Here is a 42,280-nt window from a genome sequence, read left to right as displayed (position 1 = left end):
GTGCTCCCCGCGCACGCGGGGATGGTCCCCGAACCCACAGGAGAACACCATGAGCAAGATCGTGCTCCCCGCGCACGCGGGGATGGTCCCCGCTGCAGCTTGCCGAACTTCTCCCTGGTCTGGTGCTCCCCGCGCACGCGGGGATGGTCCCACCATCCGTTGGACGGACCAAGACGGAGAGGTGTGCTCCCCGCGCACGCGGGGATGGTCCCGCTCCTCTCCCCTGCCCAGCCCATCCCCTCAGGTGCTCCCCGCGCACGCGGGGATGGTCCCTACGCCGGCACCGACGACCTCAAGTTCCTGGAGTGCTCCCCGCGCACGCGGGGATGGTCCCAAGGCGGTCTCCACCCAGGCGGCACCCTGACAGTGCTACCCGCGCACGCGGGGATGGTCCCCTGGCCAACTTCCATGAGACGTTGAAGCTGCTGTGCTCCCCGCGCACGCGGGGATGGTCCCAGGTGCGGCGCCGGGGTCTGCACGCCGAGGGTGTGCTCCCCGCGCACGCGGGGATGGTCCCCGCTGCAGCTTGCCGAACTTCTCCCTGGTCTGGTGCTCCCCGCGCACGCGGGGATGGTCCCACCATCCGTTGGACGGACCAAGACGGAGAGGTGTGCTCCCCGCGCACGCGGGGATGGTCCCGCTCCTCTCCCCTGCCCAGCCCATCCCCTCAGGTGCTCCCCGCGCACGCGGGGATGGTCCCTACGCCGGCACCGACGACCTCAAGTTCCTGGAGTGCTCCCCGCGCACGCGGGGATGGTCCCAAGGCGGTCTCCACCCAGGCGTCTCCTAGTTTGTGCTTCCCGCGCACGCGGGGATGGTCCCCTGGCCGACTCTCGGGGCGCCGGGGTGGGGCTGTGCTCCCCGCGCACGCGGGGATGGTCCCTGATCGGTGCCGCTGAGAGGCCCGCAGAGCGGGTGCTCCCCGCGCATGCGGGGATGGTCCCCCGGAGTACATGCCTCCGCACACGGCGACCGTGTGCTCCCCGCGCACGCGGGGATGGTCCCGCCCAGGACAGGCTGAACGGGTCGAGTGCGGGGTGCTCCCCGCGCACGCGGGGATGGTCCCAGCGCAGTCACACTCCCGATCGGGGTCGAGGCGTGCTCCCCGCGCACGCGGGGATGGTCCCAGGTCGATCTCTTTGATGCGGCGCGTGCCGTCGTGCTCCCCGCGCACGCGGGGATGGTCCCTTCTTCCTTCTTTCTACGGGGAGGAAGGGAGGGTGCTCCCCGCGCACGCGGGGATGGTCCACCGCGTCCGACCACGCCAGGGCCGATCCGGACGGTGCTCCCCGCGCACGCGGGGATGGTCCCTCGCGGCCCGCATCCTCACCGGACCGGCGGGCGTGCTCCCCGCGCACGCGGGGATGGTCCCGGGTGCGGCAGCATCTCGGTCAGGCGGACGGTGTGCTCCCCGCGCACGCGGGGATGGTCCCGAGTACGGCGCGGACAGCTCTTGGTGGTACTGGTGCTCCCCGCGCACGCGGGGATGGTCCCTTCAGCACGTATTCAGCACGGTCAGCCGTAGAGTGCTTCCCGCGCACGCGGGGATGGTCCCTGGCCCGCCCTGCCGCCGGCGGGGAGCACGAAGTGTTCCCCGCGCACGCGGGCATGATCCCAACACGATTTGGGTGGTCAAGGTCCTGGGTGGGTGCTCCCCGCGCACGCGGGGATGGTCCCCCGTCATCGCAATGGATCTCCTGGCCAAGGGCACCCGCCGAGAAGACAGCGGGCCAGCGGGAAACTTGGCCGCGTATTTGCCGCGGAGGGCCGTGGGTCCTCGGTGATGACCATGGACGGCCGGACACAACGAGAGAGGCCCTTCACCGCGTTTCCGCTGGTGAAGGGCCTCTTTCTGCTGGTGTGGCAGGTGCAAGGTTCGAACTTGCGTAGGCTGAGCCGACGGTTTTACAGCGGGCTGACGTTCCTGACCGCTTCAGGCCTCTGACCTCGGTGTACGGCTCTCGCATCCCCCGTGCCAGGAAAGATCATCCCGGGTATATCCCGCGAGGTAGAGACAGCCACCAGCGCCCCAGGAACGTGCGGATATCTCGCGCAGTTCATAGCCTCAGGAACTGACGATGGCCGACAAAGACGCATGATCAGCAGGCAACCCTACGAGAGCGAGGGAAATACCTAGTTCCTGCGCCACTCCCGAAGGCACCGACTCCCAGAGGCTACTGTTATCGAGAAGAGCTCGGAGGAAAGTTCGCTGCTCATTATTGAGCGAGTCGCCTGGCGAGAACGCCTCCGGAAAGGCCCTCTCCAAGAGAAGTTCCAGATCCTTGATCGTTGTGGGGTGGAGCGAGGTGGCTGCCACTACGACGGCGGTGGGCAAGAGATCGGCGAAGTTCGTCACCCGGAGGACAGCCTGGTGGAGTAGGTGGTTCGGCCAACCCATGGTTGTGGGCAGCGTAAGCGAATCCGAGTACCACGCTGCGGCCCGCTCGGGGTCTGTAACCGTATGCCACACAGCCGAAGAGTTGTCAGGATCGTGTGCGAGGCTGGAGGTGAACGCCGCGACGAGCCGAATGCCGGGATGCCGATCGAACAGGAATGACCTGTTTACACTGTCGAAATGGTCGAGTGTCTCAAGCGCCTCGGCGCGCTCGTGAAAAGTAGCGGCGTCGCGAGCGCGATCTTCGACAAGATTGACGATCTCGGCGCGTCGGCTCGAAACCGTGGGCACCAGGCACAGCGCCGCCGCTGCGGAAGTCGCCGCAACACGCGTACGTGGATCACCATCGGACAAGCATCGCAGGACTGGGTCCACCAGAGCGGGAGCGATGTTCCTGCACTCCATGACGGCGTCGTATGCCCAGGCGGGCGTTTCGATGTCCCATGGTTCATCCGGGTCTCGTTGCCGACGATTGTGGTAGATCGACCAGAGCTCACTATCACTTCGCTCCGGTTCGGTGCCCTCGGCCACAGCTGCGAGAAAGTCAAGCAGGTGTGCGCGAACAGGCCGCTGTGGCTCCCGCCAACCGTATGAGATGGGACGATCGAACCCCGGCTCCTGAAGCAACCCGGCGACTACCCCCGCGACCGGGGCCGTAGCGGGATAGACAGAGCCCTGGTGGGTGACCGCTGTGTGAAGGTGGACGATCGCGTCCTCCCACGCTGCGTCGTCGTCCCGCACAAGCCGCCGAAGATGGTCGAGAGTATCGGTGGCCTGGCCATAGGCGTGAACTAAGCGAGACCAGTCGTAAGTTTCCAGAGCGTCCAACCCAAACCGCATGGGGCATTCTCCCGCACAGATCAACTGCAGAAGGCATGCAACTGAGCATCGCTCGTCTTCACTGGGCTGCGGCATGGGTTTGAATCTGCTGTCTGGATGCGCACCGCACCAAGTCGTACTCGCGGCCATGCGTATGGCCACTCAGCCGTAGTAACGGCGAACAGCCACGTTTCCAGTGAGCCAGGGTGAGGAACGAACCCTGGATCGTCGATCGCCCCCAAGCACGTACGGCGGCCAGCCACGCAGGGGCGATCGTAGGGCGGCATCTGTAAGGCGGCGCGGCAACCCCGGTCGGTGCGTTCGGTCGGTACGGCGGGGATGGCGCGCGGCGGCCGGCCCGGTGTCCCGCCGCCGTCCGGGACCGGCCCCCATGCCGCACGCCCGGACGGCGGGCGGGCGGAGGGCCGGGGGTACGGCGGCGCGCCGCGCCGCCGCTTGATGCCTAAGAGAACAATTCGGCAGAGACCAGCCCAACGACCAGCGAAGCTCTGGGCAGACTTCATCCACATACGTCCATGCTCCTGTACGACCGGCGTTAGCGCACGTTTAGGCCGGTCCTCGCCCCTCTCGCTCATGGCGAACCAATCGAAGGCATTGGAAGGACTGCGGCACCCGAGCGTCCGAAGTCGGCGCTACAGTATGGCCTTTACCACAATGGAACCGCACTGCTCAGGCCTTCTAAGCAGGTCAGACACTGCAGCCGCCAGCACACCGACCCAACTGTCTAGATAACGCATCAGAATCATGATTATGATCACTCATGACAGAGAGGCTCCGAATAGCTACGGTGAAGATGTCCGTGCCGTCACAATAAGCCATGGGAGGGCCGGTGCTTCCGCATCAGAGGCAGTATGCACAGGCTAAGTTCCGTTCGATGGTGGAAGACAGCACCGGCAATGAGTTCGAGAAGCTGTTCCATCGGCTCATGGAGCTGAGCCACCCAAGCTACATGCCAATTCGGACACACGGCAACATAGGTGACCTCGGCGGCGACGGACTGTGCGCAAGATGTCGTACGCTGTATGCCTGCTACGCTCCAGATACCTTGCGGGTTAGTGAAGTCCGAGACAAGTTCCTTGGTGACCTTGCCAGCGCTATGACACAACGCCCAGAGCAGTTCGATGCGTTTGTGTTCGTCCATAACGATCAACGGGGCATACATCCCGTCGTTTCGGGACTAATCGCCCAACAGCAGCAAGCGCTTACCTCTATCACTCTCGAACAAATGGGCCCCCGCAAACTGTGGTACGAAGCCCTAGAGCTAAATCTCGGCAAGATGGAAGCGCTACTGCAAGAATCGATACCGATTCATGAAGTTCGTTATGGCGTCGGAATGGCCGACATCGAGCCACTCCTCCTACATTTAGCCGAGACGCGACCTCAGCATGCCCCGGCCGAGGAAATCCCCTTACCGACGCCATTCAAGGCCGACTACAACGGTCTTAGCATCCGCGCTCAGCAGGTGCTACAAAGAGCTCGTCCATATATTTATCAAGTGGGGCAGTATTACCAAGGAATCATCAGTCATACCGAACAGGATGAAGTAGCTGCAGGCTTCGCCGCCTACTACCGTCAGATGCGTAAAGAGTATGGCGATCAACCAGACGAGATCTTGTGGCAGATGCAGCGTTATGTTCTAGGGCAGGAGCATCCGCGCTGGGAAAGAGCCGACGCGGCCGATGTGGTGGTTACATTCTTCTTTGAGCAGTGTGACATTTTCGAGATACCGCCATTGGACTGGCGGCCTGTCACCTCAGGAGGAGAACCAGGATGATCACGCCCACGAAGGGCATAGGTCCTGATCGTGCACTCCTTGCTGTAGGAGCCCAGATTATTCTCCAGCTCAACCGACCACTCACTGTCAGTCAGACATGGGCGCGTCTACGAGAATGGCGACTCGAGAACGATCATCTTGCCCCACTTTCCTTTGGTTGGTTTGTCCTTGCATTGGACATTCTTTATGCACTCGGGCTGATTGAACTGCAGGACGATCTGCTCAAAGTAAGGAGCGGCAATGCTGCGCCGACTCTCCGCTGACGACTCGCGATTCAAGACCGTTACCTTCCAAGCAGGGCTTAATCTGCTGGTTGCGCGCAGTACACACCACTCATCATCTACAGACAGTCGTAATGGTGCTGGAAAGTCCAGTCTAATTGAGCTCCTGCATTTCATGCTGGGTTCCCGCGCAGATCGAAATCATCTTACCGCGCGACGTGAACTACGAGACATTACTTTTATTCTGGCCTTGGATTGGCCTGGAGAGACAGATCCTATTAGTGTGAGCCGCAAGGGAAAAACGGCCACCACTGTTGCCTTGGAGCCGTGTCTCGTGCCGTCGACGGGACTGTTCGAGGAAAATAGATGCACTGTTCCCATCGCCGATTGGCAGAAGCTTATCGAGTCCAAGCTTTTTGGGCTCTCTGGTGAACATCGAGGAGTAACAGGTCGCGCTCTACTTTCCTTCTTGATGCGAAAGGTTGGCGATCACGGTTTCAATGAGGCGGCACGGAGCTTCTCCCGTCAGCCAGAATCGCAGGCCACCCCCAACCTCGCCTATCTGCTAGGGCTCGATTCAGACTTGGCTGCACGCTATCAAGGGCTCGCTGCGCGGAAGGCTGCACGCGACCAACTCAAGAAGGCCGTCGATGACCCTGTATGGGGACAAGTGGTCGGGAAAAGCGCTGACTTGCGCGGCCAGATCGCCATCAGTGAGTCAAGGATCGCTGGACTGAATCACCAGATCGCAGAATTCAGAGTCGTCCCCCAGTACGAGGAACTCAAGTCGCGCGCGGACGAACTTGCAGCTCGAATTCAGGCATTGGGGACGCAGGATATTCTTGATCGTAGAAACCTCGATCACCTGGAGAGAGCCGTAGCCGAAACAGTCGACCCGGAGGTTCGCTACCTGGAGCAGGTCTACGCCGACCTTGGCATTGCGCTTCCAGAACAGATTAGGCGTCGGTTCGACGAGGTCCGCGATTTCCATGCCGCTATAGTCGCAAATCGGCGGACCTATCTCGAACAGGAGATCAAGGAGATCCGAGCTCGATTGGATGCTCGACACGCTGAGCGATCCAGTCTCGGCGAGGAGCAAAGCATCATCCTAAAGCAGCTTGGCGAAGGCGGCGCCCTTGCAGCTTTGAGCACCCTTCAGAAGGCGCTTGGACAAGAAGAGGCCACGCTCGGAGCACTGCGGCATAGGCTCGAAGCAGCTCAGACTGTCGAGTCGAGCAGCAGGGAGATCGAAGCAGAACGGCTGGAACTTACGCGTGCCATTGATACTGATCTACAAGAGAGGCGCGTACGAATAGACCAGGCAACCGTCCTGTTCAATGATTTTGCGCGACGACTATACGGCACCACTAGGCCGTCCTATCTCAAAGTCGAACCAGGGCGAAGTAGCCTGAAGATTGTGCCGAAAATCGACAGCGATGTAAGCCAGGGCATAAACCGGATGGCTATTTTTTGCTTCGATCTCACGCTAGCCGTGATAGCGCATCGCGCTGGACGCGGTCCAGATTTCCTGGTACACGATAGTCACCTGTTCGATGGAGTCGATGACCGCCAACTTACCCGGGCATTGGAAATCGCAGCGGAGGCGATGCGAGCTGAAAGTATGCAATATATCGTGACGATCAATGAAGATGACCTTGCGAAGGCCGAAAGGCTCGGCTTCGACGCAACTCAGTACGTCATTGAACCGCTACTTACCGATGCTTATGATGAAGGCGGCCTCTTCGGCTTTCGTTTTGATAAATAATCGTAGCGGGAACTTCTTCGGTTAACTCCGACTTAGGTTGCCGCAGACCGGTCAGGGAGACGTGTCGCCGCAGACGGTTTCCAGACCACTCACCCTGCTGGAAGCCATGTACCGCGGAGATGTAAGGCGGTAGCTTCACGGTGTGGCTGATGACGCTGAGCTGACGCGGTGGGTCGTGCATGGGGAGCGGTTGGTCTATGACAACCGTTGGATTCGGTTGGGGCTCGCCGATGTGGAGATTCCGGGCGGGGAGCGGTTCGAACATCATGTGGTGCATCTTGATCGGGCTGCCATCGCTGTCGTGCTGGATGATCAGGATCGGGTTCTGCTGATGTGGCGGCATCGGTTCGTGTTCGATCGGTGGGGGTGGGAGCTTCCCGGCGGGCTGGTCGAGGCCGGCGAGGATCCCATGGTGACCGCTCTTCGGGAGGTCGAGGAGGAGACCGGGTATCGGCCGCACGGCCTTGAGCAACTGGTTTCGTATCAGCCGATGGCTGGCATGGTTGACGCCGAGCACATCCTGTTCGTCGGGAGCGGGGCCGAGCTGGTGGGCAAGCCTGAGGGTGAGGTCGAGGCCGATCGGATCGAGTGGGTCCCGATGACCGAGGTCCAAGGGATGATTGCCCGCGGGGACATCTGGACGTCGGGGACGTTGATCGGGCTGCTTCAGGCTCAGGTGTGGCTCAACGGCCGAGCGCGCGGTTGACGGCTTTGGCCAGTTCGTCGATGCGGCGACGTTGCCGGCGGCTGCCTGTCATGGTGGCGAGGTGTTGGGCGCGCTGGATGTGCGGCTGGGCAGCTTCGGGGTCTCCGGCCGCCAGCAAGGCGTTCGCCAGGTCGCAGCGCACCCCGGACTCGGCTCGGTTGTAGGTGCCGTCCATCCCGGCCAGTGCTGAGCGGAGGTCTTCGACGGTGGCGGGGTCGCCGAAGCGGACCAGGCAGTTGCCTCGCCAGCGGGCCAGGTGGTGCGGGTTGATCGCGAGGTAAGGCATGTCCGGGTCGGAGTCTCCGTCCGGGAGGATAGACACGGCTTGGTCGAGGGCGCGGCGGCAGGTTGCCTCGTCGCCCAGAACGGCGGCGGCCTCCGCCTCGGCGGCTGAGAGCCAGGTTCGCAACCGGGCGGGCACGCGGGCGTGGTGCTGGGCGTGGACGTGCTGCAACAGCTCCGTCGCCTCGGCGGGGCGGCCGAGTTCCATGAGGACGTAAGCCTGTTCGCCGGAGACGTAGGCCAGGACTGCGGGGTCGTCTGCTTCGTACGCGGCGGCCTTGGCCTGCTCGTAGTGGTGCCAGGCGTCTTTGAGGGCCAGGGCGTTGATGGCCTGCCAGCCGGCCAGCGAGGCGGTTTCCGCCAGGAGGTGAGCCAGCTCGGCACGCATGCCGGGGCGTACGGCATGGCGGTGGGCGCGCTGGATCTGGGACATCTGGGCGCGCATCTTGTCAGCGATGGCCACTCCCCCGAGCCTGCGGTCCAGGAGGCGAAGGTTGTTGGTGTCCGTGCGCAGGATCATCACCATGGTGGGGTCGATGACGGCTGCGGTGTCCAGCAGCTCGGCGAGTTCGCGGGCCTGCTGCTCGTTCTCGTCGTCATCGTCGCCGGCGGGTGTTCCGTTGAGCGGCGCCAGGCCGAGGAGCATGCGGGCGTGGTCGGGCAGGCGCAGGCCGGCGGCGACGCGTTCGATGACGGCGAGTTCTTTGACGGTCGCGCCGCTGTTGAGGATCTTGTTGACGCGAGGCTGGCCGAGACCGGTGGCGGTGCCTATTCGGACCTGGCTTGCACCGTATTTGCGGGCAAGACGGAACAGTCCGGCAATGTCGCGGTTCTTGAGCATTTCCTGGGTTTCATTCTGATCCCAGACTGCCGCTGGTAGCTCAATTGGGTCGAACGCGCCATTCTGCATTCCCGAACCTCCGGCTCCGTATGCCGGGATGATGTCCTGATCTGCGGCCGAGCCTATATGCGCTCGTGCTATATCAGCGTGAGATAGGTCTGAAAAGTATTGGCATTCATGCTGTCTGGCATGACAACGCCAGTCAGATGTACAGAGTGCGAGGGACGAGGCTGGAAGATCGTCACTCGACGCGGCCACGTGGCTGCCTCCGGCCTGGGCCTGGCCGCGTCCGCTCAGGAGGACTGCCTCTACTGCCTCGGTCCCGCCGAGACGCCGCGAGAGGGTTTCGAGTGGGCGATCCGCATTCGGACGGAGGACGGCGAAACCCCCGGTCCTAGCGGGTGGAGCGCGTTCCAGCCCACCGCCATGGACGCGCTGCGGACGGCGATGCGCGCCATGCCGCGAGGGCTCTCCGTCGAGGGCAGCATCCGGCACAAGTTCTACGACTTCGGCGCCGGTGAGAGCGCCTGGGCGCAGCGCGAGGTCTTCCGGGCATACCTGGACCCGGCCGGGTCCGTGCGATTCGAGCGGGTGAGTGTGTGATCTCCCCGGTTATGGTCCCCGTGGACCCATGCCGATCCGCAGAACTGCTCCGAGACGCCTTGGAGCGAGAGGGAATCGACTCCGACGTCCATGACGGCTATGGACTGGCTTTGGTTTCGGTCTGGGTCGGTTTGGTCGTCTGGTGCGACGGCGGGCGCTATTGGTGGCGTACCGGATGGAACGTCGAGCGTCGCCGCGTCATTTACGCATGGCATCCGGCATGTGACCCTTTCAGGGCGGCTCGCCGGATCGCGATGCGTTATGCCGAACTGCGCTCGGAGCAGATCCCGATCTGTTCGCGTCCCTCCCCCGGGTCGGCGGAGCCGATGTGAGCCGGATCGGCTGGCGGGCGGCGATCGTCAGCACCCTCCACAGTCACGCACGCACTCGGGCCTACGGCGCGGAACTGCTCGGTCGCGAGGGCGTGGTGGTGGCGGTCCTGCGCAACGGCACAGCGGCGCTGGTCAAGCTCGACGGCGACCTTTACGAGCTGCCGGGCGGCGTACAACGCTGGCTGTTGCAATGGGACGATCTCGACCTGAAAGAACCCATCGAGATCGCTCCTCCCCCGGCCTACGTCACCGGTGTGACGAAGACAGGGCGTTCGACCCAGCTCCACGCCGTGCCGCCGGGCATCACGATTGCCCTGTGCTCCTCGCCGGCCCGTCCCCTGCCGATGTGCGGCTGGTCGGTGGCCTTCTCTACGAACGCGTCCAGGGCATGCTCCACCTGCGTCGCTCTGATCAATGGCTCTTGAGCTGGTTACATCCTGCTGCCCTTTGAATGAGGGCCACTGACAGGCGGCGCGTCGGCCGGTACTGTGCTTATGCGCACGAGTGGAAGAGTGAACGGGCGGTTGAGATGAGCATGGATTTCGCCCCACCCAAATACGCACAGGTCATGCGGGCGATCCAAGAGCGGATCGAGTCGGGTGAGTACGCCCCGGGTGACATGCTGCCATCCGAGACCCAACTCGTGCGCGAACTCGGCGTCGGCCGGACCACCGTCGTGCGCGCCCTTCAGACCCTGGCCATGCAGGGGTGGATCGAACGCGAGCACGGCCGCGGTTCCTTCGTCAAAGGCCGTCCGCAGAGCGCGGCTGACCGCGTGCGTCCGAGTCTGATGACCGCCGAACAGGGCGAGAGTGCGGGTGCCGTGGTGGAGGCCGGCCGGATCCCGGCGCCCCGTCATGTCGCGCGGCTGCTGGGTGTCGCCGAAGGGACTCCGGTCATCGCGAGGAAACGTCTGGCACGCAACGCCGATGTGGTCTCGGCGGTGGAAACCGTCTGGATACCTCTGGAGCACGCCCTCGGCACCGACCTGGACAAGCCCGAGCCGCTACGACGCGGCATCCGTCAGCACCTCCAGGCCGTCAAGCACCTGCGCTTCGACCACATCACCGAACGAGTCAGCGCGCGCACGCCCACACAGGAGGAGGCCGAGCTTCTCGGATCGTCCAACCCGGTCCTCGGCGTGCTGGCCACCGTGCACGATCCGGCCGGCAACGTGCTGATGGTAGTGAGCCTGGCCCTGCCGGGGAGCCTGCACGAGCTCGAAGATGTCTTCAAGGTGAGCTAACTCTTACCTGCCACTTACCTCTCATCCACTTGTGCGGACGAGTTGTGATCACCTACTCTCAACTCATGCGGACAAGTGGACGAGCGAACGAAGAGCTCTCCGCCGCTTTCGAGAGGAACAGCATGGCCATCCAAGGACCCATCCCTGTCACCTACGCCATGGTCTTCCCGCACGGCTGCTACGTCGTCGGCGAGGTCGAGCCCGTCAAGGACTTCGACGCCTCCGCCGGCGGCCGGTTCGTGCAGGCCCGCGACAAGCAGACCGGAGAGCTGGTCTGGCAGGTCGCGGTTATGGACGGTGACCCGACCCTCAAGCCCGCCCAGAAGACGGTGGCGGTCAAGATTCTGGCTCCGGTCCAGCCGGTGCCGCCGCAGCCCATGCCGGGCCTGCCGTTCACGCCGGTCGAGTTCGACGGCGTCTCCATCACGCCGTACGTCAACGCCGCCGGCCGTCTCGCGTACTCGATCAAGGTCCGCGAGATGCACGCGCCTCGCCAGAACGCCCAGCCGGTTCAGACCGCCTCGAGCAAGGCTTCGGCCGGAAGGGACGCCGCTTAGATGACCCGACGCCGCACGCCGCGCAACAGCGTGATCCGGCTGACCACCGGGCACGCCGCCCGCACCCTCAACCACCCGTTCGCCCGCCGTGAGCCCGTCCTGTCGCTCGACTTCGGCGCCACCTCCGTCCTGGTCACCACCAGCGGACCCGTGACGGTAGAAGACCTGGAGTTCGCCCGGCAGCTCGCCCGCGAGGCGCACCGCTTCGCCCGATCCCTGGAACGAGCCTTCTACGGCCTCCCCGACGGCACGGGGGTCGCGGCATGACTCTCAGCCCGTACACCTACGTCACTCTGTCCATGCGACCGGAGTCCGCGCCGCACGTCGGCGTCTCCTTCTACACGCCGCGCCTGAAGGTCCGCGCCGGGCTGCTGCTCAGCAACCCGCGTCCGTACCTGGAGTTCAGCTCCCACGAGGCCGCCGTGCACATCTCGACCACCGGGGCCGGGCCGGTCACCGACGCCGACTTGGCCGTCGCCCGCGAGATCTTCAACGCCGCCGCTCGCTACCTGGCCGACTGCGAGTGCCTGCACGCCGAACAGGCCAACAAGGACGCCACTGCGGACACCACCGGCCCGGCGGCCTGACATGAGGCGGGGCCGCTGGAAGCGGCAACTTCTGGCGGCCCCTCGGTTCTCCCCTGACTTCCACATCACGAGAGGTTCCAAGCTTATGTTCAAGCGGCTGCCTGGCGACGAGGCACGCAATCTCGTCTCCACCACGCCCGACACGGCCGTCGTCTTCCGCCCGGCCGTGGTCACCACGCCCGCCGTCCTCACCATCCTCCTCCTCGTCTGTCGCATGCTCGCCGGGCTCGTCCGTATGGTCTGCCGCCATCCCATCGCCACTGCCGTCCCGGCCGTCCTCGGCGCGGCCTGGTACGTCTACGGCTGGCCGATGGCGGCGTCCCTGCTCGGCACTGTCGTCCTGGCCCTGACCTCGTGGGCGTTCATCGACCGGCCGTCGTTCGCCCGCCTGGTCGGCTACCGGCTGCTGGCCTGGTGGCGACTCATCTGGATCTACCGGCGGCACTGGCAACCCGTCATGATCGTCTCCGGTCTCGGCCGTCACATCCGAGGACGCGACTACCTGCCCACCCTCGGCAAGGTCACCTGCACCTCGTGGGCCGACCTGGTCACCGTGCGCATGCTCAAGGGGCAAGCGGTCAAGGACTGGGCCGACCGCACCGACCACCTGGCCCAAGGCTTCGGCGCGAAGTCGTGCCGCGTGGCTCTGTCCCAGGCCGGTCGGCTCACCTTGACCTTCCCGCGCAGCGATCCACTCGCCTCGCCTCTGCCGGCGCTCGCCATCCCGGAGGAGCCGACCGTGGGACCGGTGGAGATCGGCCGATGTGAGGACGGGCGGCCGTGGCGGCTCAAGGTGCACGGCACGCATGTCCTCGTCGCGGGTGCGACCGGGGCCGGCAAGGGGTCGATCATCTGGTCCGTCATCCGCTCGCTCCTGCCCGCCGCCCGCGCCGGCCTGGTGGAGCTGTGGGCTCTGGATCCCAAGCTGATGGAGCTCTCCTACGGTCGCGACCTGTTCGGCCCCAGGTACGCGGCCACTCCGGAAGAGTGCGCCGACCTGCTGGACGAGGCCGTCCGCGTCATGCAGAAGCGGGCGGCTCGCTTCGCCGGGCTCCAACGCTCCCACACGCCCACCGTCGATGACCCGTTCATCCTGGTCGTGGTGGACGAGGTCGCGTTCCTGACCGCCTACCAGTCCGACCGGCAGCTCAGGCAGCGCATCTCCGCCGCACTGGCCACGCTCACCACCCAGGGCCGCGCGGTCGGCGTCGGCGTCCTCGCCGCGCTCCAGGACCCGCGCAAAGAGGTCATGAACATCCGCAACCTGTTCCCCGACAAGATCGCCCTGCGCCTGGACGAGTCGGAACAGGTGGACATGGTCCTCGGGGACGGCGCGCGTGATCGCGGCGCGCTCGCCGACCACATCTCGCCGGTTCCGGAGCTGGGCGCGGGCGTCGGCTACGTCCGATTGGAAGCCAGCCCCGAACCCGCCCGGGTCCGTGCCGCCTACGTCTCCGACCACGACATCCGCGCCATGGTAACCGCCTACGCGCCGCACGGCGGTGCGGCATGAGGATCTGCTTCCACGGCACCGCCGACGAGATCAGCCTGGTCGCGGGCCGTCCGCTGCTGGTCCTGCTGACCGCCCGTGACCTGCCCCGCATGCGGGTCTTCGAGCTCCACCACGCCCGCGTCCACGCGCACCCGCACCTGGAGCGCTACCGGTTCTGCGCCCTCATGACCGAGACCACCGACGAAGGGAGGACCGCATGACCCATCCGCACGACCGCGCACTCCCCCGGGCCGTACGCCAGGCCATGCCGATGGCCCGCGACGTGCTCATAGAGGTCGCCAAGCAGCACGGCGTCTGCATCAGCCCCATCCCGCTGCGACGGTTCGACATCGTCACCGGCAAGGCCGAGATCATCGACGTCCCGTGCGGCTCCACCCTCGACAGCAAGTGCCCACCCTGCGCCAAGCGCAATCGACAGCTCCGCATGGCCCAATGCCGCGAGGGCTGGCACCTCGACACCGAACCGGCCATCACGCCGGACGAACCGAACGAGGAACAGCGCTGGCTGGTCGAGTTCCGCGCCGACATGCAGGCCAGGCGCGACGCCGCGGAACAGGCCGGCGACGACACCACCGACCTGGACGCCGTCCTGGCGGGCCTCGATGACGAGATCAACGCCGCAGGCATGCGGGGCAGCGTCACCGGATCCGCGGTGCCCAAGCGCACCCGATCGACCCGGCGTCGGCAGGACGCGCCCGACCTGCCCAAGCGCAAGATGACCAGCACCACCCTTGGACGCACCTTCCAAGCGCCGAACGGCAAGACCTACCGCCCATCGCTGTTCGTCACGCTCACCCTGCCCAGCTACGGCAAGGTCCGTGACGGAGTCCCGATCGATCCCGACACCTACGACTACCGGCGTGCGGCTCGGGACGCGCTGCACTTCTCCAAGCTCGTGGACCGGTTCGTGCAGAACCTGCGCCGGGTCGCGGGCTATGACGTGCAGTACTTCGCCGCCGTCGAACCTCAGAAGCGGCTCGCCCCGCACCTGCACATGGCCATCCGCGGCACCCTCCCGCGTGCGGAGATCAAGCAGATAGCCGCCGCCACTTACCACCAGGTGTGGTGGCCCCAGGCTGATGAAGCGCGTTTCGACGGTGACCACCTGCCCGTCTGGGACGAGCAGGCCGGCTACCTCGACCCGGCCACCGGCGAGGTCCTGCCCACCTGGGACGAGGCCCTCGACGCCCTGGACGAGGACGCCGAACCCCTCCACGTGCTGCGCTTCGGCGAACAAGTGGACGTACAAGGTGTTCTCGCCGGCACCCCGGACGCCGACCAGTGCATCCGGTACCTGTCCAAGTACCTGACCAAGTCCATCGGCGAGACCCTCGACGGCGGCCAGGCCCAGCGCGAGCACGCCGCCCGCATGGTCGACGCCCTGCGCTACGAACCCTGCTCACCCACCTGCCCGAACTGGCTCCGCTACGGCGTCCAGCCGAAGAACGCCAAGTCCGGCATGCAGCCCGGCCGGTGCCGCTCCAAGGCGCACAAGCCCGAACACCTCGGCTACGCCGGACGCCGCGTCCTGGTCTCCCGCAAGTGGTCCAACAAGACCCTCGCCGAACACAAGCAAGACCGCCGCACCTGGGTCCTGGAAGCCCTCGGCCAGTCCGACGAGCCCACCGACCCACACCGCTACATCTGGCGCCCCGTCCCGGCCGGAGACGCCAACGTGCCACCCCTCGCCGTACGCCTCCTGCGCACCGTGGCCGAACGCCAACGCTGGCGAGCCCACCTCAGAGAGCTGGAAGCCAGAGCAGCCGGACAAGATCTTTCGGCAACTGAGGACCTTGGGAGGGCCGCATGAGCAAGAGGAACGAACTCCTCACCGTCGCCCAGGTCCTCGACGAACTCGGCGGAGTCTCCCGCCGCACCTTCTACCGCTGGCGTGAGACCGGCAAGGCACCGAAGGGCATCCGCCTGCCCAACGGCGAGCTCCGCATCTATCGCAGCGACCTCGAAGCCTGGCTCGAATCCCTCCGGAGCGCAGCATGACGACCTCGTACGACGTGAAGTTCTGGGAGATCCGGCGGAACAAGTCCAGCAAGTCACCCTCCTACGAGGTGCGCTGGAAGGTCGGCGGCCGGGAGAAGTCCAAGACCTTCAAGACCAAGGCCCTCGGCGAGAGCTTCCTGACCGACCTGCGGCAGGCCGCAAGACGGGGAGAGGCGTTCGACCTGGAGACCGGCCTCCCCCAGTCGATGATCAAGGCTAAGGACGCGCGGACCGTCCTCGACTTCGTGAAGGCGTATGTGGAGGCGCGCTGGCCGCACGCGGCTGCCAAGAGCCGTGACAGCATGTCCGACGCCCTGGCCACGGCTCTCCCGGCGCTGACGATGGACAAGCCAGGGCGGCCGGACGCCACCATCCTCCGTACTGCCCTACGCCAGTACATCCTCCTGCCCGAAGACAAGCGGCCCGCGATGCCCGCCGACATCGCGCGGGCCGTCCGCTGGCTGGAGGCCGCATCGCTCACCATGGAGGACCTCAACGACACCAAAGCCGTCCGCCCGGCCCTGGACGCCCTCACCCTCCGCCTCGACGGCAAGAAGGCCGGCGCCAACACGATCAAGCGCAAGCGCGCCATCCTGCACCACGTCTTCGAGTACGCCGTCGAGTTGGAAGAGCTGCCGTCCAACCCGCTGCACCGGATCAAGTGGAAGCTTCCGAAGACCACCGAAACGGTGGATCCACGAGTCGTGGTCAACCCTCGCCAGGCCCGCGAACTGCTCGTGGCGCTTACCTACGTCGGCAAGCGCCAGCGCGGCGGGAAGGGCCGGGGACAGCGGTTGATGGCCATGTTCGCCTGTATGTACTTCGCCGCACTTCGGCCTGGCGAGGCCGTCAGCCTCCGCGAGCAGGACTGCCACCTCCCGCCGCAAGGCTGGGGACGGCTCACCCTCGACGGCTCCCGACCCGAGGTGAACCGCCGCTGGACCGACACTGGGGACGCGCACGAGCTACGCGGCCTCAAGCATCGGGGCCAGGATGACGTCCGTCGGATCCCGATCCCGCCGGAACTGGTCAAGATCCTTCGGCAACACATCACAGAGTTCGGCGTCGCCCCTGACGGGCGGCTGTTCCGTAGCGAGCGCGGCGGCGTGGTCGCCTCGACGGCCTACACCGAGGTCTGGCAGGAGGCCCGCACCCTCGCTCTCACACCCGCCCAGGTCGCCTCACCCCTCGCCCGGCGACCGTACGACCTCCGCCACGCGGCCGTCTCGCTCTGGCTCAACGGCGGCGTACCGGCCCCAGAAGTGGCCGCCCGTGCCGGCCACGGGGTGGACGTCCTGCTCCGGGTCTACGCCAAGTGCATCGACGGCCACGAGGAGATCGTCAACCAGCGGATCGCGGACGTACTCACCGCATGAGATCACGAACAGCACCACTCGAAGGGCTCCGGCTTCCCCGGGGCCTTTCGACGTTGAGTGCCAGATGTCAGGTGACACGGTATCTGGCCGCATGCCGGCCACTGTGGCCAAGAGTTGGGCAGTGCCACTTGAAGTGGCCGAATCCGGACCGCTACCGGATCTTGAGCTCCGCATGGGATGCTCACGCCCGTGACCGAACCGAAAGACGGATCCCGGACCGGCTGGCGCCGCTACGAAACCTCCGAAACCATCGGACTGACCGGCCTCGTCGCCATCGTCCTAGGTGTGCTGCTCGCCGTCATCGAGGCGAATACCAAATCGACCAGTTCGCTCCTATGGGTGACCATCTTCATCGGGGTCGCTCTGGTAGGCGTCGGCCTTCGCATCGAGGCCGCGATCCGCGACCGGTCTCGACGCTGAATCCAGTGGCTCTCGACCCAGCCAGATCATCCCGCAGATGCTCGGGATCACAGGGCCTACCTGGGGAAACGCCCCCGGATCCATCCCGCGTATATCCCGCGACCACCGACAGACGGCCGCTCAGGGCTGCATCTGGTTGCACACCCCTGAAACGCAGAAGAGGCCCCGTAGGGCCTCTGATCTGCTCTTACTGCTGGTGGCAGGTGCAAGGTTCGAACTTGCGTAGGCTGAGCCGACGGTTTTACAGACCGCTCCCTTTGGCCACTCGGGCAACCTGCCTTGTCTTCCGCTCTCGCGGCGACACACAGAAGAATAGCGGACTTCCGGGGTGCGCGTGACACCGGTTTGTCCCGTGGCGCCGATCTGGATCCCTCGTGGCGCGGCGACGTGGGGGTTCGGGGGTGGGCGGGGTGTGGAGATCGTTCGGGGGGATCGTCCGCCGGCTCCGTGTCCGCCGTGGGCGAGCGCGTGGGGCGTGTCCTGCGCGGCGCGCCGATGCTGGCTAGGCTCGTTCGCTGGGTCCGTGTACGGCAAGGCCGGACCCCGAATAAGTGCTTTCGCAGCCGAAAGGGTGGGTGTTTTGGCCGATTCGTCTTTCGACATCGTCAGCAAGATCGACCGTCAGGAGGTCGACAACGCGCTGAACCAGACGGTCAAGGAGATCGGGCACCGCTTCGACTTCAAGGGTACCGGGGCGAGCATCAGCTGGTCCGGGCAGAACAACATCGAGGTCAAGGCGAACAGTGAGGAGCGGGCGAACGCCGCGCTCGACGTGTTCAAGGAGAAGGTCATCAAGCGTGGCCTGTCGCTGAAGATCCTTGACGCGGGCGAGCCCAAGCTGTCGGGCAAGGAGTACCGCCTGCTGGTCAGCCTGAAGGAGGGCATCGACCAGGAGCACGCGAAGAAGATCTCGAAGTTGATCCGCGACGAGGGGCCGAAGGGCGTCAAGGCGCAGATCCAGGGCGAGGAGCTGCGCGTGAGCTCCAAGAAGAAGGACGACCTGCAGGATGTCATCTCCCTGCTCAAGGGCAAGGACCTGGACATCGCCCTGCAGTTCGTGAACTACCGCTAGCAGAGGCATGCCGTACGGCTCTGGGCTGGGTTTTCAGCGCTTGGGAGATCGCGGAGGGCGGTTGTTGCCGGGGCATGAGGCCGTGCGTCTCGTGCCCCGCTCCTCCGCGGCCGGAGGGTACGGGGTTCAGCGGCGGTAGCCGGCCATGCGCTCCAGCCGGGCCACGCGCTCGGAGGTGGGCGGGTGGGTGTCGAAGAGACGGCCGACGCCGGAGCCGCTGAAGGGGTTGGCGATCATCATGTGGGACGCGGACGTGAGCCGGCTGTTCTCGGGGAGCGGCAGCGTCCGGGCGCCCATCTCGATCTTGCGGAGTGCGGACGCCAGCGCGAGCGGGTCACCGGTGAGCCTGGCACCCGACTCGTCCGCCTGGAACTCTCTGGTGCGTGAGATGGCCATCTGCACCATTCCGGCGGCGACGGGGCCGAGCACCATCATGAGCAGCGCGCCGAGGAAGCCGGGGCCCTCGTCGTCGTCCGAGCCGCCGAAGAAGACCGCCACGTAGCTCGCCCACGTGATCATGGTGGCGAGCGCACCGGCCACGGACGAGATCAGGATGTCCCGGTTGTACACGTGCGACAGCTCGTGCCCGATCACCCCGCGCAGCTCCTTCTCGTCGAGGAGCTTGGTCAGCCCGTACGTCACGCAGACGGCGGCCTGGCGGGGGCTGCGGCCGGTCGCGAAGGCGTTCGGCTGGGCCGTGGGAGAGACGTACAGCCGTGGCATGGGTTGCCTGGCCTGAGTGGAAAGCTCCCGGACGATTCGGTACAGCGTGGGCTGTTCAACCTCGCTCACGGGCCGGGCCCGCATGGCGGACAGCGCGATGCGGTCGGAGAAGAAGTAGGCGACGCCGTTGCCCGCCAGGGCAAGGACGAACGCGATCTGGATGCCGGAGCCGCCCCCCAGCCACGCTCCCAGCGCGATGATCAGCGCCGACATGCCGCCCAGCAGGACGGCGGTGCGGAGGCCGTTGTGGCGCAAGGGTGCCTCCCTTCGTGGTGCGGGTTCACCCGGTCCAACGATGACGACCCGGTTCATCGTTCCCCGCAGTGTCCGAAGGGGGGCGTAGCGCGACTTCTTCCGGCCCTCGCTGCGTACCGGAGCGACCCGATGGGGCCGGCCACGGTGGCCTTCGAAGCCTCCTACCGGCGGCCCGTTTCCTCGCCGGCCGGGCGGCTGGCGGCCCACGAGCGACCGGCGGCATCTGGACGGGCGCGCGGCAACCTCGACCGCCGACCCTGGCCCTGGGCCCGGCCGGCGGGCCGAGGAGCAACACCCGCAGGTTCCCTCACAGGAGCCGGGCGGCCGACCAGGCGCGGGCGAGCCCGAATTCGGCCACACCACGAAGAAGATCGTGAAGGGTCTCCTCGCCGGCTCCGGCGGCCCTGGCGAGCTGGGCGTGAAGCTGGAAGGACTCCCCGAGCGTCTGGTAGAAGACATCGACGACCAGGCACGCGAGCGCTCGTTCGCGAACGCTGAGGTAGGGGCGGGCCCATCGCTGGGCGAGTTGCCGCTCGCTGAAGTCGGCGAGTCCAGGGGCGGCGGCTTTCAGGTTCTGTACGACTCGGGCGAGCGTACCGTCCAACGCGCCGGCCTCCAGCGGCTGGTGGTCCCTCGCCTCGGGCAGGCCCAGCTCGGTCAGGCGCTGGAAGGCCGTGACCAGGATGGGGTAGCCCACGTACGGCGCCAGATGCCGGAAGAGCTCCCTGATCGATTCGGGGTCGACCCCGCCGGTCAACGCCATCTGAACGTGCATGGCCAGCGGGGTTCCCAGGTGCGGGTGGCACAGGTCGGCGGTCAGGCAGATGAAGGCCTTCTCACGCGTGGTCAGGTTCGGCAGGCCCCACAGGTTGTGGCCCGCGCTCAGGGCCATCTGCGCGAACACGGGGTCGAGTTGGGCGAGGCCGTCGGCTCCGGCGAGTTGCTGCTGCGTCATCGTGGTCTCCTCAGGGAGTGCTGTGTGTTCAGGACAGGCCGAGTGCGCGCATGCGCAGGGTGTCGAGTGCGCGCTGGGGCAGCCAGCGGCCGAGGGTGCTCATCAGCCGTGAGCCCTTGCCCACGGGGTAGCGGACGCGGGGGCGGCGTGCGGTCAGGGCGTGCAGGACGGCGCGGGCGACCACGTCGGGGCTGGAGCCGGCGCGCTCCTGCTTGAGCCCGGCGGCGACCATGGTGCGGTAGGCGTCGCCGTACAGCCGCCTGCCCTGCTCCCCGAGCGAGGCCAGGCGCGGTTCGACCTCACCTTCGAGCTTGTCGACGGCGTCGGTGTGGATGGAGCCGGGCTCGATGAGGATCGCCTCGATCCCCCACGGCTTGACCTCCATGCGAAGCGCGTCGTTGAGCGAGCGGATGGCGTGCTTGGAGGAGCAGAGCGGGCCGCCGAAGGGCAGGGTGATCCAGCTGCCCACGGAGCCGATGGTGACCACGCGGCCTCGCGAGGCGCGCAGCAGGGGCAGCATGGCCTGGGTGACCGCCACCTGACCGAACACGTTGACCTCGTACTGCCAGCGCAGGGCTTCCAGCGGGGCGAACTCGATCGGTCCGGTGACGCCGATGCCGGCGTTGTTCACCAGCGCGTCCAGGTGGCCGATGCGCTGGACGGCGTCCTCGATCTGGTCGGGGTTGGTGACATCGAGCATGATCGGGGTGACGGCGGGCCCGAGAGCTTCCCCGTCGGCGTCCTTGCGCACGCCGGCGTGCACGGTGAACCCCTCGCGCGCCAACAGCAGCGCGGTGGCGCGGCCGATTCCGGTGGAGGCGCCGGTGACCAGCACAGTCTTGGACATCTTCAGCCCTTCGATAGCTTTGCCAACAACCGTTGGCACAACTATCGCCAACGGTGATTCCGAAGTCAACGGGTGTTGGCCTACACTTGTAGGCATGAGGAGATCAGCAGAGGCCACGAAGGCGGCCATCCTGGCCGCCGCCCGCGAACGCTTCGCCACCGACGGGTACGAGAAGGCGACCATCAGAGCCATCGCCATCGACGCCGACATCGATCCCTCGATGGTGATGCGCTACTTCGGCAACAAGGACCGGCTCTTCGCCGCCGCGGCCGAATTCAGCCTGGACCTGCCCGATCTGACCGCCACTCCGCGGGACCAGGTGGGCGCGACCCTGGTCAGGCATTTCCTGGCTCGCTGGCAAGCCGACGACGCCCTGCAGATTCTCCTGCGCACGGGAGTGACCAACGAAACCGCAGCCGAGAGAATCCGTGACGTCTTCGCTGCCCAGCTCGCACCGCTCATCATCCATCTGGTCGGCGATCCTCGCCAGGCGCCGACCAGGGCGGCGCTGGTGGCCTCCCAGATGCTCGGCATGGCGCTGTGCCGCTACATCCTGAGATTCCCGCCGGCGGTGGCCATGTCCGACGATGAGGTCATCGCCTGGGTGTCTCCGACCATCCAGAACTACCTCACCGGCGAACACCCGGACGCTCATTGACGAGGCGATGCCCGCCACCTCGGTCACCTGGAGCGCACAGAGGTCGACAGCCGCTCCGGCCCGCCCTGGTGACGCATGAACCGCGCCTCCGGGAAGCGGCTCGACGGCCCTTCGAGCAGTGACGACGATCGCCCCATGAGGTGCTCGTCGAAGAACGCGACCGAGTAGGCGTTGATGATGTCGTGTGCTCGCCGGGCGTCGATCGTGCCGTTCAGGCCAAGCTGCCGTGTGACCGGTGACCAGACCGGGACGTCGGTGAAGTCGACGTGGAACAACCCGGGAACCTCCACGTAGTAGCCGGCGCTCGGCAGGCGCCGGTACACGTCGGTCATGGTCTGGATGGTGCCGGAGATCTCCTCCTCCGGCCAGCCGCCGCTGCGCTCCCGTTCGAGACGGAACGTCCCGGCATCGCGGGTCATGAACATGACCGGCTGCCGCAGGCCCACCTTGACGACGTGGGCCGTCATCTGAACGTCCATGATGAAGCACGCCTTGAGCCGCTGGTCGTTCGCGCACGCCTCGCCCGCGGTCGCGCCGCCCCACGAGATCCCGAAGACGCCGGCGCGCGTGAGGTCGAGGCGGCCGGTCAGGATGCCGGCGGGGTCGGCCTCGTTCAGCGCCGTGAGCCGGTCGAGCGCGAAGCTGACGTCCTGCGCGAAGTACGGGATGATCCCGTCGGGAAGCGCCTCCCCCTGGAGCGTGGGCGCGTCGGGCCGCGGCGTCCAGCTCTGGCTGATCAGCGGATAGATCTTGTCCCTGGGCCACCCCGGGATCTCCCGCCCGCCGGGGAAGCGCGTCACGGCGGCGGCGCCCGGCTGGTCGAGCCCGACGACCACGTAGCCGTGCGAAACCAGCTCCTGGATCTGGAAGGTGCTCGCGGCGCGGAAGCCACCGAGCCCGGTGAGGGAGATGAGCACCGGGTAGCGGGGGCTGTCGGCCGCCATCCGAGCGGACGCGACGGCGTCGGAGGTCACGTACCCGAGCTGGCTGAAGACGGGCCCGGGAAAGCCGGCCAGGCGCGCCATCGCGGACGTCACCGTCTCGGCGTCTTGGATGTAGGGGGCGCGCGGTGCGGACGGCTGGGGCTCGGCGGGATACCAGACCTGCGCCATGAGCTCCCGGCGGTCACCGGGGGTGTCGCTGAACAACTCCGGACGGCTTGCGTCCACCCAGTGATAGGTCGTCGTGCCGATCGCGTACGGGCCGGTCGGCTCGGGGAAGCGGAACACGGGCATCACCGTCGCCAGGAGGACGGAGGCGAGGGCCGCGAGCACGCCGAGGGCCGCGCCCGAGCCGGCGACCAGCCGGTTGACGTGCACAGCCCTCGGCCGGACGATGCCGGTCAGCCAGATCAGGAAGAGGATCGCGGTCAGCGCGTAGGCCGGGGCCATCTGCCAGCGCGGGCCTTCGACGAGGACCTGCGCCACCGCGAGGAGCAGCGCGACGGGCACCGCGAGGCCCGCCCGGCGCAGCGCGCGCAGCCGGGGGATCGCGAGGATCGCGAGCCCCAGCAGGCCGCCGGCCGACGACAGGATCTCCAGGGGTCTCATCACCTGCTCCTCAGGTTGTGGCCGACGCCGACGGCCATGCGGATGGAGGCCGGGTCGAGCCGGACCGCATCGTCGTCGGCGGCGAGCCGCGGCTCGGCTCTCCCGTTCGTACGTGGCCTGCCGACGCAACCGGATGTCGGCCGATGGCCGCCGCACACCGATGACGGCTTCGACCGGTTGCGCACAGCGGGACGGTCAGATCCGGTGCTGGATCCACGGCCGCCCGCGGACGTCGCCCGGCCCCTGGTCGGGTACGCGTCGCGGACGTGGCCGGACACCGTGCCGACGGTGGACGGTTGGTGATCGCGGCCATGACCGCCTCCTCCCGGAAACCTACACTGTAGGTTCGCGGCTCCACGGTAAGTTCTACGGTGTAGGTTTGGCAAGCCGAGGGATGGACATGGCCAGACGCGCACAGGGCACCTCAGCGGGGCTCGACCGCGAGCGCATCGCCGCCGCCGCCGTCGCACTCGTCGACCGCGACGGCCTTGAGCGCTTCGGGGTACGGCGACTCGCGGAGGAACTCGAGGTCGACCCGATGTCGATCTACCACCACATCAAGGGCAAGGCAGCGCTGCTGGACGCGATATCCGAGGCCGTACTCGCCGAGGTGGCGACCGCCGCGGACGACGCACAACCCCACGACTGGGAAGAGATCGCCCGCCTGACGGCGCACGGCTACCGGGAGATGGCCTACCGGCACCCCCGGGTGTTCCCGCTGCTGGCCACGCGCGCCCAGACCTCGCCGGTGGCCCTCACCGCCTTGGAACGACTGGTCACCGCGATGCGTGCGGCCGGCCTGCCCGACCAGGTGGTCGCCGACGCGCCGCTGATGCTGTTCGGCTTCCTCAACGGATACCTGCTGGCGGTCCTCAGCGGCGGATCCGGCCAGGCCGGCGACATGCCCGCGATCAACGCCACCGCGTACCCCACGATGGCGGCCCTCGCATCCCTGCAGGCCGGCTTCGGGTCCGTGGAGGAGTTCGACCGGATCTTCGACACCGTGCTCGGCGGAATCCGGGATCAGGCCGATCGGCGGGGAACCCGCTGAGCGTGGACCACGACGACGCGCACACGGGCGCCGCCGCCGGGTGAGGCCGTACCAGCCGAGGCGGAAAGAAGGCCTCTGCCGGCTGCGAGCGGCATGCGGCGCTTGGTGCTCGGCCGGCCAGGCGTGCAGGTGGTGCTCGACGAACGCGGGAAAAGCGCTGTCAGGTCCCGGTATCAGCCGTCCGCCTCGCGGACGCGTCGCTCCATCGTGGAGCGCGACCTGCCCGCCTCGAACGGTCAGGCGGGCGCCGGCAGGGGCGGCGGTGTCCGGGGTCAGCCGAGGGCTGACAGGGCGGTGAGATCCAGGACGAGTTGTGGTGCCACCGAGAACAGGATCGCCGCGGCCAGCGCCACGCCGACGGCCAGCCAGGTGGCCGGGAGCGTCCGGCTGCGGGACGCCGCCGGGCCGGGCGTGAACACCCTGCCCGCCCAGGCCGCGTAGTAGTAGAGGCCGATCACGGTGTTGACGGCCATGACGAGGGCCAGCCAGCCGGTGCCGCTCCCGACCAGTTCGCGGAAGACGAACACCTTGGCGAACAGCCCGGCCAGACCCGGCGGCAGCCCGGCCAGGCAGACCAGGCAGAACGCCAGCGCGAGCCCGGCGGCCGGGCTGCGGAACGCAAGGCCGCGGTAGTCGTCGAGTTCGTTGCCCGGCGCGGCCCTGGAGACGAGCATGACGACGGCGAACGCGCCGAGGTTCATCGCGGCGTAGATCACCAGGTAGGCCAGCGCCGCGCCGACCGGCCCGAGCGTCGTCGCCGCCCGGGTATGCCCGGCCGAGGCGGGTGCCGTGGCGGCCAGCGCGGCCAGGACGTAGCCGGACTGGGCGACGGACGACCAGGCCAGCAGGCGCACGGCGTGCCGCTGGCGCATGGCCAGCAGGTTGCCTACGGACATGGTCAACGCCGCGAGGACGCCGACGACCGGCACCCAGGTGGCCGCCTGCCCGGCCAGCGCGGCGACCAGGACGAGGATGAGCCCCGCGAACCCCGCCGCCTTCGAGATGACCGACAGCAGCGCCGCCACCGGGACCGGCGCGCCCTGGTAGACGTCGGCCGCCCAGAAGTGGAACGGCACCGCGGCGATCTTGAAGGCGAACCCGGCCGTGACCAGCACCACCCCCACGGTGACGACCGCGGGCAGGCCGTGGCCCGCCTCCAGCAGCGGCGCGTACGAACCGGGGTCGGCGCCGGGCGCCCGGACCCGGCCGCCGAGCACCTCGCCCAGCCGGGACAGGTGGACGGTGCCGGCGACGCCGTACAGGAGGGACACGCCGAACAGCATCACCGCCGTCGACACGACCGACACGACGAACAACTTGACCGCCGCCTCGGACGCCCGGCCGTCGTAGCGCCTGAGCGCCGTGAGCGCGAACACCGGCAGCGACACCAGCTCCAGCGCCACCACCAGCATGACGAGGTCGCGGGACGCGGGCAGGGTCACGGCGCCGACGAGGGTGCAGAGCAGGAGGAAGTACCACTCGCCGACCGGGATGCCGCCGCCGGCCACCTCCGTCATGGACAGCAGGACGACGACCACGGCCGCCACCAGCACCAGACCCGCAAAGACCAGGGCAAACCCATCCATGACGAACGAGCACAGCCGCTCCCCGGAGGCCAGACCCGGCGGCACGCAGAAGGTGGCCGCCCCGCCCCCGCCCGCTCCGGCCCCGCTCGCTCCAGCCGCACCCACTCCTGGCCCGCTCGCTCCGGCCCCGCCCGCTCCCGCCCCGCCCCTGGCCGCGGCAGTGCTCAGTGACTGGGCGACGACGAAGCCGAGTGCCGCGAGGACGCCGACCAGCGTCACCAGCCCCGGCACGGCCCTGCGCCTGGCGGGCAGGAACGCGTCGAGCACCAGGACCAGCGCGGCCGCCACGGCGAGCGTCAGCGGGGCCGCGATGACGTAGTAGTCGATCTGCTGGGTCATGAGACGGCTCCCAGCAGGCTCTGTACGGCCGGGGTGGTGAGCGAGAGCAGGAGGCCGGGCCAGAGGCCGAACAGCAGCGTCAGCACCACCAACGGGGACCAGGCGGCGAGCTCGTACCCGCGGATGTCGTCCGGATGCGGAGCCATGCCCGCGCCCCCGCCCCCGCCTGCGGAGACCGCCCCTCCCCCGGCTGCCGCCGAGGTGACGGCGGGCTCTTCCGCACGGCGCGGGACCCCACCGAGCGGCACCACCGGCCGCTCATCCGGCACCTCCCACCCAACCGGGCCGCCACCCGGGGCCTCCTGCGCGGGCGGGCCGCCGCCCGGGGCTTCCTGCCCAGGCGGGCCACCGCCCGGGGACTCCTGCCCAACCGGGCCGCCGCTTGTAGCTTCCTGCGCGGGCGGGCCACCGCCCGGCGCCTCCTCCCCGACCGGGCCGCCGTCCGGGGCTTCCTGTGTGGGCGGGCCGCCGCCCATGGCCCCTTGCCCGGCCGGGTGGCCGGCCGGTGGCTCCTGGGCGGACTGGGCGGTGGGGCGGCCGTGGGTGACTCGGGACAGCATCACGAGGAAGTACGCCGCAGTCAGCACCGCGCCCAGCCCGCCCACCACCATGTACGTCAGGAACAGCCCGCGCGGCAGGCCCGGCGCCGGCTGGAACGCGCCGAACAACGCCAGCATCTCCCCCCAGAACCCGGCCAGCCCGGGCAGCCCCAGCGAGGCGATCGACGCGAACGTGAGCACCGAACCCAGCCGCGGCATCACGGCCAGCAGCCCGCCGCCGAGCGACGGCATGTCGGACGTGCGGTAGCGCTCCTTCACCGCCCCTGCCAGGAAGAACAGCAGACCGGTGATCAGGCCGTGGGCGACGTTGGCGAACAGGGCGCCGTTCACGCCGACCGGGGTCAGCGTGGCGAACCCCAGCAGGACGAACCCCATGTGCCCGACCGACGAGTACGCGATCATACGTTTCAGGTCGCGCTGCGCGAGGCAGGCCAGCGCGCCGTACACGATGCCCACCACCGCGAACGCGCCCAGGAACGGTGCCACCGCCGTCGCGCCCTCCGGCAGGACCGGGATGGCAATCCTGGCGAATCCGTACGTACCCATCTTGAGCAGCACACCGGCCAGCAGAACCGACCCCACCGTAGGCGCCTCGGTGTGGGCGTCGGGCAGCCAGGTGTGCAGCGGCCACATGGGCGTCTTCACGGCCAGCCCGATGCCGATCGCCACGAACGCCAGGATCTGCACCGCTCTGGACATTCCCGCACCGTGGGCCCGGCTGAGCGCGACCACGTCCAGAGTGCCCGTCTGCGACCACACCAGCAGCAGGCCGAGAAGCATCACGACCGAGCCGAGCAACGTGTAGAGGATGAACTTGACCGCCGCCGCCCTGCGCCCGCCGCCGCCCCAGATGGCGATCAGGAAGTACATCGGCACCAGGACGATCTCGAAGAACACGAAGAACAGCAGCAGGTCGAGCGCCAGGAACGTCCCGATCATGCCGATTTCGAGCACGAGCAGCGTGAACACGAGCGCCCTCGGCCGCGCCCCATGGAACCGCTCCTGCGCGCGGGCGCCGCCCCAGCAGAGGTAGACGAAGCACAGGAACGTCAGCAGGGCGGTCAGCGCGACCAGCGGCAGGGACACGCCGTCGACGCCCAGGTGGAAGCGCAGGCCGAGGCCCGGGATCCACGGCATGTCGAGCTCGAACTGGACGGCGCCTGGCCGCCGGTGATCGAACGCCGCCACGACCACCGCGGCCAGGGCCAGCACGAGACCGGACACGACGAGCCCGTACGTCCGCAGTGCCGGGCGCAGGGCGTCGGGCAGGACGAGCAGCGCCAGCGCGCCCAGCAACGGCACGACAGGCATCGCCACGAGCAGCCAGGCCATCACCCTCCCGCCTCCCCTCCGGACAGATCGGTCACCCTCGCCCGCGCCCGCGCCCTCGCCCGCGCCCTCGCCCGCGCACCGGACGCTCCGCCGGGGAGCCCAAGCGAGCCACCGGGAAGCCCGAACGCCTCGCCGGGGAGCCTGGGAGAGCCGTCGCCCGACCTCTCGCGACGCTCCCTCCCTGGGCACCACGCCAGCGGGCACCCCGACAGTGGGTGCGCCGACAGCGGGCGCGATGGCCCTGCGGTGCGCGCGCCCCGCGTTCCGGACAAGTACGCCGTCACCGGTCCGGCGGAGGTCGCGACGGCCCGGGCCCGACATGTCGTCATGTGAGCATCACCGCCCCGACCGCGATCAGCAGGATGCCGGCCAGGAGGCCGCTCACGTAGAGCTGGACGTTGCCGTTCTGGGCCAGGCGGAGCACCCCGGCCAGGCCGCGCGCCGAGCGGCCCGAGCCGCGCACCGCGCCGTCGACGACCGTTTCGTCCGTACGGACGACGAGGCGGGCCAGGGCCAGCACCGGCCGGGCGACGAGGGTGGCGTACAGGCGGTCGATGGAGAAGGCGCGGGCGCACGGGCCGCGCAGTGGGCCGAGCAGGCGGGCCGGGTCGGCGAGGGGGTCGGCGCGCCAGACCGCGTAGACGAGGCCGGCGCCGAGCAGGGCCAGCACGACGCTGACGGCGGCCAGCGGGAGGTCCACGTGCGGCGATCCGGCGAACCCGAGCAGCAGCGCGGGCACCGCGAGCAGCACGATGGGCACGAGCATCGTCCTGGGCGCCTCGGCGACGCCGACGACGTGCGCCGTGCCGGGCTCCGGCTCGGGGAGCGCCACCGCCCTCGCCTCGCCGAAGAACGTCCGCAGCCACGCCCTGGCGGCGTACGCGCCGGTGACGGCGACGGTCGCGAGCGCGCATCCGTACAGGAGCAGGGCCGCGGCGTCGGTGAGGCCGCCGGACAGCGCGCGCTCCATGGCGAGCAGGACGGCGTCCTTGCTGAAGAATCCGCTGGCCGGCGGGATGCCGATGAGCGCGGCGAAACCGATCGTCATCGCCGCGAACGTGATCGGCAGCTCGCGGCGCAGACCGCCCATGCGGCTCATCAGGTTCGAGCCGACGTGGTGGATCACGGCGCCCGCGCACAGGAACAGCAGCGCCTTGAACGCGCCGTGGGTCAGCAGGTGGAAGACGGCCGGGCGGTCGCCGCCCGCGGCGAGCCCGCCCGCCATGTACGCGAGCTGGCTGATCGTGGAGTACGCGAGCACCCGTTTCAGGTCGTCCTGGGCGAGGGCGGCCAGCGCGGCGCCGAGCATGCCGAGCGCGGCCAGCACTGCCAGGACGTCGAGCGTGGGCCGGGCCGCCAGGAAGGCCGGGAAGAGCCTGGCCACGATGAAGATGCCCGCCGCCACCATGGTGGCGGCGTGGATCAGCGCGCTGATCGGGGTCGGGCCGGCCATGGCGTCGGGAAGCCAGGTGTGCAGCGGCACCTGGGCGCTCTTGCCCGCGACGCCCGCCAGCAGCAGCATGGTGGCGGTCACCAGCGTGGCCGCAGACATCTCGGGCACCTTGGCCAGCACGTCCGCGACGCGGAAGCTCCCCGCGGCGACGCCGAGCGTGAAGATGCCGAAGAGGAAGCCGACGTCGCCCAGCCGCGTGACGAGGAACGCCTTGACCGCCGCCCGCGAGTTGCCGCGGTCTTCCCACCAGTGGCCGATCAGCAGGTACGAGCAGAGGCCCATGACCTCCCAGCCGGCGTACAGGACGAGGAGGTCGCCCGCGTACACGACCAGGAGCATCGCGCTGGTGAACAGGCTGACGAACGCGCTGTAGGAGGGGTAGCGGGGGTCGTCGCTGAGGTAGCCGACGGAGTAGACCTGGACGGCGAGCGCGACCAGCGTCACCAGGACGCCCAGCATCGCCGACAGGGCGTCGGCCTGCAGTGTGAGCGAGATGGGGACGCCGCCGGTCACGATCGAGCCGTACGTGCGGCCGACGGGAGCGGGACCGGCGGCGCCCGTGAGGTACACGAGACCGGGACCCGACGCGAGCCAGAGGGCGAGCACGGCGGAGGCGGCCGTGGGGAGGACGGCGATCCAGGCCGCTCTCCGATTGGCCCGCACCCCGGCCTCCGCGGCGGCCTCCGGGGCGGCCCCGCCCCTCGGCCCCGGAATCCCGGCCACGACGTCTCCTGGCACCGCTTCTCCGGACGTCGCTTCTCCAGGCGTCGCTTCTTCTGGCGTCGCTTCTTCTGGCGTCGCTTCTTCATGCCTCGCGGCGTCCGGAGTGGCGGGGACGGCGGCTGCGGGCGGCCGTCGTGTACGGCGGCCGGGTGGGCGGCGGGCGTGTGGCCGGCGGGACAGCAGCAGGCCCGCGAACGCGGCGGCGAAGGGCAGGAGGACGGCCAGCAGCGGCAAGATCGTCACAGCGCACCTTCCCCACGCTCGGTGGACGCGGCTCCGGAGGCGCCAGGCGCTCCGTCGGCGGAAGGCGGGGGCGGCTGGGCGGGGCCGTCGGGTTCCGCGAGGGCACGGAGATGGTCGATGTCGACTGTGCGGCGGTTGCGGAAGAGCGCCAGCACGATGGCCAGGCCGAGCCCGACCTCGGCCGCCGCGATGACGATGACGAACAACGTGAGCACCTGCCCGCTGTGCAGCCGGTCGCGCAGCCAGACGTCGAACGCGACCAGGTTGAGGTTGACCGCGTTGAGCATCAGCTCGACCGACATGAGCACGAGGATCGTGTTGCGCCTGGCGAGGACGCCGTAGACGCCCACGGAGAACAGCAGCACGGAGACGACCACCGGGTAGACGATGTGCATCAGTCACCGCCGCTCTCGTCGGTGGGCGGGCCGCCCGGGATGTCGGTGCGCGACAGCACGATCGCGCCGATCAGCGCGGCCAGCAGCAGCACGGACAGCGCCTCGAAGGGCAGCACCCAGGTGGCGAACACGCTCGCGCCGAGCTCCCTGGCCGCGCCGGCGCCGGGCTTGAGCGGCGCGTACGCGGTGCGGAAGCCGTCGACCACCACGGTGACCAGGACGGCCGCCGTGGCGACCGCGACGAGGGCGGCGACCAGGCGGTTGCCGCTGTCGAGGTCGGCCGAGCGGCCGATGGGCGCGCGGGTGAGCATGATGCCGAACAGCAGCAGCACCACCACCGCGCCCACGTAGATGAGCACCTGCACCCAGGCCACGAACTCGGCCGTGAGCACGAGGTAGCACCCCGCGAGCGCGCCGAAGCAGACCACGAGCCACAGGGCCGCGTGGACCAGTTGCCTGGTCGTGACGACGAGCAGCGCCGATCCGACCGCCACCGCTCCCAGCAGCAAGAAGACGACCTCTTGCCCTGTGGGTGACAGGTAGGAGGGCACCGCCTCGGTCACGACTCCTCCTCGGACTCCTTCGTCTCGTCAGGGGCGAGCCGCCCGGGCGGGCGGATGGAACGCGGATCGGCCATCCGGCGCCTGCGCGGGCTCGCGGGAGAAGTCTGCTCCGCCGAGTGGCCCTCGGTTCGCACCTCGGCGCCACCTGTGGACAACTTTTCCTCGGACGGCTCTCCTGTGGATGACGGAGGGGGCTCGGATTGGGCCGCCGATGGGCTCGTACCGGCCGCTTCGGCTGCTGACCTGCGGGGAGAGGCCGAAGACCCGCTCGGACCGCCCTCCTCCTCACCTGTGGACGACGGCGCGGCCGACTGCTGCCCTGTGGACAGCCGATCTGTGGGTGGCTGCTCCAGAGGTGGCTCACCTGTGGGCGGGCGGCCCGTGAGTGGCGCGTCAGGGGCGGCGGGGGGCGGGAGGGCGCCTGGAGGGCGGATCCCCCGAATGTTCGCCATGCTCCGCCGCGGACGCCTGCCCGGACCCGAAGGCCCTTCCCCAGGCTCCGTTCCGGCCTCTCCGCGCGCCGCGCCGCTCGGCGACCCGGCCGCTCCGAGCTCCTCCGCCCCTTCCTCGGACGTAGCCCCTGCAGCGCGACGACCGGAGACGGGGGGCTGGGCGCTCTCGGGCGACGACGGTACGGCACCGCTGTCGCCCCCGGCCGTCCCGGGCCGGCCTGCCACCCCCGGCCGACCGGCTGCCCCGGGCCTACCTGCCGTCTCGCCGCTGACCGTCTCGCCCCTGGCCGTCCCGGCCTCACCGGAGATCGGGCCCCCGGCCGTCTCGGGCGGCGTGCCCGCCGTCTCCCCTGCCTCAGTCGTCGGGGTACGTGCGGAGGCCGCCCCGCCCGCGACGGCCGAAGCGGTGCTCGTTCTGTCGCCGGAAGGACGTTCCGCCCCGGAAGCAGGAGCGCCAGGACGGGCCGGGGCCGCGCCGCGAGCTGGGGTTTCGGCGCGGCGGGGGCCGGAGGACGGGGCGGGTCCCGCTGACGAGGGCGTGCGGCGGGGGGCGGCCGTGAGCTCCTTGGGCAGCTCGGCGCCGGGGTCGTGGGCCGGAGGGATGGGGACCGTCTGGCTCCAGCCCGACAGCTTGTCCTTCTCGTGGAGAAGGTCGAGGATGTCGCCCTCGGCGTACTCGAACTCCGGCGACCAGAAGAGCGCGTCGAACGGGCACACTTCCACGCAGATGCCGCAGTACATGCAGAGCGAGAAGTCGATCGCGAACCGGTCGAGGACGTTACGCTGCCGCGGCCGGCCACCCTCGGGAGCCGGGATGGTCTCCTTGTGGGAGTCGATGTAGATGCACCAGTCGGGGCATTCCCGGGCGCAGAGCATGCAGGAGGTGCAGTTCTCCTCGACCAGGGCGATGACGCCCCGGCTGCGCGGAGGGAGGTCTGGCCTGACCTCGGGGTACTGCTGCGTGACGGATTTGCGCAGCATGTGGCGCAAGGTGATGGAAAGCCCCTTCACCAGCCCCACTCCCGGCATCCGCCCCATGGTCATCATCATGACGCACTTCCCGGCCCGCGTGAATGTGCCGAATCCTCATCCACAACTTATCCACAGTCATCCACAGGTTCTGTGGAGGTTATCCACAAGCTCGCGCCATGCCCGATATGCGGGACTGCGGGGCGATAGTCTCTCGCCATGCCGTACAGCCCTCCAGTCCGCCCCAGTGGCGGGGCGTGGGCGCTCGCCGTCGTGTGGGCCGCCCTGCCCCTGTTCACCTGCGGCCTGGCGACGCCGTTCACGATCGGATTCGCGGCGTACTGGCTGCGGAGCGTCCTGCACGTCTTCGCCGCGTCCGTCTACCTCTTCGGCATCGGCTCCTTCGTGATCACGGTCGTCGCGTACGACACGTTCGACGACATCCCCGAGCCGTTGTCCACGATCGTGTCGTTCGGGTTCGTGATCGCCTGGATCGGCGGCGTCATCCACTCGGGGATCCTGGTGCCGTTCATGGTTAGGGCACGTCCAGGCGTCACCGCCGGCCACACCGCCGAGCTGCACCAGCGCGCCACCGCGCCGGTGCATCCGCAGCGTCCGAGCGGCCAGGGCGACTACACGCGCCGCGCCGGCGCGCCCTCCTACGGGCGGCCTCCCGGCGAGCCGGAGTGGATCGGCCACTACCGGGTGCTCAAGCGGCTGGGCCGCGGCGGGCAGGGCTCCGTCTACCTCGCCACCGCGCCGAACGGGGCGCGCGTCGCGGTGAAGGTCCTGCACGACCTGGTCGACGAGACGGCGCGGGCGAGGTTCGCGCGGGAGGTGGACGTCGCCCGGCGGGTGGCCACGTTCTCCACAGCCCGGGTGCTCGACGTGAACATCTCGGGGCAGCACGCGTACATCGTCAGCGAGTTCGTGGACGGGCCCTCGCTGGAACAGCTCGTCCGGCAGTACGGTCCGCGCGACGAGGACAGCCTGACCCGGCTCGCGTTATCCACAGCCGGGGCGCTCGCGGCCATCCACAAGGCGGGCATCGTGCATCGTGACTTCAAGCCGAGCAACGTGCTGATCGGCCACGACGGGCCTCGTGTGATCGACTTCGGCATCGCTCGGGCGTTCGACCAGGTCACGATGACGTCGGGGAAGATGGTGGGGACGCCGCCTTACATGTCGCCGGAGCAGTTGAGCGGGGAGCCCGTGGGGCCTGCTTCCGACGTGTTCAGCTGGGCTGTGACCATCATGTTCGCGGCGACGGGGCGGCCGCCGTTCGGGGAGGACACGGTGCCCGCCGTGTTCAACCGGGTGCTCACGTTCCACCCGGACCTGTCGCCACTGCCTCCGGCGTTACGCGGGATCGTCGGGGCGTGCCTCAACAAACGACCGCAGAACCGGCCGTCGGCGTCGGACACCATGCTGGCCATCGTCCACTGACCCGGCCACCGAACCAGCTGCCCGACTGAGCCAGCCGCCCAGCCAGACGCGCGATCCAGCCGCCTGAGTCGGCCGCCACCCGACCGCCTCAGCTGGCAGCCACCCCGACCGCCGAGCCAGCCGCCTGAGCCGACCGCCACCGGGCCGCCGAGCCAGACGCGTGATCCGGCCACGGAGCCAGCTGTCTGAGCTGGCCGCCACTCGGCCGTCGCCGAGCCAGCCGCCTGAGCTCGCAGCCACCGGGCCGCCGCGCCAGCCGCCCAGTCAGTCGCGTGATCCAGCCAACCAGCCGGCTGTCTCTGCTGGTCGCCACTGGACCGCCTGAGCCAGCCGCATGAGCCGGCCTCCACCGGACCGCCGAGCCAGCCGTCTTAGCTGGCCGCCACCGGGCTGCCGAGCCAGTCGCGTGATCCGGCCACTGGCCAGCCGCCGAGGCAGTTCCTGAGCCGGCCGCTGAGCCGTTTGCGAAGCCGGCCGATGCCCCAGGCCGTCGCCCGCCGTCTTCATTCTCCGGTGCCTCGCCCTCACGGCATGCCGCCGCTCCTGCCAGAGCCCCTGCCCAGTGGTGCACCGCTGCCGTCGGCACCCCTGCCCTGCGGCACACCCCCTTCTGTCGACTGGCATTGAGGAAAGGGATGTGCCTCAAAGGTGATTACGGTGCCTGGGGAAGGAAGGGAGTGCCGGGTATGAGGGTCGACGGCTGTGGGGGCGACGGCTTCGTTTCGGTGGGTGAGGGAGATGTCCGGCGGCGGGTGGGCCGGGGGCGTCAGGCGGCCGCGGGAGATGGCGGGGCGACGCTGTCCTTCGCCGACGCCGCCGGGTGGGAGTCCTGGCTGGCCGAGCATCATGAGACGGAGGGAGGCGTCTGGCTGAGGATCGCCAGGAAGCGCTCGCCTCTCGCCCTGCTGCCCATCGCCGAGGCGCTGGACGTCGCGCTCTGCTACGGCTGGATCGACAGCCACCGCCGGTCCTGCGACGAGCATTCGTTCCTGCAGCGGTACTCCCGCCGCCGCAAGGGAAGCCCCTGGTCCCGCGTCAACAGGGAGCGGGTGGAGGCGCTGGCCGAGGCGGGGCGGATGCGGCCGCCGGGCGTGGCGCAGGTCGAGGCGGCCCGGGCCGACGGCCGGTGGGAGGCGGCGTACGCCCCGCAGCGTGACGTGACCGTCCCGTCCGATCTGGTCGAGGCGCTGGACGCGCGGCCGGAGGCGGCGGCGCGGTTCGCGGCGCTGGACAAGACCGCGCGGTACCTGCTCGTCCTGCCCCTGCTGAAGGCTCGCACGCCGGCCGTGCGGGCGGCCCGGCTGGAGAAGGCGGTGTCCGGTCTGGTGCTACCGGCCTGACCCAGGCGCCGGCGCGGCGGGCAGCGGCGATGCCGTCGCCGGTACGCCTCCAGGAGACCCTGCGGTCGGCAAGGGCGGTTCTGGGGTTCGGGGTGGTGGGCTACGCGGTTGGAGGGTGAGGGGGTTGGCCGGGGGTGCGGCCCCCGGGGGGGTCAGTTCCAGGTGGCGGTCTTGATGATGGCGTCCGTGGCGGCGATGCCGTAGCCGTCCACGATGAGGATCTTGGACTTCGGCAGGTACCACTCGCGCTGTTTGAAGGTGGCGGTGCGCTTGTCGGTCTTGAAGCTGTAGCACTCGCCGGCCCACACGCGGTACTCCGCCTTGTGGCCAGCGCCGACCGGACGGTAGCCCGAGGTCAGGGGCTTGGCGCCGACGAACCGTTCGCCGTACTTGGTGGTGGGGTTGAGCCGGCAGGCGGCCACGCCGGTGCTCGGCGCGAAGGGGCTGCCCGGCTTGTACGACTCAAGGTAGTCGCCGCCTTTCAGCACCTTGGGTCCGACGAGTTGGAGTGCGGGACAGGCGGTGTCGGCGTCGCGGCATTTCCTGGTGCTCAGCGAGACCCAGTCCCCGGTGTGGTCCTTCTCCACGACCCAGGTGGACGGGATGGCGAGGGTCATGCCGCGGAACGTCACCTTCTTGGTGGCGGCGGCGTGGGCGGCGGGCGGGGTGGTCAGCACGGCCGCGGCGGCAGCGGCGGCCGCCGTCGCCAGGACACGGGTCACGAGTGCACGGTTGATGGCAATGGTCACGAGAGTTAGATGATCGACAACGCCACCCGGTTTACCTCAAGGTATGGCTTCTTCACACGTTCCAACAAGGTCGAGGTATTCCTCCCGGGACAGGCGGTACGCCGCCATCCGTATGCCGTGGCGTTCGGCGAAGCGCTGGGCCGCGCCGGGGTCCCAGGGGCCGGGCAGGTGGTGCAGGGGGCGGTTGTCGGCGTCCAGGAGGAGCAGCCCGGCGAGGTCGTCGTACCGGTAGTGCAGCAGGGTGGCGACGCGGCCCTTCGACAGGTCGGCGAGGACGTGGCCGCGCTGGATGACCAGGAGCCTGACGCCCCGCTCGACCTTCAGGTACGGCCCGCCCGGCGGGCCGAGGATCCTGCCCCGCCTCACCTGCCACCGGTAGACGCGGCCGGTCACCGGACGCAACAGGATCAGGGCGGGGCTGAACGCCGCCGCCAGCCACTTGATGTCCAGGACGTCCAGGAGGAAACGGCCCACGGAGGCCAGGGCGCGCCAGGTGGCCCACAAGCCCTGGGAGGCGAGGTACGCCATGAGAGCGAGTCCGGCGAACCCGGCACCGACGGCGACCGGCCGGTGCCACCAGGCGCGGGGCCGGGCGGCCAGGCCGTGGACCCGCCGCCAGCCGGGAGCACGGCGCGCCAGCGCGGCCCGTACCTTGGGCGAGGGCGTGTGACTGGCGTTCACCATCGGGATCCCGGTTCTCCCTGAGAAGCGCCACGCTTTGGAGACGGGCCATTCGCCCGGCAGGTCGAGCAGGACGAGCCCGTCGGCGTCGAGCAACGCCAGCCCGCGCACCTGGGGCGACTGCCGGCGCCTGCCGCGTTGTCCCTGGAACGGGTGGCAGGCGTAGAGGTAGAGCGACGCCGGGGCGAGGCGCAGGTGCTCGCCGGTGGCGCCGTCGGTGACGGTGAGGGCCTGCCCGTCGAAGTCGATGGCCGTGGCGGGGCAGCGGGTGTCTTTGGTCGCACCGGCGACCGGAACGAGCTGATCGTCCATGAGTCCCCCTTGTCCGTCTACGACGAATAAAGGGAACGTAAAGTTTCCCCTGCCGCACCTCAGGAGCGGCAGGGGTCCAGGGGTGGCCTCCTGGCGCTGCACAGTGGCTAAGGGAAGGCCTCGTGGGGGTACGGCGGCTGCACGGTGGCTAACGGATGGCCTCGTGGCGGTGCGCGGTGGCTAAGGGATGGCCTCGTGGTGGTGCGCGGTGGCTAAGGGAAGGCCTCGTGGTGGTGCGCGGTGGCTAAGGGAAGGCCTCGTGGTGGTACGGCGGCCGCGCGGTGGCTAACGGATGGCCTCGTGGGGGTGCGGCGGCTGCGCTGCCTGGTCATACCGGGCGCGTACTGCCTGACGGCGGCACGCCGCTCCTCCCCGCCGTACTGCCCACCGCGTGGTCGGCGGACGGCGCCTCGACCGGTGCGGCCAGGCTCACCAAGGCCTCGTGGTCGTCGCGGATCTGTCAGCGGATGCGCGGGCGGCGGAATCGGTCGATAAGCGTTTCGGCAGGGCCTCCGAGGCGGCGCGAGGGCGGCGTGCTCAGGTGAGGACCTTCACCACTCCGGTGATCGCGAGCTGCAGCAGCGCCAGCGGCACCAGCCCGGCCCAGGCGAGCTTCTGGAGCTGGTCCTCGCGCAGCCGCGGGTACGACACCCGCAGCCAGATCACCACGAAGGCCAGCGCGAACACCTTCACGAGGGTCCAGATCCAGCCGGGCAGCAGCGGCCCGTGCCAGCCGCCGAGGAACAGCACGGTGGTCAGGAACGACAGCACCACGATGCCGACGTACTCGGTCAGCATGAACAGGGCGAAGCGCATGCCGGTGTACTCGGTCAGCGGGCCCATGATGATCTCGGACTCGGCGACCGGCATGTCGAACGGCGGTCGGCGCAGCTCGGCCAGGCCCGCGACGAAGAAGACGACGCCGCCGACGGCCTGCCAGGGCAGCCACCACCACTGCCACGCCTCGACGATGCCGGGCAGCGACAGCGTGCCCGCCGCCATCGCGACGGACGAGGCGGCCAGCACGAGCGGCAGCTCGTACGACATGAGCTGGGCCGCCACCCGCATGCCGCCGAGAAGGGAGTACTTGTTGGCGGACGCCCACCCCGCCATGACCGAGCCCAGCACGCCCACGCCCATGACGGCGAGCACGAAGAACAGGCCGAGGTCGAGGTCGACGGCGACCGCACCCCTGTCGATCGGGATGACGATCAGCACGACCAGGTACGGCACTAGCGCGACGCCCGGCGCGATCATGAAGACGCGGCGGTCGGCGGCGGCCGGGACGACGTCCTCCTTCTGCGCGAACTTGACGCCGTCGGCGATGAGCTGCGCCCAGCCGTGGAAGCGGCCGGCGTACATGGGGCCGAGCCTCGACTGCATGTGCGCCATGACCTTGTGCTCGGCCTGGCCGACGACCAGCGGCAGCACGAGGAACACGGCGAGGATGACCACGAGGCTCAGCACCACGTCAAGCATCGGGCGGCCCCCAGTCGGCGGGGACGCCGGGCGGCAGGGTGCGGCGGCGGCTCGGCGCGCCGTGGCCGGACTCGCCCGGCTCCTTTGCCCCCGGCCACGCCTTGGCGACCCGGGCGGCCAGGACGAAGTCCTTGCGCAGGGGGTGCCCCTCGAACCCGTCGGGCAGCAGGAGCGGCACGAGGTGGGGGTGGCCGTCGAAGACGACGCCGAACATCTCGTACGTCTCCCGCTCGTGCCAGTTGGCGCCGCGGTAGACGCCGACGGCGGTGGGCAGGCGGGGCTCGTCGCGCGGGACGCTGGTGCGCAGCAGCAGGCGCAGCCCGGAGCCGGGGTTGTAGACGTGGGCGACGACCTGGAAGCCGGTGGGAGGGTCGTCGACGCCGGTGAGCCAGTCGAAGAAGGCGCAGCCGAGGTCGTCGCGGGCGAAGGTCAGCAGTTCGATCCAGTCGGCGGGCTCGACGTCGACGGTGGTGTCGCCGTAGGACTCGGTGACGCGGGCGCGCTCGCCGAACCGTTCGCCGAGCCGTTCGGCCAGCGGGCCGGTCACGCCTCGGCCCCGGGGGCGCCGTACCGGTCGGCGAGCCGCTCGCCGGCGATCTTCTCCTGGAGCTTCATGATGCCGTGGAGCAGCGCCTCGGGGCGGGGCGGGCAGCCGGGGACGTAGACGTCGACGGGCACGATCTGGTCGACGCCCTTGGTGACGCAGTACGAGTCCCAGTAGGGGCCGCCGGAGTTGGAGCACGCGCCGAACGAGATGACGTACTTGGGGTCGGGCATCTGCTCGTACAGACGCTTGACGGCGGGGGCCATCTTGTCGGTGACGGTGCCCGAGACGATCATGAGGTCGGCCTGGCGGGGCCCGTTGGCGAACGGGATGACGCCGAACCTGATGAAGTCGTGCCTGCTCATCGAGGTGGCGATGAACTCGATGGCGCAGCAGGCGAGCCCGAAGTTGAACACCCACAGCGAATAGCGCCGCCCCCAGTTGAGCACGAAGCGCATGGGCTTGGGCGCCAACCTGGAGACCGGCCCGACCGTGGGCATCGGGAGATCCGCCATACGGCCATTCTCGCGCGGATCGCGGGTAAGGCAAGCTCGGCGCCTCTGGCGCCTCAGGTCCAGCTCAGGACCCGTTTGCGCCAGGCGTACAGGATGCCGAGGGCGATGAAGCCGAGGAAGACGAACATCTCGGCGAGCGTGGCGACGCCGTAGCCGGGCGCGTCGAAGACGGTGGCCCAGGGGAAGAGGAAGACGGCGTCGACGGCGAAGACGACGTACAGGTAGGTGAAGACGTAGTAGCGCACCTGGGACTGCGCCCAGCCTTCGCCGACGGGGTCGACGCCGCACTCGTACGTGGTCAGCTTCTCGGGGGTGGGCCTGCTGGGCCGCAGCAGCCGGTTGGCGAGGAGGGCTCCGGCCACGATCGCGACGCCGATGGCCAGCAGCGCGGCGACCAGCAGATAGGACCCGAAGTAGCCGTCCATGACGCGATGGTAACCCAGCAAAGGCTAACGCCCCATAGCCCCAAAACGGGGCAAACCCTAAGATCACCCCTATACCCTGACATTCATGCACAAAACGCGATTCTTGGCAGGAATCGCTCTGCTGGCCTCATCGGCCACAGGGTGCGGCCTCGCCGCGTCCGCGCACGAGCGGGACGTGGTGGTTCCTGCGGAGCCGACGATGATCGACTTCGTCGACCCCGCGACCGTCGCAGGACTGACGACGACGACGCTGGGCGAGGGCCACACGCCGGGCAGCGCGTACGTGCACATCGTCTACCCCGAACTGGCCGGGGCGCCCGCGCTCAACCAGGCGCTCAGGGACGACGCCAGGCAGCGGCTGCGCGTGTTCCGCGAGCACGCCGACGCCACCGCCCGCGGCCCACGCCCCGAGCTGAACGTGGACTGGCAGGTCGCCGCCGCCTCCTCCCAGGCGGTCGGCGTGCGGCTGCGCGCCGGCGAGTTCCTCGGCGCCGGCTGGACCAACTCCACGCGCACCCTCTGGTACGACCGCCGCACCGGCGCCGCCACCGGCTCCAGCGGGCTGCTCGGCGGCAAGGACGCGCTGCGCCGCCTCACCGCGATCGTCAAGGAGCAGCTCAAGCAGCGCCGCCCGCAGGTGGAGACCGCGGCGCTCAGCGAGGACGGCGAGCAGTTCGACTCGATGGCGTTCAACCGGGCCGGCGACCTGGTGGTGGAGTTCGATGACTGCCAGGTCGGGCCCTGCTCGCTGGGCCGCGTGGCCGTGGCCGTGCCGTCGGCCACCGCCGAGCCCCTGCTGTCGGACCTCGGGCGCAGGGCCCGCGAGGGCGTGGTGGCCGCCGCCCGGCGCGCGCCGCAGGCCGCCCCGCACGGCACGCCGGCCGCCACCAGCCCGCCCGCCGTCAGCAGGCGCGCCGGCTCGGTGAACTGCGCCGCCACCCCTTGCGTGGCGCTGACGTTCGACGACGGTCCTGGCCCGTACACCGGCAGGCTGCTCGACGTGCTGCGGCAGGCGGGGGCGCGGGCCACGTTCTTCGTGGTGGGCGCCAACGGCGCCGCGCAGCCGGGCCTGCTGCGCAGGATGAGCGCGGAAGGCCACCTGGTCGGCAACCACAGCTGGTCGCACAGGGACCTCACCAAGCAGTCCACCAGCAAGATCGCCGACTCGCTCGACCGCACGGAGGAGGCCGTGGCGGCGGCCATCGGGCAGCGGCCCACGCTCGTGCGCCCGCCGTACGGCGCGGTGGACGACGACCTGCGCTCCGTCGCGCGCAAGGCGGGCCTGTCGCTGGTGACCTGGAACGTGGACGCCGACGACCGGCCCGGCGACACGGCCAGGGCGATCGCCGACCGCGCCGTGGAGCAGGCGCGGGCCGGCGCGATCATCCTCCTGCACGACGTGCGGCCCGAGTCCGTGGACGCCGTCCCCGACGTGATCGGGCGCCTGCGCGCCCAGGGTTACACCTTCGTCACCGTGCCCGAGTTGTACGGCCAGGTCGGCATGCGGCCAGGGCGTCTGTACGCCTCCGGGTGAACGCCCCAGACACGGCACACGCCCGGCAGGGACGTATAGTTGGCCCTCGTGACCCGAACCGTCCTCTTCGCGC

General features: G+C 69.1%; 41 protein-coding genes, 1 tRNA gene, 1 pseudogene and 1 CRISPR repeat array (1 of these 44 only partly in view). Of the genes and pseudogenes, 23 read left to right on the top strand and 20 right to left on the bottom strand.

All coding sequences use genetic code 11. The features are described from left to right. Positions 1-1,677: a CRISPR direct-repeat array (repeat unit 29 nt; unit sequence GTGCTCCCCGCGCACGCGGGGATGGTCCC). Positions 1,678-2,065: 388 nt separating this feature from the next. Next, positions 2,066-2,926, bottom strand: coding sequence for a hypothetical protein (locus BMX74_RS14380; RefSeq protein ID WP_143078658.1), 861 nt, complete (start codon positions 2,924-2,926; stop codon positions 2,066-2,068). Between the two features lie 1,183 nt (positions 2,927-4,109). Between BMX74_RS14380 and BMX74_RS43015 the strand changes: the two genes are divergently transcribed. The 4 genes from BMX74_RS43015 (at position 4,110) to BMX74_RS14365 (ending at position 7,701) form a co-directional block, all read left to right on the top strand. Further along, complete coding sequence (locus tag BMX74_RS43015) at positions 4,110-5,009, top strand: ABC-three component system protein (protein WP_143078657.1); 900 nt, start codon at positions 4,110-4,112, stop codon at positions 5,007-5,009. Continuing rightward, positions 5,006-5,272: an ABC-three component system middle component 6 gene (locus BMX74_RS14375; protein WP_091100719.1), complete on the top strand. Its 267-nt coding sequence runs from the start codon at positions 5,006-5,008 to the stop codon at positions 5,270-5,272. The genes BMX74_RS43015 and BMX74_RS14375 overlap by 4 nt, the downstream gene beginning before the upstream one ends. Continuing rightward, positions 5,250-6,995, top strand: coding sequence for an ABC-three component system protein (locus BMX74_RS14370; protein WP_091100716.1), 1,746 nt, complete (start codon positions 5,250-5,252; stop codon positions 6,993-6,995). The genes BMX74_RS14375 and BMX74_RS14370 overlap by 23 nt, the downstream gene beginning before the upstream one ends. 142 nt (positions 6,996-7,137) lie before the next feature. Next, a complete protein-coding gene (locus tag BMX74_RS14365) occupies positions 7,138-7,701 on the top strand; it encodes an NUDIX hydrolase (protein ID WP_091100714.1) in 564 nt (187 codons plus the stop codon). Here BMX74_RS14365 and BMX74_RS14360 read toward each other — a convergent pair. After that, entirely contained in the window at positions 7,679-8,893 is a 1,215-nt protein-coding gene (locus tag BMX74_RS14360) for an NsdA family TPR-like regulatory protein (RefSeq protein WP_091100711.1), read from the bottom strand. The genes BMX74_RS14365 and BMX74_RS14360 overlap by 23 nt on opposite strands. Before the next feature lie 189 nt (positions 8,894-9,082). On the opposite strand from BMX74_RS14360, the gene BMX74_RS14355 reads away from it, so the two are divergent. From BMX74_RS14355 to BMX74_RS14300, 12 genes are all read left to right on the top strand, one after another. After that, positions 9,083-9,427 (top strand): hypothetical protein, encoded by a 345-nt coding sequence (locus BMX74_RS14355; RefSeq protein WP_256256946.1) that lies wholly within the window; start codon positions 9,083-9,085, stop codon positions 9,425-9,427. Positions 9,428-9,755: 328 nt separating this feature from the next. Beyond that, complete coding sequence (locus BMX74_RS43010; RefSeq protein ID WP_143078656.1) at positions 9,756-10,184, top strand: hypothetical protein; 429 nt, start codon at positions 9,756-9,758, stop codon at positions 10,182-10,184. Between the two features lie 104 nt (positions 10,185-10,288). After that, on the top strand, positions 10,289-11,005 hold the full coding sequence (locus tag BMX74_RS14345) for a GntR family transcriptional regulator (protein ID WP_091100707.1): 717 nt from the start codon (positions 10,289-10,291) through the stop codon (positions 11,003-11,005). Positions 11,006-11,127: 122 nt separating this feature from the next. Further along, a complete protein-coding gene (locus BMX74_RS14340; RefSeq protein ID WP_091100705.1) occupies positions 11,128-11,562 on the top strand; it encodes a plasmid replication, integration and excision activator in 435 nt (144 codons plus the stop codon). Further along, positions 11,563-11,829 carry a hypothetical protein gene (locus BMX74_RS14335; RefSeq protein WP_091100703.1) on the top strand — a complete coding sequence of 89 codons (267 nt, stop codon included), beginning with the start codon at positions 11,563-11,565 and terminating at the stop codon, positions 11,827-11,829. It abuts the gene before it with no gap. Beyond that, the gene (locus BMX74_RS14330; RefSeq protein WP_143078655.1) at positions 11,826-12,149 is read left to right on the top strand and encodes a hypothetical protein; all 324 of its coding nucleotides are present in this window, start codon (positions 11,826-11,828) and stop codon (positions 12,147-12,149) included. Before BMX74_RS14335 ends, BMX74_RS14330 begins: the two co-directional genes overlap by 4 nt. Before the next feature lie 85 nt (positions 12,150-12,234). After that, positions 12,235-13,662 carry an FtsK/SpoIIIE domain-containing protein gene (locus BMX74_RS14325; RefSeq protein WP_091100699.1) on the top strand — a complete coding sequence of 476 codons (1,428 nt, stop codon included), beginning with the start codon at positions 12,235-12,237 and terminating at the stop codon, positions 13,660-13,662. Beyond that, positions 13,659-13,862, top strand: coding sequence for a hypothetical protein (locus BMX74_RS14320; RefSeq protein ID WP_091100696.1), 204 nt, complete (start codon positions 13,659-13,661; stop codon positions 13,860-13,862). The genes BMX74_RS14325 and BMX74_RS14320 overlap by 4 nt, the downstream gene beginning before the upstream one ends. Continuing rightward, entirely contained in the window at positions 13,859-15,472 is a 1,614-nt protein-coding gene (locus BMX74_RS14315) for a replication initiator (RefSeq protein ID WP_091100695.1), read from the top strand. The genes BMX74_RS14320 and BMX74_RS14315 overlap by 4 nt, the downstream gene beginning before the upstream one ends. Beyond that, a complete protein-coding gene (locus tag BMX74_RS14310) occupies positions 15,469-15,660 on the top strand; it encodes a helix-turn-helix transcriptional regulator (RefSeq protein WP_091100693.1) in 192 nt (63 codons plus the stop codon). The genes BMX74_RS14315 and BMX74_RS14310 overlap by 4 nt, the downstream gene beginning before the upstream one ends. Continuing rightward, positions 15,657-17,036, top strand: coding sequence for a tyrosine-type recombinase/integrase (locus BMX74_RS14305; protein ID WP_091100690.1), 1,380 nt, complete (start codon positions 15,657-15,659; stop codon positions 17,034-17,036). The genes BMX74_RS14310 and BMX74_RS14305 overlap by 4 nt, the downstream gene beginning before the upstream one ends. A gap of 189 nt (positions 17,037-17,225) precedes the next feature. Beyond that, entirely contained in the window at positions 17,226-17,456 is a 231-nt protein-coding gene (locus BMX74_RS14300; RefSeq protein ID WP_143078654.1) for a hypothetical protein, read from the top strand. A 194-nt stretch (positions 17,457-17,650) separates the two neighbouring features. Here the strand turns inward: BMX74_RS14300 and BMX74_RS14295 are convergent. Then, positions 17,651-17,735 (bottom strand) — tRNA-Tyr (locus tag BMX74_RS14295). A gap of 301 nt (positions 17,736-18,036) precedes the next feature. On the opposite strand from BMX74_RS14295, the gene BMX74_RS14290 reads away from it, so the two are divergent. Further along, entirely contained in the window at positions 18,037-18,528 is a 492-nt protein-coding gene (locus BMX74_RS14290) for a YajQ family cyclic di-GMP-binding protein (protein ID WP_055504738.1), read from the top strand. 126 nt (positions 18,529-18,654) lie between these two features. Here the strand turns inward: BMX74_RS14290 and htpX are convergent, their stop codons facing one another. The 3 genes from htpX to BMX74_RS14275 all read right to left on the bottom strand — a co-directional run bounded on the left by htpX (position 18,655) and on the right by BMX74_RS14275 (position 21,308). After that, complete coding sequence (htpX, locus tag BMX74_RS14285; protein ID WP_055504737.1) at positions 18,655-19,506, bottom strand: zinc metalloprotease HtpX; 852 nt, start codon at positions 19,504-19,506, stop codon at positions 18,655-18,657. A gap of 307 nt (positions 19,507-19,813) precedes the next feature. Continuing rightward, entirely contained in the window at positions 19,814-20,461 is a 648-nt protein-coding gene (locus BMX74_RS14280; RefSeq protein ID WP_055504736.1) for a carboxymuconolactone decarboxylase family protein, read from the bottom strand. Between the two features lie 28 nt (positions 20,462-20,489). After that, entirely contained in the window at positions 20,490-21,308 is an 819-nt protein-coding gene (locus tag BMX74_RS14275) for an SDR family oxidoreductase (RefSeq protein ID WP_055504735.1), read from the bottom strand. A 94-nt stretch (positions 21,309-21,402) separates the two neighbouring features. Between BMX74_RS14275 and BMX74_RS14270 the strand changes: the two genes are divergently transcribed. After that, complete coding sequence (locus tag BMX74_RS14270) at positions 21,403-21,966, top strand: TetR/AcrR family transcriptional regulator (protein ID WP_055504734.1); 564 nt, start codon at positions 21,403-21,405, stop codon at positions 21,964-21,966. 23 nt (positions 21,967-21,989) lie between these two features. Here the strand turns inward: BMX74_RS14270 and BMX74_RS14265 are convergent, their stop codons facing one another. After that, entirely contained in the window at positions 21,990-23,516 is a 1,527-nt protein-coding gene (locus BMX74_RS14265) for an alpha/beta hydrolase family protein (protein ID WP_091100686.1), read from the bottom strand. Positions 23,517-23,916: 400 nt separating this feature from the next. On the opposite strand from BMX74_RS14265, the gene BMX74_RS14260 reads away from it, so the two are divergent. Further along, on the top strand, positions 23,917-24,567 hold the full coding sequence (locus tag BMX74_RS14260; protein ID WP_091100683.1) for a TetR/AcrR family transcriptional regulator: 651 nt from the start codon (positions 23,917-23,919) through the stop codon (positions 24,565-24,567). A gap of 272 nt (positions 24,568-24,839) precedes the next feature. On the opposite strand, the gene BMX74_RS14255 is transcribed toward BMX74_RS14260, so the two are convergent. The 7 genes and pseudogenes from BMX74_RS14255 to BMX74_RS46635 all read right to left on the bottom strand — a co-directional run. Further along, on the bottom strand, positions 24,840-26,492 hold the full coding sequence (locus tag BMX74_RS14255) for an NADH-quinone oxidoreductase subunit N (RefSeq protein ID WP_091100681.1): 1,653 nt from the start codon (positions 26,490-26,492) through the stop codon (positions 24,840-24,842). Next, positions 26,489-28,384 carry an NADH-quinone oxidoreductase subunit M gene (locus BMX74_RS14250; RefSeq protein WP_256256945.1) on the bottom strand — a complete coding sequence of 632 codons (1,896 nt, stop codon included), beginning with the start codon at positions 28,382-28,384 and terminating at the stop codon, positions 26,489-26,491. Before BMX74_RS14250 ends, BMX74_RS14255 begins: the two co-directional genes overlap by 4 nt. A 325-nt stretch (positions 28,385-28,709) precedes the next feature. Next, on the bottom strand, positions 28,710-30,560 hold the full coding sequence (locus BMX74_RS14245; RefSeq protein ID WP_337959847.1) for an NADH-quinone oxidoreductase subunit 5 family protein: 1,851 nt from the start codon (positions 30,558-30,560) through the stop codon (positions 28,710-28,712). Between the two features lie 239 nt (positions 30,561-30,799). Further along, a complete protein-coding gene (gene nuoK / locus BMX74_RS14240) occupies positions 30,800-31,198 on the bottom strand; it encodes an NADH-quinone oxidoreductase subunit NuoK (protein ID WP_091100677.1) in 399 nt (132 codons plus the stop codon). Continuing rightward, complete coding sequence (locus BMX74_RS14235) at positions 31,198-31,761, bottom strand: NADH-quinone oxidoreductase subunit J family protein (protein ID WP_055504731.1); 564 nt, start codon at positions 31,759-31,761, stop codon at positions 31,198-31,200. The genes nuoK and BMX74_RS14235 overlap by 1 nt, the downstream gene beginning before the upstream one ends. Beyond that, entirely contained in the window at positions 31,758-31,895 is a 138-nt protein-coding gene (locus tag BMX74_RS44060) for a hypothetical protein (RefSeq protein ID WP_176573386.1), read from the bottom strand. Before BMX74_RS44060 ends, BMX74_RS14235 begins: the two co-directional genes overlap by 4 nt. A gap of 1,041 nt (positions 31,896-32,936) precedes the next feature. Next, positions 32,937-33,089: pseudogene (locus BMX74_RS46635) on the bottom strand (4Fe-4S ferredoxin); the annotation flags it as partial. Between the two features lie 312 nt (positions 33,090-33,401). Between BMX74_RS46635 and BMX74_RS14225 the strand changes: the two are divergent. Beyond that, positions 33,402-34,628: a serine/threonine-protein kinase gene (locus BMX74_RS14225; RefSeq protein ID WP_091100674.1), complete on the top strand. Its 1,227-nt coding sequence runs from the start codon at positions 33,402-33,404 to the stop codon at positions 34,626-34,628. A gap of 752 nt (positions 34,629-35,380) precedes the next feature. Then, positions 35,381-35,968: a YdeI/OmpD-associated family protein gene (locus BMX74_RS14220; RefSeq protein ID WP_256256944.1), complete on the top strand. Its 588-nt coding sequence runs from the start codon at positions 35,381-35,383 to the stop codon at positions 35,966-35,968. 152 nt (positions 35,969-36,120) lie between these two features. On the opposite strand, the gene BMX74_RS14215 is transcribed toward BMX74_RS14220, so the two are convergent. The 6 genes from BMX74_RS14215 to BMX74_RS14190 form a co-directional block, all read right to left on the bottom strand. After that, positions 36,121-36,690: a hypothetical protein gene (locus tag BMX74_RS14215; protein WP_143078653.1), complete on the bottom strand. Its 570-nt coding sequence runs from the start codon at positions 36,688-36,690 to the stop codon at positions 36,121-36,123. 63 nt (positions 36,691-36,753) lie between these two features. Further along, on the bottom strand, positions 36,754-37,710 hold the full coding sequence (locus tag BMX74_RS14210) for a hypothetical protein (protein WP_091100669.1): 957 nt from the start codon (positions 37,708-37,710) through the stop codon (positions 36,754-36,756). A gap of 537 nt (positions 37,711-38,247) precedes the next feature. Further along, positions 38,248-39,189, bottom strand: a complete 942-nt coding sequence (nuoH, locus tag BMX74_RS14205; protein ID WP_055504727.1) for an NADH-quinone oxidoreductase subunit NuoH — start codon at positions 39,187-39,189, stop codon at positions 38,248-38,250. Then, positions 39,182-39,736 (bottom strand): NADH-quinone oxidoreductase subunit C, encoded by a 555-nt coding sequence (locus BMX74_RS14200; protein ID WP_055504726.1) that lies wholly within the window; start codon positions 39,734-39,736, stop codon positions 39,182-39,184. The genes nuoH and BMX74_RS14200 overlap by 8 nt, the downstream gene beginning before the upstream one ends. Then, the gene (locus tag BMX74_RS14195; RefSeq protein ID WP_055504725.1) at positions 39,733-40,248 is read right to left on the bottom strand and encodes an NADH-quinone oxidoreductase subunit B; all 516 of its coding nucleotides are present in this window, start codon (positions 40,246-40,248) and stop codon (positions 39,733-39,735) included. Before BMX74_RS14195 ends, BMX74_RS14200 begins: the two co-directional genes overlap by 4 nt. A gap of 53 nt (positions 40,249-40,301) precedes the next feature. Beyond that, positions 40,302-40,673, bottom strand: a complete 372-nt coding sequence (locus BMX74_RS14190; protein WP_091100666.1) for an NADH-quinone oxidoreductase subunit A — start codon at positions 40,671-40,673, stop codon at positions 40,302-40,304. An 85-nt stretch (positions 40,674-40,758) separates the two neighbouring features. Between BMX74_RS14190 and BMX74_RS14185 the strand changes: the two genes are divergently transcribed. Both BMX74_RS14185 and BMX74_RS46630 read left to right on the top strand, forming a co-directional pair. Continuing rightward, positions 40,759-42,207, top strand: coding sequence for a polysaccharide deacetylase family protein (locus BMX74_RS14185; protein WP_082535138.1), 1,449 nt, complete (start codon positions 40,759-40,761; stop codon positions 42,205-42,207). Positions 42,208-42,255: 48 nt separating this feature from the next. After that, on the top strand, positions 42,256-42,280 hold the 5' portion of the coding sequence (locus BMX74_RS46630) for a putative leader peptide (RefSeq protein WP_350669203.1). The gene runs 65 nt beyond the window's last position; 25 of the gene's 90 nt are visible here — the first part of the coding sequence; the start codon lies at positions 42,256-42,258; the stop codon falls past the right edge of the window.

Source organism: Nonomuraea pusilla, from assembly GCF_900109355.1.
GTDB classification, from domain to species: Bacteria; Actinomycetota; Actinomycetes; order Streptosporangiales; family Streptosporangiaceae; genus Nonomuraea; species Nonomuraea pusilla.
Note: the sequence above shows the minus strand (reverse complement) of the source record. Positions and strands in the feature narration are given on the sequence as shown.

Coding starts and splice junctions, on each gene's coding strand:
- BMX74_RS43015 (WP_143078657.1), top strand. CDS start 4,110: ATGGTGGAAGACAGCACCGGCAATGAGTTCGAGAAGCTGTTCCATCGG.
- BMX74_RS14375 (WP_091100719.1), top strand. CDS start 5,006: ATGATCACGCCCACGAAGGGCATAGGTCCTGATCGTGCACTCCTTGCT.
- BMX74_RS14370 (WP_091100716.1), top strand. CDS start 5,250: ATGCTGCGCCGACTCTCCGCTGACGACTCGCGATTCAAGACCGTTACC.
- BMX74_RS14360 (WP_091100711.1), bottom strand. CDS start 8,893: ATGCAGAATGGCGCGTTCGACCCAATTGAGCTACCAGCGGCAGTCTGG.
- BMX74_RS14345 (WP_091100707.1), top strand. CDS start 10,289: ATGAGCATGGATTTCGCCCCACCCAAATACGCACAGGTCATGCGGGCG.
- BMX74_RS14340 (WP_091100705.1), top strand. CDS start 11,128: ATGGCCATCCAAGGACCCATCCCTGTCACCTACGCCATGGTCTTCCCG.
- BMX74_RS14335 (WP_091100703.1), top strand. CDS start 11,563: ATGACCCGACGCCGCACGCCGCGCAACAGCGTGATCCGGCTGACCACC.
- BMX74_RS14330 (WP_143078655.1), top strand. CDS start 11,826: ATGACTCTCAGCCCGTACACCTACGTCACTCTGTCCATGCGACCGGAG.
- BMX74_RS14325 (WP_091100699.1), top strand. CDS start 12,235: ATGTTCAAGCGGCTGCCTGGCGACGAGGCACGCAATCTCGTCTCCACC.
- BMX74_RS14320 (WP_091100696.1), top strand. CDS start 13,659: ATGAGGATCTGCTTCCACGGCACCGCCGACGAGATCAGCCTGGTCGCG.
- BMX74_RS14315 (WP_091100695.1), top strand. CDS start 13,859: ATGACCCATCCGCACGACCGCGCACTCCCCCGGGCCGTACGCCAGGCC.
- BMX74_RS14310 (WP_091100693.1), top strand. CDS start 15,469: ATGAGCAAGAGGAACGAACTCCTCACCGTCGCCCAGGTCCTCGACGAA.
- BMX74_RS14305 (WP_091100690.1), top strand. CDS start 15,657: ATGACGACCTCGTACGACGTGAAGTTCTGGGAGATCCGGCGGAACAAG.
- BMX74_RS14280 (WP_055504736.1), bottom strand. CDS start 20,461: ATGACGCAGCAGCAACTCGCCGGAGCCGACGGCCTCGCCCAACTCGAC.
- BMX74_RS14275 (WP_055504735.1), bottom strand. CDS start 21,308: ATGTCCAAGACTGTGCTGGTCACCGGCGCCTCCACCGGAATCGGCCGC.
- BMX74_RS14270 (WP_055504734.1), top strand. CDS start 21,403: ATGAGGAGATCAGCAGAGGCCACGAAGGCGGCCATCCTGGCCGCCGCC.
- BMX74_RS14265 (WP_091100686.1), bottom strand. CDS start 23,516: ATGAGACCCCTGGAGATCCTGTCGTCGGCCGGCGGCCTGCTGGGGCTC.
- BMX74_RS14260 (WP_091100683.1), top strand. CDS start 23,917: ATGGCCAGACGCGCACAGGGCACCTCAGCGGGGCTCGACCGCGAGCGC.
- BMX74_RS14255 (WP_091100681.1), bottom strand. CDS start 26,492: ATGACCCAGCAGATCGACTACTACGTCATCGCGGCCCCGCTGACGCTC.
- BMX74_RS14250 (WP_256256945.1), bottom strand. CDS start 28,384: ATGGCCTGGCTGCTCGTGGCGATGCCTGTCGTGCCGTTGCTGGGCGCG.
- nuoK (WP_091100677.1), bottom strand. CDS start 31,198: ATGCACATCGTCTACCCGGTGGTCGTCTCCGTGCTGCTGTTCTCCGTG.
- BMX74_RS14225 (WP_091100674.1), top strand. CDS start 33,402: ATGCCGTACAGCCCTCCAGTCCGCCCCAGTGGCGGGGCGTGGGCGCTC.
- BMX74_RS14210 (WP_091100669.1), bottom strand. CDS start 37,710: ATGGACGATCAGCTCGTTCCGGTCGCCGGTGCGACCAAAGACACCCGC.
- nuoH (WP_055504727.1), bottom strand. CDS start 39,189: ATGCTTGACGTGGTGCTGAGCCTCGTGGTCATCCTCGCCGTGTTCCTC.
- BMX74_RS14195 (WP_055504725.1), bottom strand. CDS start 40,248: ATGGCGGATCTCCCGATGCCCACGGTCGGGCCGGTCTCCAGGTTGGCG.
- BMX74_RS14190 (WP_091100666.1), bottom strand. CDS start 40,673: ATGGACGGCTACTTCGGGTCCTATCTGCTGGTCGCCGCGCTGCTGGCC.
- BMX74_RS14185 (WP_082535138.1), top strand. CDS start 40,759: ATGCACAAAACGCGATTCTTGGCAGGAATCGCTCTGCTGGCCTCATCG.